The following is a 44,732-nucleotide window of genomic DNA, read 5'->3' on the forward strand; positions in this document are numbered from 1 at the left end:
TTAGCTGTTGTTGTTGTTGTTGTTGTTGTTGTTGTTGTTGTTGTTGTTGTTCGGATTTGGTATTTCATGCGCCGCTTTTGCTTTTCATGCGCGATATCCCAGACGCTGCAAATTGCGACGTCAGTAGGCCGAGCGTAGGGCTTGCGGAGGGAGGTGACGGGCATGGATGCCCGTCAAGCGCTGCGGCCCAGGAAGGGCCGTTCAGCGCGGTCCTCCCGGGAGCAAGCCCGTAGCGAGGGAACCCCGAAGCGAAGCGTAGGGGCCGGATGATAGGAGCCAGCGGTTTTTGCCTACTTTTGCCCAAGAGCAAAAGTAGGTCGCCGTAAAGGCGAAAAGGTGAATGAGCGCCTCCATGGCGAATGGATATTCACGCGATTTGAATGCCACCCCTAAGTTCGCCTCATCACCTCTGCCCCCACTCCTTAAAAACGCCCGAAAAAAGTAACTACGAAATCTAGCGGCTATCGTCCAGCCACAGTGCTAAGCCCCCTGAATTCGCAATAGAGGGCGACTGAACCACCGCCCACTAGAAGCGAAATCAAGTTCCAGGCGGAGAAGGGAAATTTCTGTACTTAGATGTTGAATGTGCGGGTAGGCACCGAGGTTAAGCTGTTGCTTGCTGAACTCACCAAGCCAACCGGAGTTCAGCCAGATGGATGAGTTGAGTAAAAAATTCCCCGTGTTCACCAGCACCAAACCTTATGTCCTGCGCATAGGGATCTTCTTCGACGGCACCGGCAACAACGCCCGCAACGCCGTTACCCCCGACTCCCCCACACAAAAATACACCACCGGCAGTTACGCCAACGCCCCAACCAACATCGCCCTGTTACACACGCTATACCCCACCGGCCAACCGCAGGCCACGCCAAATAAGCACTTCATGAAACTCTACATCGAAGGCATAGGCACCACCGAAGCCAGCCAGGACTCGCCCTTCGCCCAAGCCACCGGACGCGGTCAGACAGGTGTCGAAGCCAGAGTCCAGCAAGCCTTGGCCATGGTCGACCATCACCTGATCGACTGCTTGCACACCCACCCCCACCCCCACCACATCGAGTTCGACCTGTTTGGCTTCAGTCGGGGCGCCGCCGCCGCTCGCCACTTGCTCAACCGGCTACACGACGACACACCCATCTGCTCGCAATATCCACACATCAAGACCAGCGTCAACTTCATCGGCCTGTTCGACACCGTCGCCGCCATCACCGCCCCACTGCACAATCGCCTCACCCAGGGCACCGCCCGATTCGGCAAGCTACGCCTGGGCTTGGCCCAGGGTTGTGCGCGGCATGTGGTGCAACTGGTCGCCAGCGACGAGCGCCGACACAACTTCCCGTTGGTGCGCACCGACCACGACATCCACATGCCCGGCGTCCATTCAAACATCGGTGGCGGCTATCCCCAGGCACAGCAGGAAAGCGTCCTCCTGTGCAAACCCAACGCCAGCCGCGTCGCACTGACCACGCCTCCCGAACGGACTCGCGCGTATGCAATCACCCGCGCCTTGCTGGAGCAGGCGTACAAGGATTTGCCCGCGCCAAAGCCACAGCTGTTGACCTGGGAAGCACCCATCGCCGGAAGCCGGAGCCGCCGCGATGATCCGGAAAAACAGGTATATGCCGCCGTGCAGTGGCAGCGGGAGGTGAAGGGACAGTTGTCCCGCATCTACCTGAGCGTCATGCGGGAACTGGCCGTGCGCGGCGGGGTGCCTTTCGCCAATCTGGGCAATGACCCAGCCCATCAACTGCCGGACGATCTGCATACCATCAGCCGCAAATTGCATGACTTCGCTCTCGGGCACAGCGCAGACCCGGGGTTGACGCAGGAGGAAACTGCCCAGTTGCGAGAGAAATACATTCACACCTCGGCAAACTGGAATGCACTCAAGGGGCTATGCAACAGCACACTGGATCAGCTCTACATCGACAGACCCGCTGAAGCAGGTCGAGTCATGCACTCCAACCCCGTGCAATGAGGGCAGACAGTCCACGCAAATGGAGTTGCGTGGACAGCAAGGTTCCGCGGGTCTTGAGGGGCTTCTCGGCAATCGTCTGGCCTGGGGATGGCCGAGGTCGCAGCCTGCGAAGGGGCGTTGCAGAACAGGGCAGCAGGTCCTCGGCTTCCAGGGACGAGCAGTACGTGCGGCATTGTTCCAGGTCACCGCGTTCGAACAGCGCGTTCTTCAGTTCGGTGGTACCTGAACTGAGTTTGTTCCAGATCGTTAGCCAGAAACAGGGGAGGTGCGCGTACCAGCGCCGGATGTTCGCCGACGATCGAGGCCGGTCCTGTGCGCCCTCAAAGCTCGCTAACGAAGGTACCGGTACCCTTGAGGATATTGCGCAACGTCAGCGCCACCTCTTCCAGGTCAGTTCCTTGCGACGTCAACACAATCTCCAGCGACTCATCGCCTTTCAGCGCATCCCGGTCACTGGCAGCCACTTCGATCAACAAGCGCTGGGCACTCAAGGTCACTTTCAAGCCATCCAGGGTCGAGGGTTCGTCGTCCAGGGTCAGGTCGACCGTGTCCTCGTCCGGGTAGCGGGTCAGCAGGAACATCTGTCCCTTGTCGCTGTGGCAGCACAGGGTCGCCATGTCGTCTTCTTCTTCATCGCAGGGCGTGGCGAAGAGCAGGGCAGTTTTGATTTGCATGGGCGGCTCGGATCAAAGGAAATGAGGGGGAATTCTGACAGCCTTGCACGCATCCATAAACGTAAAGTTACCCCCCCTTGACCGAAATTGTCGCAGCGCTGCAAGCCGTAGTGACCACTCAGTCGTTAAGCTGCGCCGAGCCTATGAACGTGGCCTACACGTTCAACGCCTGGTTTTACCGTCCGCCTTGCCACGGTTTGGCTATCGTTGATCCGTACCAAGGCGCACGCATGCGACGCTTCAACTATTACAAAGCCCAAGCGGAGTACCACAGATGGCGTTCTTCACCGCAGCCAGCAAAGCCGACTTCCAGCACCAACTGCAGGCGGCCCTGGCGCAGCACATCAGCGAACAGTCCCTGCCACAAGTGGCGCTGTTCGCCGAGCAGTTCTTCGGCATCATCTCTCTGGACGAACTCACCCAGCGCAGGCTGTCCGACCTGGCCGGCTGCACGCTGTCTGCCTGGCGCATCATCGAGCGCTTCGACCCTGCACAACCGCAAGTGCGGGTCTACAACCCGGATTATGAGCGCAATGGCTGGCAATCGACCCACACGGTGGTCGAGGTGCTGCACCACGACTTGCCATTTTTGGTCGATTCGGTACGCACCGAGCTGAACCGCCGCGGCTACAGCATCCACACCCTGCAGACCACGGTGCTGAGCGTGCGTCGTGGCGCCAAGGGCGAACTGCTCGAACTGCTGCCCAAGGGCACCCAGGGTGAGGGCGTGCGTCATGAATCGCTGATGTACCTGGAGATCGACCGCTGCGCCAATGCCGCCGAACTGACGGTGCTGACCCGTGAAATCGAGCAGGTCTTGGCCGAAGTGCGGGTGGCAGTTGCCGATTTCGAGCCGATGAAGGCCAAGCTGCGCGAAGTGGTCGCTTTGGTGGAGCAGACGCCGTTCGCACCGGTGCAGCATGAGAAGGCCGAGGTCAAGGCGTTCCTCGAATGGTTGTTGGACAACCATTTCACTTTCTTGGGCTACGAAGAATTCACGGTCCGGGACGACAACGCCGGCGGCCAGATGGTGTACGACGAGCAGTCATTCCTCGGCCTGCCACGGCGCCTGCGCGTGGGGCTGAGCGCCGAAGAACTGCGCATCGAAGATTACGCCGTGGCCTACCTCAACGAGCCGCTGCTGCTGTCCTTCGCCAAGGCTGCGCTGCCCAGCCGCGTGCATCGCCCGGCTTATCCGGACTACGTGTCGATTCGCCAGCTCGATTCCGCTGGCAAGGTCATCAAGGAACACCGCTTCATGGGCCTGTACACCTCGTCGGTCTATGGCGAGAGTGTGCATGCCATCCCGTACATCCGCGTCAAGGTCAATGAAGTCGAGCGCCGTTCTGGCTTCGATCCCAAGGCTCACCTGGGCAAGGAACTGGCCCAGGTGCTAGAGGTGTTGCCACGCGACGACCTGTTCCAGACCCCGGTCGACGAGCTGTTCAGCACCGTGATGTCGATCGTGCAGATCCAGGAGCGCAACAAGATTCGCGTATTCCTGCGCAAGGACCCCTACGGCCGCTTCTGCTACTGCCTGGCCTACGTACCGCGTGAGATCTACTCCACCGAGGTGCGCCAGAAGATCCAGCAGGTGCTGATGGAGCGCCTGAAGGCCAGCGACTGCGAGTTCTGGACCTTCTTCTCCGAGTCGGTGCTGGCGCGTGTGCAGCTGATCTTGCGGGTCGACCCGAAGAACCGCATCGACATCGACCCGCAGCAGCTGGAAAACGAAGTGATCCAGGCCTGCCGCTCGTGGCAGGACGACTACTCGGCACTGGTGATCGAGAACTTCGGCGAGGCCCAGGGCACCAACATTCTTGCCGACTTCCCCAAAGGCTTCCCGGCCGGCTACCGTGAGCGCTTCCCTGCGCACTCGGCGGTGGTCGACCTTCAGCACGTGCTGGCACTGTCTGAAAACAAGCCGCTGGCCATGAGTTTCTACCAGCCGCTGACCCGTCTTGGCGAGCGCCTGCTGCACTGCAAGCTGTACCACGCCGATACGCCACTGGCACTGTCCGATGTGCTGCCGATCCTGGAGAACCTTGGCCTGCGCGTGCTGGGTGAGTTCCCGTACCGCTTGCGTCATGCCAGCGGCCGCGAATACTGGATTCACGATTTCGCCTTCACCTACAGCGAAGGCCTGAGCCTGGATATCCAGCAGCTCAACGACATCTTGCAGGATGCCTTCGTCCACATCGTCAAAGGCGATGCCGAGAACGACGCCTTCAACCGCCTGGTCCTGACCGCCGGCCTGCCGTGGCGCGATGTGGCACTGCTGCGCGCGTATGCGCGTTACCTCAAGCAGATTCGCCTGGGCTTCGACCTGGGCTACATCGCCAGCACCCTGAACAACCACACCGACATCGCCCGTGAGCTGACCCGGTTGTTCAAGACCCGTTTCTACCTGGCGCGCAAACTCACCCAGGACGACCTGGACGACAAGCAGCAGCGCCTGGAGCAGGCGATTCTCAGCGCCTTGGACGACGTTCAGGTGCTCAACGAGGACCGTATCCTGCGTCGCTACCTGGACCTGATCAAGGCCACGTTGCGCACCAACTTCTACCAACCGGACGCCCATGGGCACAACAAGTCGTACTTCAGCTTCAAGTTCAACCCCAAGCTGATTCCCGAACTGCCCAAGCCGGTGCCGAAGTTCGAGATCTTCGTCTATTCGCCGCGGGTCGAAGGTGTGCACCTGCGCTTTGGCAACGTCGCCCGTGGCGGCTTGCGTTGGTCGGACCGCGAGGAAGACTTCCGCACCGAGGTGCTGGGCCTGGTGAAAGCCCAGCAAGTGAAGAACTCGGTGATCGTGCCGGTCGGGGCCAAGGGTGGCTTCCTGCCGCGTCGTCTGCCATTGGGTGGCACCCGTGACGAGATCGCCGCCGAGGGCGTAGCGTGCTACCGCATCTTCATCAGTGGACTGCTCGACATCACCGACAACCTCAAGGAGGGCGGCGTGGTGCCGCCAGCCAACGTGGTGCGTCACGACGATGACGACCCGTACCTGGTGGTAGCGGCGGACAAAGGCACAGCGACCTTCTCCGATATCGCCAACGGCATCGCCATCGACTACGGCTTCTGGTTGGGCGATGCCTTCGCCTCGGGTGGTTCGGCTGGCTACGACCACAAGAAGATGGGCATCACCGCCCGCGGTGCCTGGGTGGGTGTTCAGCGCCACTTCCGCGAGCGTGGGATCAACGTGCAGGAAGACCCGATCACTGTGATCGGCATCGGCGACATGGCCGGTGACGTATTCGGTAACGGCCTGCTGATGTCCGACAAGCTGAAACTGGTGGCGGCGTTCAACCACCTGCACATCTTCATCGACCCGAATCCGGATCCGGCCACCAGCTTCGCCGAACGTCAGCGCCTGTTCGATCTGCCACGTTCGGCCTGGAGCGACTACGACACCAGCATCATGTCCGAAGGCGGCGGGATTTTCCCGCGCAGTGCCAAGAGCATTGCCATCAGCCCGCAGATGAAAGAGCGCTTCGCCATCGAGGCTGATCGCCTGACCCCGACCGAGCTGCTCAACGCGCTGCTCAAGGCGCCGGTCGACCTGCTGTGGAACGGCGGTATCGGCACCTACGTCAAAGCCAGCAGCGAAAGCCACGCCGATGTCGGTGATAAGGCCAACGACGCCCTGCGCGTCAATGGCAACGAGCTTCGCTGCAAGGTGGTGGGTGAGGGCGGCAACCTGGGCATGACCCAGCTGGGTCGGGTCGAGTTCGGCCTGCACGGTGGCGCTACCAACACCGACTTCATCGACAACGCCGGTGGTGTGGACTGCTCCGACCATGAGGTCAACATCAAGATCCTGCTCAACGAAGTGGTGCAGGGTGGCGACATGACCGAGAAGCAGCGCAACCAGCTGCTCGGCAGCATGACCGACGAGGTGGCCAGCCTGGTGCTGGGCAACAACTACAAGCAGACCCAGGCGCTGTCGCTGGCGGCCCGTCGTGCCCGCGAGCGGATCGCCGAGTACAAGCGCCTGATGGCTGACCTGGAGGGCCGGGGCAAGCTGGATCGGGCCATCGAGTTCCTGCCGTCCGAGGAGCAGTTGGCCGAGCGCCTGGCCGCAGGCCAGGGCCTGACCCGTGCCGAGCTGTCGGTGCTGATTTCGTACAGCAAGATCGACCTCAAGGAGCAACTGCTCAAGTCGCTGGTGCCGGACGACGACTACCTGACCCGTGACATGGAAACCGCGTTCCCGCCGTCGCTGGTCAGCAAGTTCGCCGACGCCATGCGTCGTCATCGTCTGAAACGTGAGATCGTCAGCACCCAGATCGCCAACGATCTGGTCAACAACATGGGGATCACCTTCGTCCAGCGCCTGAAGGAGTCGACCGGCATGAGCCCGGCCAACGTGGCCGGGGCTTATGTGATCGTGCGCGACATCTTCCACCTGCCGCATTGGTTCCGCCAGATCGAGGCGCTGGATTACCAGGTGCCGGCAGAGGTCCAACTGACCCTGATGGACGAGCTGATGCGCCTGGGCCGCCGGGCCACCCGCTGGTTCCTGCGTAGCCGTCGCAACGAGCAGGATGCCGGGCGTGACACCGCGCACTTCGGGCCGAAAATCGCCCAACTGGGCCTGAAGCTCGACGAGTTGCTCGAAGGCCCGACCCGTGAGCGTTGGATGGTTCGTTACCAGGGCTTCGTCGATGCTGGTGTGCCGGAGCTGTTGGCGCGCATGGTGGCGGGTACCAGCCACCTGTACACGCTGTTGCCGATCATCGAGGCGGCTGACGTGACCGGGCATGATCCGGCCCAGGTGGCCAAGGCGTTCTTCGCTGTGGGCAGTGCCTTCGACCTGACCTGGTACCTGCAGGAGGTCAGCAACCTGACGGTGGAGAACAACTGGCAGGCACTGGCCCGCGAGTCGTTCCGCGACGACATCGACCTGCAGCAGCGCGCGATCACCATTTCCGTGCTGCAGATGGCGGATGCGCCGCAGGACATGGATGCCCGCGTGGCGCTGTGGGCCGAGCAGCACCGGGTGATGGTCGAGCGCTGGCGCGCCATGCTAGACGACTTGCGCAACGCACCGGGTACTGACTATGCGATGTACGCGGTGGCCAACCGCGAGCTGGTCGACTTGGCGATGAGTGGGCAGGCGACGGTGGTGCCGTCCTGATCATCAAGCTGAAATGAGAAAGCCCCGGCAGTGATGCCGGGGCTTTTTTATGAGGCTTGGCGGGAGTTTTGTGGTGGTACGCAAATCGAGCGCCGCCCACGCGACGCATCGCGAGCAGGGCTCGCCCCTCGTTTTTTCCGGCCAGTAACGCCTGCCCCAGACGCACGCAAATCCCGTAGGAGCGAGCCTCGCTCGCGATGCGCCGCGCGGGCGGCGCCCGATCTTACAGGGAAAAAATCGCCTAAGACTAACCCCTTGCAGCCCACCCTCTGGCTACTTGAACCGCCGCTCCACCCCTTTCTCCACCAGGATCTTCGCCGAAATCTCCTCCACCGAAAAATGCGTGGAGTTGATGTTGGGAATGTTCTCGCGCCGGAACAGGTTTTCCACCTCTCTCACTTCGAACTCGCACTGGGCAAAGCTCGAATAGCGGCTGTTGGGCTTGCGCTCGTGGCGGATGGCAGTCAGGCGGTCGGGGTCGATGGTCAGCCCGAACAGCTTGTGCTGGTGCTTTTTCAGCACCGCGGGCAGCTGCAGGCGCTCCATGTCGTCCTCGGTCAGCGGATAGTTGGCGGCGCGGATACCGAATTGCATGGCCATGTACAGGCAGGTGGGCGTCTTGCCGCACCGCGATACGCCCACCAGGATCAAGTCGGCCTTGTCGTAGTAGTGGGTACGGGCGCCGTCGTCGTTGTCCAAAGCGAAATTGACCGCTTCGATGCGCTCCATGTAGTTGGAGTTGCCACCGATTGAGTGGGATTTACCGACGGAATACGACGAATGGGCAGTCAATTCCTGCTCGAGCGGGGATAAAAACGTCGAAAAGATGTCGATCATGAAGCCATTCGACGTGGCCAGGATCTCGCGGATGTCCTGGTTGACGATGGTGTCGAAGATGATCGGGCGCATGCCGTCCCGCTCCGCCGCGGCATTGATTTGCTGGACCATGGTCCGCGCTTTGTCAGGCGTATCGATGTACGGGCGAGTGAATTTGTTGAACGGAATGCTATCGAATTGAGCGAGCAGGCTTTGGCCCAGGGTCTCGGCGGTGATGCCGGTGCCATCGGAGATGAAGAACGCGGTTCTTTTCATTTGCATCCTGGGCCTTAAGCTGATGACGTTTCTTGGATATGATAAGTTCGGTTTGCCGAATGCGGCTGTCGGCATTCTCACTTATTTTCCAGGTACAGGCCACAAGCGTCCGGCCAAGTCAGAACAGGCAGGCGGGCGCCCTTGAGCTTTTCCAATACAGTTAGTGGAGAGATCACCTTGGTAGAGTACGTAGTTTCCCTCGATAAGCTCGGCGTCCATGATGTGGAGCATGTGGGGGGCAAGAACGCATCCCTGGGCGAGATGATCAGTAACCTCGCAGGTGCCGGCGTTTCGGTGCCGGGCGGCTTTGCCACTACGGCTCAGGCGTACCGCGATTTTCTCGAGCAGAGTGGCCTGAACGACCGCATCCATGCCGCGCTTGATGCGTTGGACGTGGACGACGTCAACGCCTTGGCCAAGACCGGCGCACAGATCCGCCAGTGGGTGATGGAGGCCGAGTTCCCGGCTCGCCTGGATTCGGAAATCCGAACTGCCTTCGCCGAAATGTCCAAGGGCAACGACAACATGGCCGTGGCCGTGCGTTCCTCGGCCACCGCCGAAGACTTGCCGGATGCCTCCTTCGCCGGCCAGCAGGAGACCTTCCTGAACATCCGTGGCGTCGACAACGTGATCCGCGCGGCAAAGGAAGTGTTCGCCTCGCTGTTCAATGACCGCGCCATCGCCTACCGCGTGCACCAAGGCTTCGACCATAAGCTGGTGGCCCTGTCCGCTGGCGTGCAGCGTATGGTCCGTTCGGAAACCGGCACCGCCGGTGTGATGTTCACCCTCGACACCGAGTCGGGCTTCCGCGACGTGGTGTTCATCACCGGCGCCTATGGCCTGGGTGAAACCGTGGTGCAAGGTGCGGTGAACCCGGACGAATTCTACGTCCACAAACAGACGCTGCAGGCTGGCCGCCCGGCGATCCTGCGCCGCAACCTGGGCAGCAAGGCGATCAAGATGGTCTATGGCGACGAAGCCAAGGCCGGACGGTCGGTCAAGACGGTCGAAGTCGACCGCGCCGATCGTGCGCGCTTCTGCCTGAGCGACGACGAAGTCAACGAGTTGGCCAAGCAGGCCATGATCATCGAGCAGCACTACCAGCGCCCGATGGACATCGAGTGGGCCAAGGACGGCGACGACGGCAAGCTGTACATCGTCCAGGCTCGCCCTGAGACCGTGAAGAGCCGCGCCAGCGCCAACGTCATGGAGCGTTACCTGCTCAAGGAAAAAGGCACCGTTCTGGTCGAAGGCCGCGCCATCGGCCAGCGCATCGGTGCCGGCAAGGTCCGCGTTATCAACGACGTGTCCGAAATGGACAAGGTGCAACCAGGCGACGTATTGGTCTCCGACATGACCGACCCGGACTGGGAACCGGTCATGAAGCGCGCGAGCGCCATCGTCACCAACCGTGGTGGCCGTACCTGCCACGCGGCGATCATCGCCCGTGAGCTGGGTATTCCGGCTGTGGTCGGTTGCGGCAATGCCACCCAGATCCTCAAGGATGGCCAGGGCGTCACCGTCTCCTGCGCCGAGGGCGACACCGGCTTCATCTTCGAAGGTGAACTGGGCTTTGACGTCAAGCAGAACTCGGTCGACGCCATGCCGGAGCTGCCGTTCAAGATCATGATGAACGTCGGTAACCCGGACCGCGCCTTCGACTTCGCCCAACTGCCCAACGAAGGTGTTGGCCTGGCGCGCCTGGAATTCATCATCAACCGCATGATCGGCGTGCACCCCAAGGCGTTGCTGAACTATGCCGGTCTGCCGCCAGAGCTGAAAGAGAGCGTCGACAAGCGCATCGCCGGCTACAACGATCCGGTCGGCTTCTACGTCGAGAAGCTGGTCGAGGGTATCAGCACCCTGGCTGCGGCCTTCTACCCGAAAAAGGTCATCGTGCGCCTGTCGGACTTCAAGTCCAACGAGTACGCCAACCTGATCGGCGGCAAGCTGTACGAGCCGGAAGAAGAAAACCCGATGCTGGGCTTCCGCGGTGCTTCGCGCTACATCAGCGAGTCGTTCCGTGACTGCTTCGAGCTCGAATGCCGTGCCCTCAAGCGCGTGCGCAACGAGATGGGCCTGACCAACGTCGAGATCATGGTGCCGTTCGTGCGTACCCTGGGCGAGGCCAGCCAGGTGGTCGACCTGCTCGCCGAAAACGGCCTGGCCCGTGGCGATAACGGCCTACGCGTGATCATGATGTGCGAGCTGCCGTCCAACGCGCTGCTGGCCGACGAGTTCCTCGAGTACTTCGACGGCTTCTCCATCGGCTCCAACGACCTGACCCAGCTCACACTGGGTCTGGACCGCGACTCGGGCATCATTGCCCACCTGTTCGATGAGCGTAACCCCGCGGTGAAGAAGCTGCTGGCCAACGCCATTGCCGCGTGCAACAAGGCTGGCAAGTACATCGGCATCTGCGGCCAAGGCCCGTCGGACCACCCGGACCTGGCCAAATGGCTGATGGAGCAGGGCATCGAAAGCGTGTCGCTGAACCCGGACTCGGTACTCGAGACCTGGTTCTTCCTGGCCGAAGGCCAGGGTGTGGCCTGATGCAGTGAATTGCGGGGGCGCGTCTGGCGCGTCCCCGCCTGGTTTCATCCAGGGCGAGTTCCAGCAATGGATCCCGCCCTTTTTTGTGCACCAAGCAACTTTATGCAAAGCAGCAGCAATCTTTTTCCCGTGGCCCTGCTCAGTGCCGAGCGCCGCGGTGACCTCAGCGAAGATGTATACCGGATCAAGGCTGGCAACAGCCCTGACCCGAGCGTCGAGCTGGCCGTGACCCGCCTGGGCCTGGCAGATCAGAATCGGGCCCAAGGCCTGCCGGTGATCCTGCTGCATGGCAGTTTCTCCAACCGGCGCTTTTGGTATTCGCCCAAGGGCATCGGCCTTGGGGCCTATCTGGCGCGAGCCGGTTTCGATGTGTGGATCCCGGAAATGCGCGGCCATGGGCTGTCGCCGCGCAACCTCAGGTGGAAGCACAACAGCGTCGCCGACTATGCCCGCCACGATCTGCCGTTGATTGCTGCGTTCGTGCGCGAGCAGTCGGGCCAGACGCCTCACTGGATCGGCCATTCGTTGGGCGGGACCACCCTGGTGGCGGCCCTGGGCGGCGGTTTTCTCGAGGCCGAACAGGCGGCCAGCGTGGCGCTGTTCGGTACCCAGGTCAGCCGTGTCTACTGGCCATTGAAGGTGCCGCCGCTGGCTTGGGGGGCGAAGCTGGTGCTCAAGCGCTGGGAACAGATATCCGGGCCGCGTTTCAAGCGTGGGCCGGAGGACGAGCCGATCGGCCTGGCGCTGGAGAGCATGCGCTGGCATGGTCTGTTCGGTCGCTTTGGCGATAAGCAGAGCGACTGGTGGGCGGCGTTGGCCGAGGTGGATGTGCCGCTGCTGGCAGTGGCCGGCGCAGGGGACTTCCAGGACCCGGTATGGGCGTGTCGCAAGCTGTTCGACCAGTTTGGCGGCGAGCGCAAGCAGTTCCTGCGCCTGGGGCGCGAGGAAGGTTTCGATGCCTTCGGGCATGTCGACATGCTGGTGAGCAAGGCAGCGCAGGCCCAGGTGTGGCCTCTGGTGGAGCGCTGGTTGCGAGAGCCGCTGCTGCCGGTGCATGAGTCCACAGTGGTGGCGCAGGCTGTGCCCGCCGGTTGAGGCGTCAGGGCTATCCTCGCCGTCAAACCCGGGGTGGGGCAGTCCATGGGCGCGCCGGCCTGCCGGCGATAAGGTCCGCGCAGACGAAATTCACCTGACTGATCGGTCCCGGATGACTGCAACTGCCTCCCCGGTGTAGCCTTGCGTGATCTACCGCTTTCGTTGTGACTGACAGGAGCTTCCCATGCAGCATTACGTAACGCCCGACCTGTGCGACGCCTACCCGGACCTGGTCCAGGTGCTGGAACCCATGTTCAGCAACTTCGGTGGCCGCGATTCCTTCGGCGGCCAGATCGTCACCATCAAGTGCTTCGAAGACAACTCGCTGGTCAAGGAGCAGGTCGAGCTCGATGGCAAGGGCAAGGTGCTGGTGGTCGATGGCGGCGGTTCGCTGCGCCGTGCACTGCTCGGTGACATGCTGGCCGAGAAAGCCGCCAAGAACGGTTGGGAGGGCCTGGTGATCTATGGCTGCGTGCGAGACGTGGACGTGCTGATCCAGACCGATGTCGGCGTGCAAGCCTTGGCCAGCCACCCGATGAAGACCGACAAGCGTGGCATTGGCGATCTCAATGTGCCGGTGACTTTCGCCGGGGTGACCTTCCGCCCAGGTGAATACGTGTACGCCGACAACAACGGCGTGATCGTTTCGCCAAGCCCGCTGAAAATGCCGGAGTGATGCGCCGCGCGCGCTGATGGAGTGTCGATGTTAGAGGAAGACAACGCGCAGTGGGGGCTGGTGCATGCCCTGGTGCTCGATGGCAAAGGCGGCGCGCGCTCGATCGCCCGTACCGAACTGGACGGGCTGCAGTTGCAGCCGCAGGAAAGCCTCTGGCTGCACTGGGACCGAAGCCATCCGCAGACACGTACCTGGCTGTTGCACGACAGTGGCCTGAGCGAGTTCGCCTGCGACCTGTTGCTGGAAGAGAACACCCGTCCGCGGTTGTTGCCGCTGGCCAGCGAGCAGTTGCTGCTGTTCCTGCGTGGGGTCAACCTCAACCCGGGTGCAGAACCCGAAGACATGGTTTCCGTGCGCATCTTCGCCGAAGCGCAGCGGGTGATTTCCCTGCGCTTGCGGCCTTTGCGCGCCAGCGACGAGATTCTCCAGCACCTGGCCGAGGGCAGGGGGCCCAAGTCGGCGTCCGAACTGTTGCTGTTGATGGGAGAGCTGTTGACGGAAAAGGTTCAGGGGCTGGTCAGCGACCTTTCCGAGTGGGTCGACAACGAAGAAGAAAAGGTCGAGTCCGACGAACGGTACTCGCCCGAACAGGCCAGCCTGCAGCAAATCCGCCGTCGCGCCGCCGCCCTGCGCCGTTTTCTCGCCCCGCAGCGAGACATCTACGCGCAGTTGTCGCGCAGCAAGTGGAGTTGGTTCGCCGACGCCGACGCCGATTACTGGAACGAGTTGAACAACAGCTTGATCCGCTACCTGGAAGAGCTCGAACTGACCCGCGAACGTGCCGCGTTGGTACTCGAAAGCGAGGACAGACGCCGCAGTGAGCGGATGAACCGGACCATGTACCGGTTCGGCATCATCACCTGCATCTTTCTGCCGATGAGCTTCATCACTGGGTTGCTCGGTATCAACGTGGGCGGTATTCCGGGGGCGGAAAACCCCTACGGCTTCCTGTTTGCCTGCATCGTCGTGCTCGGGTTGGCGGTGGGGCAGTGGTGGCTGTTCCGGCGGTTGCGGTGGGTCTAGTCGTGCACGGGGCGTATCGCACCTACAGCGAGGCGCCGGCGATCCGGCCGCTGCGCACTCATTTTGAAACACCCACAGCGCCAGTCAGTGTGACCCATCGTCCTGCGCCCTCGTCTCTGACTGACACTGCGTGAGGTGCCTATGCACGATCCGTTCGAAGAATCCCTGCGTGACCTGCTCAAGGCGTCGCCGTCCGGTAAGGACCGTGACGATGCCGCGTGCCTGGGTCGCGTCCTGAAAACCGCCAACCGTCAGGTGGGCGCGGGTGATCTGTTCAGCCTCCTGGGCCGCTGGAGCCAGGCGTTGATGATTGCCGTGAACAATGGCTCGGCGCATGTCGCGCCTGTTCGTAGAAACTCTACCCGCAACGCTGCCGGTGGCAGCAAAGCAGATAAGGCCGATTGAATATGGAACTCGATCTCTGGACCCAGAGCCTGGTCACTGCGATGACCGCCCTTTGGACCAAGGTGGCGAACTTCATCCCGAACCTGTTCGGTGCCCTGGTCGTCGTGCTGCTTGGTTTCGTCGTGGCCAAGCTGCTCGACACATTGCTGTCCAAGCTACTGGCCAAGTTCGGCCTGGACCGTCTGATGGCCGGTACCGGCCTGACCAAGATGCTCAGTCGCACCGGTATCCAGGTGCCGATCTCGACCCTGATCGGCAAGATCGTGTACTGGTTCGTGCTGTTGATTTTCCTGGTGTCCGCCGCCGAATCCCTGGGGCTCGAGCGGGTTTCGGCTACCCTCGACATGCTCGCGCTGTACCTGCCCAAGGTGTTTGGCGCGGCGCTGGTGCTGCTGGCGGGTGTGCTGCTGGCGCAAGTAGCCAATGGCCTGGTGCGCGGTGCCGCGGAAGGCATCGGGCTGGAATATTCCGCAGGGCTTGGGCGTATCACCCAAGGCCTGGTGATCATCATCAGCATCTCGGTGGCCATCAGTCAGCTGGAGGTGAAAACCGACCTGCTCAACCACGTGATCGTCATCGGGCTGATTACCGTTGGTCTGGCAATCGCGTTGGCGATGGGCCTCGGCAGCCGCGAGATCGCCGGGCAGATTCTGGCCGGGATCTACGTGCGCGAACTCTATCAGGTCGGCCAGCATGTGCGGATTGGAGAGGTCGAAGGGCAGATCGAGGAAATCGGTACGGTCAAGACGACGGTGCTGACCGATGATGGCGAATTGGTGTCGATGTCTAACCGTGAACTACTTGAGCAGCGTGTCAATAGCCGCTAACCGCACAAAAGCTGTTAATGTATGCCGCCGCGAAAATCGGCCCATGGGGCTAAGCGGCGACATTGACCTGACTGTCGGCCAGATCCGTTTTGAATAAAGTTCATTCGCCGCCCATGCGTTATGACCCCCGCGAGCTCACGGACGAGGAGTTGGTGGCGCGTTCGCATGAGGAGCTGTATCACGTAACTCGCGCCTATGAGGAACTCATGCGGCGCTACCAACGGACCCTGTTCAACGTCTGTGCGCGTTACTTGGGGAACGATCGGGATGCCGACGATGTCTGTCAGGAGGTGATGCTGAAGGTGCTGTACGGTTTGAAGAACTTCGAGGGCAAATCCAAGTTCAAGACCTGGCTCTACAGCATTACCTACAACGAGTGCATCACCCAGTACCGCAAGGAGCGCCGCAAGCGTCGGTTGATGGATGCCTTGAGCCTGGACCCTGTTGAAGAGGCGTCCGAAGACAAGGCGCCGAAACCGGAAGAAAAGGGCGGGCTGGACAAGTGGCTCGTGCATGTGAACCCGATCGACCGGGAGATCCTGGTGCTGCGATTTGTCGCAGAACTGGAGTTTCAGGAGATCGCCGATATCATGCACATGGGCTTGAGCGCAACAAAAATGCGGTACAAGCGCGCGCTAGACAAGCTTCGGGAGAAATTTGCCGGGTTGAGTGAAACTTAGCCGTGTACAAATGTCTCTAACGAATCGGCAAATTCTGCTAGACTTGCCGTCGAGTTGTCCCCCGGATGTTGGTGGGACTGCTTAACTATCATCAGATGGGGATTTAACGGATGAAATTGAAAAACACCTTGGGCTTGGCCATTGGCTCGCTCGTAGCTGCTACTTCGTTCGGTGCTCTGGCCCAAGGCCAAGGCGCTGTCGAAATCGAAGGCAACGTCACCAAGCAGTACTACGACAGCGAGCGTAACTTCAAGAACGACGGCACCAATCCTGGTGTTCGCCTGGGTTACTTCCTGACCGACGACGTCTCCCTGGATCTGGGTTACAACGAGACTCACAACGCTCGTGGCGAAGTCTTCAACAAGGACATCAAGGGTTCCAAGACCAAGCTCGACGCTACCTACCACTTCGGTACCGTAGGCGATGCTCTGCGTCCGTACGTCTCTGCCGGTTTCGCTCACGAGAGCCTGGGTCAGGCTACCCGTAGCGGCCGTGACCACTCCACCTTCGCCAACGTTGGCGCTGGCGCCAAGTGGTACATCACCGACATGTTCTTCGCCCGTGCTGGCGTTGAAGCCATGTACAACATCGACAACGGCAACACCGAGTGGGGTCCGACCGTTGGTCTGGGTCTGAACTTCGGTGGTAGCGGTGGCAAGGTTGCCGCAGCGCCTGCTCCAGTTGCCGAAGTCTGCTCCGACAGCGACAACGACGGTGTTTGCGACAACGTCGACAAGTGCCCTGACACCCCGGCCAACGTTACCGTTGACGCCGACGGCTGCCCGGCTGTTGCCGAAGTCGTTCGCGTTGAGCTGGACGTCAAGTTCGACTTCGACAAGTCGGTCGTCAAGCCAAACAGCTACGGCGACATCAAGAACCTGGCTGACTTCATGAAGCAGTACCCACAGACCACCACCGTGGTTGAAGGTCACACTGACTCCGTGGGCCCAGACGCTTACAACCAGAAGCTGTCCGAGCGTCGCGCCAACGCTGTCAAGCAGGTCCTGACCCAGCAGTACGGCGTAGAATCCAGCCGTGTTGACTCGGTTGGCTACGGCGAAACCCGTCCGGTTGCCGACAACGCCACCGAAGAAGGCCGCGCTATCAACCGTCGCGTTGAAGCTCAGGTAGAAGCCCAGGCCAAGTAATTGGTTTGACGTTTCATGAAAAACCCGGCCTCGGCCGGGTTTTTCTTTGCCTGCAATTTCAGTTGCCTCACCGTCGGCACTCGGCACATCAGCCGGCCATGACCCGCAGCGCGCGCGCCACCTGCTCGCCAACGACCTCGCCTATCACCAGAATTGCCGGGCTGCTTAACCCGAACCCTTGTGCGTCCTCCACCATTCTCAGCAGATCGCTGCGACACTCCCGTTGCGTTGGCAGCGAGGCATTCTCGATCATCGCCACCGGCATTGTCGGTGTCATGCCGCCATCTAGCAGCCCGCGGCGGATCTCTGCAAGCCGAGCCACGCCCATGTACACCACCAGTGTCGTTCCGCCCTGTGCCAGTGCTGCCCAATTCAGCTCGCTGTCATCCTGGGTATGGGCGGTTACCAGCGTCACTCCTCGGCTCACGCCACGCGAGGTGAGGGATATGCCGCACTGCGTCGCCCCAGCAAGCCCCGCCGTGATGCCGTTGACTACCTCCACGTCGATGCCGTGCCGCTGCAACCACAAGGCTTCTTCGCCACCTCGGCCGAAAATGCAAGGATCGCCACCCTTGAGTCGTACCACGCAACGACCCTGGCGAGCGTGGCGCAGCATCAGGCGCTGGATGAATGCCTGGGGCGTGGAGCGGCAGCCTCCGCGCTTGCCAACGGCAATGACGCGGGCCTGTGGGCAATACTCCAGTACTGCCGGGTTGACCAGGTCGTCGATCATCACCACCTCGGCCTGGCGCAGTGCGCGTACGGCTTTGAGCGTAAGCAGTTCGGGGTCTCCAGGGCCAGCGCCGACCAGCCAGACTTTCGCATTCATCGGGTGTTCCTCATCGGTAATGGGTTCAGCCCTTGAGCAGGGCGAGCAGCAAGATCAGGTTCAATAGCAAGGACAGTAGCGCCAAGGTTCGCCAGAGCTTGAGGGGTTCCCGCTCCAGGAGCGGTCGATTGCGGCTCGGCAGTTCCTGACGGTCGCCGCGCTCAAGCAGCAGAAGCCACTGTTCGGCGGTCTCGAAGCGTTGTTTCGGATCGGCCGCTACTGCTTGTTGCAGGTTGTGTTGCAGCCATTCCGGCAGATCGGGCCGATATCGCGATGCGTTGATCGCAGTGCCGAAGCGCGGGCGTTGAAAGGCCTCCACTTCACCGTAGGGGTAATGCCCGGTCAGCAACCGATACAGCGTCACACCGACGGCGTAGAGGTCTTGCTGCGGGCTGGGAGGGTGGCCGTCGAACGCTTCGGGTGCGATGAACGAGGGCGTGCCCGGCAAGTCATGGTCTGGTGCTTCGCAGAGGCCCGGGCAGTAGGCCAGGCCGAAGTCCAGAAGACGCAGCTGGCCGTCTTCTCCCAACAGCAGGTTTTCCGGTTTTATATCGCGGTGCAGCAGGTTGCGCCGATGCAGCACGCCGACCGCCTGCAGCAGTTGGCGCGCAACTTCGAGCCACTGCGAGAGCGGCAGGGGGCCTTGTGTTTGCAGCATGCTAGCCAGGCTTTGGCCGCGGTGCTCGCGCATGACGTAGTAAAGGTGCTGGCGCTGGCTGGCCGCATGCACTTCGGGAAAGTGACGCCCGGCGACGCGGCGCAGGAACCATTCCTCCGTGAGCAACCCTTGCGCGGCACCTGGCTCCTGCTCGCGTGCCGCGGGCAAGGTCTTCAGTAGCCACGCCTGGCCCTGGCTATCGCGCACCCGATAGAGCAGGGACTGGCGGCTGTGCGCCAGCAAGGTCTCGACCTGCCAGCCGTCGAGCGACTGGCCTTCGCGCAAGGGGCCAGGCACTGGCCATTGCTGCAACTGGGCCAGGGTGTCACCCAGGTTACTTGCGCCCAGTTGCTCGACGCGCACCAGCAAAGCGCTGGCGTTGTCCTGGCTGCCATTGTGGTGTGCGCTGGCAACCAAGGTTTCGGCGGCCAGCTGCAGGTCGGGTTGCTCGCGCAGCACCGCCAGAATGTGCTGGTCGCCCAGGCTGGCCCAGACACCGTCGCTCAGCAGCAGGAAGCACTCGCCCGCCTGTAACTCGCCTTCCAGGTAATCGACCAGCAGGTGCTGGTCCAGGCCCAGTGCGCGCTTGAGCACATGCTGCATGCCGGGTTGGTCCCAGACGTGGTCTTCGGTCAGGCATTGCAACTGGCCGTTGTACCAACGGTAGGCGCGGCAATCGCCTACGTGGGCAAGGGTGAAACGGCGTCCGCGCAGCACCAGCGCGCTCAGGGTGGTCAACAAGGGCTGACCGCGGCCTTGGGCGCGCAGCCAGCGATTCTGTGCCAGCAGCAGACGGTCCAGGGCCTGGGCCACGCCCCAGGTAGCGGGCGTGGCGTAGTAGTCCATCGCCAGCGCCTGCAAACTGGCCCTGGCCGCAAGGCCGCCGTCGGCGCATTGGCTGACACCGTCCGCCAGGGCGAACAGAAAACCCTTGCTGGCGGCCAGTTCCGGGGCCGGGGTTACCAGGCGCAGGGCGTCCTGGTTCTCTTCTCGTGGCCCGGTGGCGCTGGCTTGGGCGAAACGCAGTTGCAGGCTCATCGGGGGCTCAGACCCGCGCCGCAGTCATTGCGGCAGAACCCCAGGTGGTGCGCCAGCGGCGTTTGACGCCGTGCAGGCCGAACCAGGCCAGCAGGCCCAGACTGGCGAACAGCCACAAGCCAAGCTGGTAGTCGCCGGTGTGCTGCTTGATGGTGCCCAACCCGGCAGCGAGCAGGAAGCCGCCGATGCCGCCCGCCATGCCAATCAGCCCGGTCATGACACCGATCTCCTGGCGGAAGCGTTGTGGCACGAGTTGGAAAACCGCACCGTTGCCGGCCCCAAGGCCAAGCATGGCGCTGACGAACAGGGCCAGGGCGGCAGCTGAGCTTGGCAGGTTGAAGCCGACCGCGGCGATGCAGATGGCTGCCACGCTGTACATCGCCAGCAGCGTACGAATACCGCCGAAACGGTCGGCGAAGGCTCCGCCCAGCGGGCGCATCAGGCTGCCGGCGAACACGCAGGCGGCGGTGTAGTAGCCTGCGGTGACCGGGCTCAGGCCATACTGGTCGCTGAAGTAGCCGGGCAGGGTGCTGGCCAGGCCGATGAAGCCGCCGAAGGTGACGCTGTAGAAGAACATGAACCACCAGCTGTCGCGATCACCCAGAGCCTTGAGGTAATCGGCCATGGCTTTGGGCTTTGGCCGTTCTGGTGCGTTGCGGGCCAGGAGGGCGAACAGCACCAGTGTCAGTGCCAGCGGAATCAGGGCGAAACCGAACACGTTGTTCCAGCCGAAACCTGCTGCCAGTGCCGGTGCCAGCAGCGCGGCGAACACGGTGCCGGAGTTGCCGGCGCCGGCAATGCCCATGGCTTTGCCTTGGTGCTGGGGTGGATACCATTGCGAGGCCAGGGGCAGCGAGACGGCGAACGAAGCACCGGCAAAGCCCAGGAAAACGCCCAGCAGCAGGGCCTGTTCGTAGCTGCGCACGCCAAGGAACCACGCTCCGGCCAGGGCGGCGATGACCACCACCTGGCCGATCAGGCCAGCGGTCTTGGGCGAAAGGCGGTCGACCAACATGCCCATGGCGAAGCGCAATACCGCCCCAGCCAGAATCGGTGTGGCCACCATCAGGCCTCGTTGCTGGGCGCTCAGTTGCAGGTCGGTGGCAATTTGCACGGCCAGTGGGCCTAGCAGGTACCAAACCATGAAGCTCAGGTCGAAGTACAGGAATGCAGCGAACAGGGTGGGCACGTGCCCGGATTTCCAGAAGCTGGTACTCATTTGAACACCTCACTCGGCAAAGCAACGGAAATGAAAAAGACGCCGCTACCCGTTCCACTGGTCTGTGGAGGGGAGGCGACGTCTTTGTCGGGATTTGTGGGCAACCGCCGTTGGCTACCGGTAGGAATTCTTCAGCAAGAGGCGGGCCAAGTCTGGACGTGGGTTGGTCGCGATGAGGCCGGGGCCAGCAGCGCAGTGCCTTGCCCCAGGCGCCTGACTAACCAAGCATCTCGTGCATGGCAATGATCTGCTCGGCCACCTGGATCAGCTTCTGTTGGCGGCTCATGGCCTGGCGGCGCATCAGCGTGTAGGCCTGTTCCTCGTTGCAGTCCTTCATCTTCATCAGCAGGCCCTTAGCCTGTTCGATGCGCTTGCGTTCGGCCAGCTGCTGGTCACGCGCCAGCAACTGGGCCTTGAGCGCCTGGTCGCTTTCGAAACGGGCCATGGCGACATCTAGAATGGGCTGGAGCCGCGCGGCATGGATGCCTTCGACGATGTAGGCGCTGACCCCGGCCTTGATCGCCTGGCGCATGACGCCGGGGTCATGTTCGTCGGTGAACAGCACGATTGGCCGTGGTTGATCGCGGCTGACCAGCACCACCTGCTCCATGACATCGCGGTCCGGGGAGTCGGTGTCGATCAACACCACGTCCGGGTGCACCGTTTCGACGCAGGCGGGCAGGTCGATGGTCAGCCCTGGGGCTTCGATCACCTCGAAGCCGGCCTCGCTCAGCGCGGCCTTGAGGCGGCCGACTTTTTTTTGCGTGTCGTCGATCAGCAGGATGCGTAGCATGTTCGTCACCCTCACAGACCGATACGGGCGCCGCGGGCATCGCCCAGGGCGTGCAGGCGGAAGCTGCGGGCGTAGGCGTGGGGGTTGCTACCGTCCCAGCGGATTCCGTCGATCAGCAGGCTGCTGCGCATGGCGGGTGCATCGCAGGGCACGCCTATGGCATTCGCGGCGTCCCGATACACGTCTAGTTGCTGCACCTGGCGGGCCACGGCAAGGTAGTCGGGGTCTTCGCGCAGCAGGCCCCAGCGGCGGAACTGGGTCATGAACCACATGCCGTCGGACAGGTAGGGCAAGTTGGCCCGTCCCTCGTCGAACAGGCGCAGGGCGTGTCGGTCCTGCCAGTGGTTGCCAAGGCCATCCTGGTAGTCGCCAAGCAAGCGCGGCTCGATGCGTTCCAGGGGCGTGTCCAGGTACGCGCTGCCGCTGAGCAGTTGCGCGGTGCCATGGCGGTTCTCCTGGCTCTGCTCGATGAAGCGGCTGGCGGCCAACACCGCCTTGACCAGCGCGCGGGCACTGTTGGGGTACTGTTCGACGAAGGCGCGTGCGCAGCCCAGGACTTTCTCGGGGTGGTCCGGCCAGATCGACTGGCTGGTTGCCAGGGTGAAGCCCTGGCCTTTGGCCACGGCGTCGGCCGACCAGGGCTCGCCGACGCAGAACCCGTCGATGCGACCGGCCTGAACGTGCGCGACCATTTGCGCAGGGGGCACCACCACGCTGTTCACGTCGTCCAGCGGATGAATACCCTGGCTTGCCAGCCAGTAGTACAGCCACATGGCATGGGTGCCGGTGGGGAAGGTCTGGGCGAAGGTCAGGCGCGCGCCTTGTTGGTGCACCAGGCGCGCCAATGCTTCAGGGTTGGTCACGCCCTTGCGTTGCAGGGCCGGGGAGAGATTGATGGCCTGGGCGTTCTGGTTCAAGCCCATGAGCACCGCCATGGCGCTGGCCGGTACGCCGCCGATCCCCAGGTGGACTGCATATATCAGGCCGTACAGGCAATGCGCGGCATCCAGCTCGCCGCTGACCAGTTTGTCGCGCAGTCCTGCCCAGGAGCCCTGGCGCTTGAGGTTCAGGGTCAGGCCATGTTGTTGGGCGAAGCCCTGGGTGGCTGCGACCACTACCGATGCGCAGTCGGTCAGGGCCATGAAGCCGATGTTCAGGCTGGGCTTTTCCGGCGCGTCACTGCCGTTCACCCATGCCAAGGGCATTGCCGGGGGTACTGTGTTCACAAGATTCCTCGCCCGTACTGAATAGGCTGTGTCAGGCAATCGAAGCAACCGATGTGCCAAGGCCCTGTCATGCCGGGCGCGCGCTGGCTATAATCGCCACCTCACTCACCGCGAGTCTTGCCCGCCCATGTATACCCTGGCCCGCCAGCTGCTGTTCAAGCTTTCCCCGGAAACCTCCCACGACTTGTCCCTGGACCTGATTGGCGCCGGTGGCCGCCTCGGTCTCAACGGCCTGCTGTGCAAGCAGCCAGCGGCGTTGCCGGTGACCGTCATGGGCTTGAACTTCGCCAACCCGGTGGGCCTGGCCGCCGGCCTGGACAAGAACGGCGCAGCCATCGACGGCTTTGCCCAGTTGGGTTTCGGCTTCGTCGAGATCGGCACCGTGACTCCGCGTCCGCAGCCAGGCAATCCCAAGCCGCGGCTGTTCCGTCTGCCGGAGGCGACGGCGATCATCAACCGCATGGGCTTCAACAACCTGGGGGTCGACCACTTGCTCGAGCGCGTGCGTGCTTCGCGTTACGACGGTGTGCTGGGCATCAACATCGGCAAGAACTTCGATACCCCGGTCGAGCGTGCGGTCGACGACTACCTGATCTGCCTGGAAAAGGTCTACCGCGAGGCCAGCTACATCACGGTCAACGTCAGCTCGCCGAACACCCCCGGCCTGCGCAGCCTGCAGTTCGGCGACTCGCTCAAGCAGTTGCTCGGTACCTTGGCCGAGCGTCGCGAGAAACTCGCGGTCGAGCATGGCAAGCGTGTACCGCTGGCCATCAAGATCGCGCCGGACATGAGCGACGAGGAAACCGCCCAGGTGGCTGGCGCGTTGGTCGAATCGGGTATGGACGCGGTCATCGCCACCAACACCACCCTGGGTCGTGAAGGCGTCGAGGGGTTGCCATACGGTGGTGAAGCCGGTGGTCTGTCGGGGGCGCCAGTGCTGCAAAAGAGCACTCATACGGTGAAGGTGTTGGCAGGGGAGCTGGCCGGCAAGTTGCCGATCATCGCGGCGGGCGGTATTACCGAAGGCCGTCACGCTGCCGAAAAAATCGCCGCGGGCGCAAGCCTGGTGCAAATTTACTCGGGGTTCATCTACAAAGGCCCTGCGCTGATCCGTGAGGCTGTCGACGCCATCGCTGCCATGCCCCGTACATAAAACGAGCGGGCATAAAAAAGGGCCCCTTGAAAGGGGCCCCTGGGCCTTAGCCCGCCGCCCGGATAGGGCGCGCATGGTAAATCGAATTCAGTGTCCTCGTTCAGCCAACGGCGTGATTTTCGTTGAGTCTATGGATGCCAGCGGTGCCAGTCATTCCGTCCCAGTTATCACCGCGACCTTCACGCCAGCCGTTGATCCAGGCTTGGCGAACAGAAGGAAGATTGAAGGGGCAAAGTTCGCGGGATTTGCCGGTGACCCCGTATTGGTAGCCACGTGAATATGCTCTTTCCAACGGATCACGCTTAAGTCTTCTCATAGGGTGTTGCCCTCACTTGTTGACTGTAATGTCCCGTCGGCCTCTCCGAGGCCGGGCAGAGTCTTTCTGCCGGTTTGCGCTCGCTGCCGGCGTGGCGAGCTGAAGATGCCGCCTCGTTGCGAAGCGGCCTGAGACCAGTTCTAACGAAAGCAGGTCACGGTGTGAATGACCGATTTGTCATAAGGACGTAACCTTTCCGAGGGTGAGGGGATAAGTAAATAAATGCGACTCAACCTTATTTGGCTTTGAGGCCGCTATGATCGGTGTTTGCCGATCGTTGACGTCATTTCGCCAGCGCTGCCGCGGGGTGACAGAAATATTCAGTAATGCGACGAAGGGTCACATTTGACTCCCAGGCGCTGGCATTTTTTGTACTGCTTGATGATCTAAGCTGTCCTCGTCACTGGCGAGCGGCCGATCAATCAGGCGGCCCGGCCTTTACCCGCGCATGTAGCGCAAGGGGCGGCCACCCGGACACCTGTTGGAAAGGGGTTCGGGCAAACATCGGCGGGGCGATGCGTCGCACCGTCACCTATTTAGCCCAAGGCTTTGGAATCCACATGTCGGACCGTTTCGAACTTTATCTCACCTGCCCCAAAGGCCTGGAAGGCCTGCTCGCCGATGAGGCCCGCGGCCTCGGCCTCGAAGAGGTGCGCGAGCATACCTCGGCCATTCGCGGCGTCGCCGACATGGAAACCGCCTACCGCCTGTGCATCTGGTCGCGCCTGGCCAACCGCGTGCTGCTGGTGCTCAAGCGCTTCGCCATGAAGAATGCCGACGACCTCTACGATGGCGTGCACGCCGTGGATTGGGCTGACCATCTGGCCGCAGACGGCACTTTGGCGGTCGAGTTCAGCGGCCATGGCTCGGGTATCGACAATACCCACTTCGGTGCGCTCAAGGTCAAGGATGCCATCGTTGACAAACTGCGCAACCGTGAAGGCCTGCGCCCTTCGGTCGAAAAGGTCGACCCTGATGTGCGTGTGCACCTGCGCCTGGACCGCGGCGAAGCGATCCTTTCGCTCGATCTGTCCGGCCACAGCCTTCATCAGCGTGGCTACCGCCTGCAGCAGGGCGCTGCGCCGCTGAAGGAGAACCTGGCGGCGGCCGTGCTGATCCGTGCCGGTTGGCCACGCATTGCCGCCGAAGGCGGCGCCCTGGCCGACCCGATGTGTGGTGTGGGCACCTTCCTGGTGGAAGCGGCCATGATCGCTGCCGATATCGCTCCCAACCTCAAGCGTGAACGCTGGGGTTTCAGCAACTGGCTTGGCCATGTGCCGGCGTTGTGGCGCAAGGTGCAGGAACAGGCGCAGGCCCGCGCCGAGGCGGGTTTGGCCAAGCCCCCACTGTGGATTCGCGGCTACGAAGCCGATCCTCGGTTGATCCAGCCGGGTCGCAACAACGTCGAACGTGCCGGCCTGGGCGACTGGGTAAAGATCTACCAGGGCGAAGTCGCCAGCTTCGAGCCGCGCCCCGACCAGAACCAGAAGGGCCTGGTCATCAGCAACCCGCCCTACGGTGAGCGCCTGGGTGACGAAGCCAGTTTGTTGTACCTCTACCAGAACCTCGGCGAGCGCCTGCGCCAGGCCTGCATGGGCTGGGAAGCGGCGGTATTCACCGGCGCACCTGAGTTGGGCAAGCGCATGGGCATTCGCAGCCACAAGCAGTACGCGTTCTGGAACGGAGCGTTGCCGTGCAAGCTGCTGCTGTTCAAGGTGCAGCCTGACCAGTTCGTCACCGGTGAGCGCCGCGAAGGCCCGGTCGATGGCGCTGAAGGTGGTCACCAGGCTCCGGTGGCCAGTGAGCCTGCGCGGCTGTCGGAAGGCGCGCAGATGTTCGCTAATCGTCTGCAGAAAAACCTGAAGCAGCTGGGCAAGTGGGCGCGTCGCGAGCAGGTGGAATGCTACCGTCTGTACGATGCCGACATGCCTGAGTACGCCCTGGCCGTGGACCTCTACCAGAACTGGGTGCACGTTCAGGAATATGCGGCGCCGCGGTCGGTCGACCCGGAGAAGGCCCAGGCGCGCCTGCTCGATGCCTTGGCAGCCATCCCACAGGCGTTGGGTATCGATCCCCAGCGTGTGGTGCTCAAGCGTCGTGAGCGGCAAAGTGGCACTCGCCAATACGAGCGTCAGGCCACCGAGGGTCGCTTCCAGGAGGTCAACGAAGGTGGCGTCAAGCTGTTGGTCAACCTCACGGACTACCTGGACACTGGCCTGTTCCTCGACCATCGCCCGATGCGCATGCGCATCCAGCGCGAGGCGGCCGGCAAGCGCTTCCTCAACCTGTTCTGCTACACCGCCACGGCGACCGTGCATGCGGCCAAGGGCGGTGCGCGCAGCACCACCAGCGTCGACCTGTCGAAAACCTACCTCGACTGGGCGCGCCGCAACCTGTCGCTCAATGGCTTCTCCGAACGTAACCGCCTGGAACAAGGCGATGTGATGGCGTGGTTAGAGGGCAATCGTGACAGCTACGACCTCATCTTCATCGACCCGCCGACCTTCTCCAACTCCAAGCGGATGGAAGGGGTGTTCGACGTTCAACGTGACCACGTGCAGTTGCTTGACCTTGCCATGGCCCGTCTGGCACCGGGTGGCGTGTTGTACTTCTCCAACAACTTCCGCAAGTTCCAGCTCGATGAACACCTGGCCACGCGCTATGGGGTGGAGGAGATCACCGCGCAGACACTGGACCCGGATTTTGCCCGTAACAATCGCATTCACCGCGCCTGGCGCCTGCAATTGCGCTGATACGACGAGGAACGTTGCGCGGCTGATGGCCAATAGCTATAAATGAGCGCAGGGCTGGAAAATTCGCAGGACGCTGACGTGACGAGATTGCTTTATGTCCAAGGGTGGCGTGCATGCGAGGATCCTCGCCCTGTGCAGGGAGGTTGTGCCTGCCTGGGCCGTGGCGTTGGTGGCATTGGTGGCAGGCGGCCTGTTGTCGGCCGCCTTGGCGTTGGCCGCGCAGACATTCTATAAACAACAACTGCGCCAGCGTTTCGACCTGCTGGCCAGTGAGCGTTACAGTCGAATTGCCGAGCGTTTCGAAGACCAGCAGCAGCGCCTGGACGGCCTGCGGCGTTTTTTCAGCTTCTCCAGCGAAATAACCCCCCGCGAATTCGATGGCTATGCCCGGCCATTGCTGCTGCGCACGCAAGTCTACTCCTGGGCTCCGCGCGTGGAGGCGGCGCAGCGTGCCGAGTTCGAGCGCCGTGCCAGCGCCTGGCTCGGGCAGCCCTACCAGATCCGTGAACGGGATGCCCAAGGCAATTGGCATCCCGCGCCGCCACGCGATTACTACTTTCCGGTGCTCTATACCCAGGCAGCCAACATGGACGGTCAACCCTATGGGCTGGACCTGCGCAGCCAGCCTGAGCGCGAGGCGACGCTGGCGCGTGCCGTGGTGCCGGGCAGCATGGCGGTATCGTCACCGCTGAACATGATCAATGTCGCGCCGGACTATACCCGGGGGTTGCTGATGGTGGCACCGGTGTTCTCCGATAACGCAGCCGACGGACCTCCGTCCGGTTACGTGATGGCGTTGTTGAGCATGCGCCAGTTGATCACCGAAGGTCTTCCGGCGGTAGCCAACGACAATCTGGTGGTCCGGATCGTCGACCCCACTGGCACCGGTGGCCAGGAAGTGCTGTTCGACTCGCAGAACCCGGTTGCGCCCCTGCCGCTGGGTAGCAGCCAGTTGCTGCACCTGGCCGATCACGACTACCAGATCGATATCCGCCCCAGCATGGCCTTCCTCAAGGCCAACCGCTCCTCGGCGGCGCTCGGGATCGGCCTGCTGGGTGGATTGCTGAGTGTGTTGCTCAGTGCCTTGCTGTACAGCTTGTTCAGTCAGCGGCAACGAGCATTGGCGCTGGTCGAGCAGCGCACCGCCGAACTGCGGGTGAGCGAGCAGACGCTGCGCGGTACCCACAACCAGTTACGCAGCATATTGGATGCGGCGACCCAGGTGGCGATCATCGCCACCAGTCTCAAGGGCGTGATCAGCACGTTCAATGCTGGCGCCGAAAGCATGCTGGGGTACTCGGCCAGCGAGGCGGTCGGCCATCTGCGGCTCGAGGATCTGGTTCTGCCCCAGGAGCTGCACCTGCGTGCCCACGCGCTGAGCGTGCGTTACGGGCGGGATATCGCGGGGGGGCAGGCCATGTTCGCCGAAACGGTGCAGGAGGCGGGTGGAGAACCTGGAGAGTGGACTTTGCGGCGCAAGGATGGCAGCCAGTTGGTGGCCAACATGCTGGTCACTGCGGTGCTTGACGAGCAGGGGCTGTGGGTCGGTTACCTGGCCATCTGCATCGATGTTACCGAAAGGCGGCGCGTGCACGAGGCGCTGGCACTGCGTGACAGGTTGCTGGAGAAGCTCAGTGCCGAAGTGCCAGGTGGGATTTATCAGTACCGCCTCGATGCCGATGGCCGTTCGTGCTTCCCGTATTCCAGTCAGGGGCTGTACGACATTTACGAAGTGGACCTTCAATTGCTGCGCGAAGATGCCTCCAAGGTGTTCGAGCGTATCCATCCCGATGACCTGGAGCGAGTGCGCCGCTCAGTGCTTTATTCGGCCGAGCATCTCACCCCGTGGCGTGAAGAGTATCGTGTCTGTTTGCCACGCGCGGGGCTGCGCTGGGTGCGGGGCGAGGCGACGCCTGAAATAGGCGAGCAGGGGTGTACGCTGTGGCACGGCTATCTCACGGACATTTCCGACCTCAAGCGTGTGGAGGAGGAGCTCAGAACCTTGTCGGTGACCGATGCCCTCACCGGAATCCATAACCGGCGCTACTTCCAGGAACGGCTCAAGGTGGAGCTGGAGCGTGCCCAGCGCGATAACTTGGACCTGGCCGTGATCATGCTCGACATTGACCATTTCAAACGAATCAATGACCAGTTCGGCCATGCGGTGGGCGACCATGTGCTGCGCAGCCTGTGCCAGCGCATCGGCAACCGCTTGCGGCGTACCGATGTGTTTTGTCGTCTGGGTGGCGAGGAGTTCATGGTGCTGTGCCCGGGAAGCAACGCCGACCAGGCCTACCGTTTGGCGCTTGAACTGTGGCAGGGGGTACGCAATGTGCCGGTGGACGGTGTCGGCAGGGTGACTGCGAGTTTCGGGATTGCCGGATGGCGTTCAGGCGAGGCGGCCGATGCGTTGTTGTTGCGGGCGGATGCCGGGGTGTATGCGGCCAAACAGGCCGGGAGGGACCGGGTCGAGACGGAGCTGCCATGAGCGCCGCTGCTTGCTGCGGCGCCTTCTTGTAGGAGCGGGTTTACCCGCGAACACGGGCTAAGCCCGTGTCATCCACCGGGTTGCCTGATTCGTGGGTAAACCCGCTCTCACAGGCAAAGCGCGAGCGTCTAGGTGCTCCTGCACGGTCCATGCAGGAGCGCCGATGGTCACTGAGCGGTGGATGCCGTGCTGTTGGCGAGCTTGGGCTGGCGATACAGGTCCAGCAGAACCTGGTCCAGCACCTGCGAAGCACCCCATGGCTTTGGATCGTTGAGGATCGCCGCCACCGCCCAGGTATGGCCGTTGCTGTCGCGGCTGAAGCCGGCAATGGCACGTACGGTGTTCAGCGTACCGGTCTTGATGTGGGCCTCGCCGGTCATCGCCGTGCGTTTCAGGCGCTTGCGCATCGTGCCGTCCATACCCACCAGCGGCATCGAACTGATGAATTCGGCGGAGTAGGGGCTTTTCCAGGCGGCCTGAAGCAAGGCCGCCATCTCGCGGGTGCTCACGCGTTCGGCACGGGACAGACCAGAGCCGTTCTCCATGACCAGATGCGGCGCGGTGATGCCTTTTTTCGCCAGCCACTGGCGGACCACGCGTTGGGCTGCGCGGGCATCGTCACCGTCGGCATCGGTACGGAACTGTGCGCCGATGCTCAGGAACAACTGCTGGGCCATGGTGTTATTGCTGTACTTGTTGATGTCGCGGATCACTTCCACCAGGTCGGGGGAGAACGCCCGGGCCAGCAGACGCGCGCTCTTGGGTACGTTTTCGACGCGGTCGCGGCCCTGGATGCTGCCGCCCAGCTCGTTCCAGATCGCCCGCACGGCGCCGGCCGCGTAGGTCGGGTGATCGAGCAGGGACAGGTAGGTTTGCGAGTTGCAGCCGTCGCCGAGTTGGCCGCTGACCACCACGCTCAGGCCGTCGGGCTGGGCTACCGGGTTGTAGCGCACATCGCCGCTGCACTGTTTGGAGGCCACCGCCTTGACCTGGTTGTCGATACGGATGTTGGCAATCGGCGGCTCGACCGCGACGGTCACCTTGCCGCCATCGTTGCGGGCGACGAACCGCAGGGCCTTGAGGTTGACCAGCAGCGAATCGGGTTTGACCAGGAAGGGTTTGTTGACGTCACCGCCGTCATCATCGAACTGTGGCAGGTTCGGCTGGACGAAGTGGCTGCGGTCCAGCACCAGGTCGCCGGTAACCGTGCGCACGCCGTTGGCGCGCAAGTCACGCATCAGCAACCACAGTTTTTCCATGTTCAGCTTGGGGTCGCCGCCGCCCTTGAGGTACAGATTGCCGTTGAGCACGCCATTGCTCAGCGTGCCATCGGTGAAGAATTCGGTCTTCCACTGATAGGTCGGCCCAAGCAGCTCCAGGGCGGCATAGGTGGTGACCAGTTTCATGGTCGAAGCCGGGTTCACCGAAACATCGGCATTGAACACGGTTGGGGTACCGGGCCCATCCAGTGGCAGCATGACCAGCGACAGTGCCGAGTCCTGCAGTTTGTTGGCTTTGAGGGCCTGCTGGACCTTGGGAGGTAGGGTGGTGTTGACGGCTGCGGCCTGGCTGGGCAGTGCCAGAGGCAGAAGCAGGCCGGCGAGAACAAGGGGACGGAGCGTTTTGATCATGTTCGATAAGTACCCTGCGCACGAGGGGAATGATAGCGGGGCTGTAAAAGATGATGGCCCCAGGACGACATACGAGTGCGCATTATGCCCCAAGCGCGATCTACATGGGCTACGGTTCAACGGAAAAGCGCCGCTGGCGCGTGGAAACTGGTAAAGTGCCGCGCGTTATTACTCAAGAGGATTGTTTCATGGCCACCAACCGTTCCCGTCGTCTGCGCAAGAAGCTGTGCGTGGATGAATTCCAGGAGCTGGGTTTCGAACTGAACCTGGATTTCAAGGAAGACCTGTCCGACGAAGCCATCGATGCCTTCCTCGATGCCTTCCTGGCAGAAGCCATGGACGCCAACGGCCTGGACTATGTTGGCGGCGATGACTTCGGCCTGGTCTGCCTGGCCAAGCGTGGCTCGGTCAGCGAAGAACAGCGCGCCACCGTCGAGAGCTGGCTCAAGGGCCGCAGCGAACTGACCAAGATCGAAGTCAGCCCGCTGCTGGACGCCTGGTATCCGGACAAGCCGATCAACCCGGCTTCCTGATCCACAGCTGAGCGGCCGTCCCGCTGACGGACCGCTTCACTGAGCCCTGGCAGGCCCACTCAGGTGCCTGGCCAGGGCTTTTTCAACTCGGCGCATGTGCCGAGCCAACGCCTGTCGCCGGGTCTTCACCATCGAAGTCGGCAGGGCGGTCTCTTCAAGGGCCTCGCAGGCCGCCATCAAGCGCTGTGCTTCGAGCATGCGCGCTGCGCTGAGGATCTTGTGCGCCTGGTCGGAAATCTCCAAGGCGTCTTCAACGGGGTCCATTTGCATCAACACCGTCAGGTCTTGCCGCAAGCTCTCGAGCAACGTGGTCATGAACCGAGTGCGGGCGCTTGGGTCATTGCCTACGATCGTGCCCAGGCCTTCGAGACAGAAGGGGTGACGCTTGGCGGCGCTGGCTGGTTGACGCGGTTTGATATCGGCCAGGTATTTGCTTAGGGTGCCCAGGCTGATGGGCTTGAGCAGGCAGTCGTCCATGCCGGCGTTCAGGCATTTCTGTGTCACCTCAGGCTGCGCGTTGGCGGTGTAGCCCAGAATTACGCAACGCGCTCGTCCACTGCGTTGTTCTTCGGCACGTACCGCTGTCGCCAGTTGGTAGCCATTCATGTGAGGCATGTTGCAGTCGAGGACCAGCGCATCGAAATTGCCCTCACGCCATTTTTCCAGGCCCTCGGGACCATTGTTGGCGCTCGACTGGCTAAGGCCCAGGTAACTCAGCTGCTGTTCCATCAACAGCAGGTTGGCCGGGTGGTCGTCGATGACCAGGATATTCAGCCTTGGGTCGGGGGTTTGCACGGCGTCGTTCGCCGGCACGGCGCGCGACGGTGGGCCCACCCGCTGCAGCGGCATGACCAGGCGCACCTGGGTGCCAACGCCCTCAAGGCTCTTGATGGTCAGCTTGCCGCCCATCATCTCGCACAGGTTCCGGCAGATGGCCAGTCCGAGTCCGGTACCGGCCCGGGCGCCTTGACTGTGAGGGTTGGCCTGGACGAACGGGCTGAACAATCGGTGCAGATCATCGGCCTGTATACCGATGCCGCTGTCACGCACCTCGAGATCCAGTAGGCCCAGGCCGGTGCCGTCATCATCCTGCACGTCCACACTGATGCGCACCTGGCCATGCTCGGTGAACTTGATGGCATTGCTGGTCAGGTTCGACAGCACCTGTTTGAAACGCAGCGGGTCGAGTAACGCATGGCAGCGTGCGCCAGGGGCGATCAGAACCTCCAGTGACAGGTTTTTCTGGCGGGCCTGGCCGTCGAACACGCGTCCTACCGATTCGATCAGTGCAGCGAGGTTTACAGGCTCCGGCGCCAGTGAAAGGTGGCCCGACTCGATCCGAACGATGTCCAGGATATCGCCGATCAAGCCCAGCAGGTCCTTGGCCGAAAGGTAGGCGACTTCCAGTGCCGAGCGGTCCACCTGCCCTCGGTTCGCCCGTTTGACCGCCAGCTCCAGCATGCCGATGACCGCGTTCATTGGCGTACGGATCTCATGGCTGATGGTTGCCAGGAAGGTGCTTTTGGCACGGTTGGCATCATCGGCCTGCTGCTTGGCCTGGCGTAACTGCTGGACCAGCTTGCGCCGCTCGCTGATGTCGATCCAGCCGCCGATGATCCCCTTGACTTCGCCCATGGAATCCCGGTACGGCAGAATCCAGTGGTAGATGGTCATCTCCTGGCCCTTGACCCGCAGCGGCCGGTCGAGGATCAATGGGGTACCGATGCTCATCACACGGTGGTAGTCGGCCTGGATCTGCCGTGTATGTTCAGGATCGCCGTTCAGGCTGTCTTCCAGGCGCTTGCCAATGACGTCTTCGGCGCTGGCCTGGACGGCCTCCAGGTAGCTGTCGTTGCAGCTTTGCAGGCACCCCTCGCGATCTCGCACGTACATCGGATGTGGAGTGCCGTTGATCAGGGCACGCATGAACGCCAGTTGATCGTTCAGGGCGCGCTCGGCGAGTTGGCGCTGTTTGATCTGGCGCCGCAGGCGCGCATTCCAAAGCAGCGCCAGCAGCAGTAGCAGGCCGGTTCCCAGCAGGACCTGCACCGCCAGGCGCAGAAAACCCTGCCAGGTGTTGTCCTCATGGACGCTGTAGCCGCGCCAGCGGTTGTTGATGACCCCCAGTTCCTCCGGCGAGATGCTCATCAGGGCTTTGTCGAGAATCGAAGCGAGCTCGCTCGACGCACTCGGCATGGCCATGGCGAAGCTGGCAGGCTCGCTGTCGATCGAGCTGCGGATGATCAGGTCGGGGTTGCCGGACACTGCGTGGTTGGCGTCGAGCAAGGTGGTGATGACGGCGTCGACGGCCCCGCTGCGCAACAAGGCCATGGAATAGAAGGCGCTTTCGGTTTCGATCCAGCCAATCAGGGGGTAGCGCCTGGAAAGCATCTCGTCCATGGCGCTGTAGCGGGTAATTGCGATGCGATGGCCTTGGAGTTGCTCCAGGGTATCCAGTGGTTGCTCGTTGGCACGGGTAACCAGTACGTAGGCACTTTCAAGGTACGGGCGACTGAGGCGCAAGGCGGTGCCATCGGCGCCGTCGGTGGCGAACGCGGCGATCATGTCGACCCGGCCATCCTTGAGCCGGGTGATCATGTCGGCGATACCGCTGGCGCGCTGCACCTCGAAGCGCAGGCCGGTACGCAGGCGAACCAGTTCCAGCAGGTCGGCGCTGATCCCGCGAAAATGGCCGACACCATCGAAGAACGAGACCGGCGCTGCCGTCTCGTCGATGGCTACCCGCACTGTCGGATGGGTCTGCCGCCATTTTTCCTCGGCGGCCGTCAGTTGCAGTTGGCGATCGGTCAGCAGCGTATCGCTGCCCGCGCTCCAGCGTTTGAAGATACTGGTGCGCACGACGCTGGGCTGGATATCGAGGGTGGCGTTCACCAGTTCCCTGAGGGTGGTATCGTCCTGGCGCATGGCGAAGCCGAAGCCAACCGCCTCGTGCTGGCTGAAGCTGGCCATGCGTAGGCGTGGCAGGTGGCCGCGATTGAGCTGGTAGTGGGTGGAGATCGTGTCTCCGATGAACACGTCGGCTTGGCCAAAGGCTACGGCGGCAAGGGCCTGGGATGATGAGCCGAAGGCCAGCAGCTCGGCCTTGGGGTAGGTGTCATGGACTTTTCGCTCGGGCTGGTAATGATACAGCATGCCCAGGCGCAGCCCATCGAGGTCACGGTCCACCGCACGTTTTTCATATTCGCGTGTGACCAGCACCGGTTGGTCGATGGCATAGGGGCGGGACAGCACCAAGCCGTCGGTTTGTGCTTCGTAGCTGTTGGCGCTGCCGAGCAGGTCGATTTCACCCCGTTTCAGGGCCTCGACCGCTGCTTGTCGGTGAGGGTAGCGCAAAACCCGTATTGGCAGCTTCAGGGCTTTGCCAATCAGGTTGGCGTATTCAGCGGTGAGGCCCTGGTAGTCGCGGCCACCGCTGGTGATGTCGAACGGAGGGTAGTCCGGTGCCGAGGTGCCCAGCACCAGTTCGCGACGATTCTCCAGCCATTGCTGCTGCTCGGGTGTCAGTTGCGGATAGGTCGCGGTCGTACCGGAGCGGGGCAGCAACGCATAGGCGGTGGCTTCATGGTGTGTCGCCTGGGCCGCACTCATCATGATCAAGCCAAGGAACATGCAGACAACGTAGCGTGCCATGCCAGGCCTCAGACCAATGCGTTGCGTTTGGCCATGTCTATCAGGTCGACCAGTGTATTGACCTTGAGCTTTTGCATCAGTCGTTTCTTGTAGGTGCTGACGGTTTTGTTGCTCAGGAACATGCCCTGGGCAATCTCCTTGTTGCTTCTGCCTTGGGCAAATAGTTGCAGCACCATAAGTTCGCGGTCATTAACCTGTCGGAAAAGTTTTAAATCGGCGTCCGACGCTTCCTGGGAATAATTCATTGCCTGGCTGGGGAAATAATTGTATCCAGCAAGTACAGCCTTGATGGCGCTCAGCAGTTCGCTGAGGTCTTCCTGCTTGCACACATAACCGGCCGCCCCCGAATGCATGCAGCGCACCGCGAACAAGGCCGGGGACTGGGCGGTGAGTACCAGCACTTTCAATGGCAAGGCCATGTTCTGGAGGCGTGACAGCATTTCCAGGCCATCGAGCATGGGGATGCTGATGTCGAGAATCACCAGGTCGGGGAGGGCGTCGCGGATCCTCTGCATGGCATCGACACCGTTGTCCGATTCGCCGACGATCTTGTAGTTCTGGTTCTCCAGCAGCATGCGTACAGCCAGGCGGATAACGGGGTGGTCATCGACAATGAATACGGATTGCATGTTCAACTTCCTGCGGATTAGTGGCGAAGGCAGGTGCACCTTAACTCAGTTGGAAGTCAGCGGGCATGCGAGGAACGACTGTTAGCGATATATGGGAAATCGCTTACAAGAAAAAACAAATAAGACTACGAAAATGCCACGTGTTGTTATTCATTTGACTGATTTAGTAACTTTATATTTGCTAAAAACAAGCCGTGTTTAGCCTTGCTCGGCGGTATGTAGGAGTTTTCTTTCAAAAAGGGTGGCGCGGGCAGCCGCCGCGCCACGTGACAGGTACTCATACCGGGCTGGAACGACCTGTCATTTCCCGTGCCATTTCGCTGGCATAGCTGTCGGTCATGCCGGCGATGAAATCGATCATGCGCAGGAAGGCATTGTGCAGTGAACCGTGTGGGTCGGGCGCATTGTTGCCGATCAGGTCGAGCACCCGGCGGCTCTTGAACGACGGTGAGCGGCCGCCATGTTGTTCCAGAGCAGCTCCGCAGAAGGTGTTGAGCAGGATTTCCAGCGTGGTGTAGGCGCCGATCTCGTGCAGGGTCTTGCGTTTGTCCTGGAAGATCTTGTTACGCGCCATGTCCTTGGCCTGCAGAACGCAGCGCTTGGCCGGGCCATGCATGTGCTCCACCAGATCCCCTGGCAGACGGCCGGCCAACAGCGCCTGTTGCTGCTCGACGAAGGCGCGGGCGGCTGCGTTGGTCAGGTGCTCGATGGCCTTGCCGCGCAGGATGGCCAGCTTTCGTCGCCGGGAGTCCGAGGGGCCGAGTTGGCGGTAGGTTTCGGGCAGGTCGTCGCCAACCAGGTCGAGCAGCAGCGCTTCGACCTCCGCGTACTGGAGCAACTCCATTTCCAGACCGTCTTCCAGGTCGATCAGCGCGTAGCAGATGTCGTCGGCCGCCTCCATCAGGTACACCAGCGGGTGACGCGCCCAGCGTTGGTGCTCGAGCAGTGGCAGGCCCAGTTTGCGGGCGATCTGCTCCAACAGCGGCAATTCGCTCTGGTAGCACCCGAATTTATGCTTCTTGTAGCCCAAGGCATCCGCGTGGCGGGCGCTCCAAGGGTATTTGAGGTAGGTGCCCAGCGTGGCGTAGGTCAGTCGGGTACCGCCATCGAACTGGTGGTACTCCAACTGCGTGAGCACACGGAAACCCTGGGCGTTGCCCTCGAAATTGAGGAAGTCGGCCCTTTCGTCATCGTTCATGTCGTCCAGCCAGCCACGATCCGCGGCCTGCTGGAACCAGTGACGAATAGCGTCCTCGCCTGAATGGCCGAACGGCGGGTTGCCGATATCGTGGGCCAGGCAGGCGGACTGTACGATCATGCCCAGGTCGCTGGGGGCGCACCAGTCCGGCAAGCTGTCGCGCAGGGTTTCGCCAACCCGCATGCCCAGCGAACGGCCGACGCAGCTGACCTCCAGGGAATGGGTCAGGCGGGTATGGATATGATCGTTGCTGGAGACTGGGTGTACCTGGGTCTTGCGTCCCAGGCGGCGAAAGGCGCCCGAGAAGATGATCCGGTCGTGGTCTTTGTGGAAGGGGCTGCGGCCGAGTTCTTCGGGGCTGTACAGGGCTTTGCCCAGGCGTTCACGGGTCAGCAGGGTTTGCCAGTCCAAGGCTCGATCTCCTGTCGGTCGATGGCCATAGCTTCCCGTGTCGCGGCTGGCGGTGCAAGCGCCAGCCGCTGATCATTCCCCTCAGGGGCGCCGATTCTGCATGAACAGGCGAATCAGTGGCAGCAAGCTACCCCCCAGCCGCACCAGACGGGCCAGGTTGCCGCTGCGCATGCCTTTGCCTGTGAGGAAACCCATCGCTACCACAGCGCCGAGCCCCCACAATGGCGCATGCTTGATGCCCAGGCCGTCCTGCAGCGAATTACCCATGCCGCGCACGCGTCTGAGTGGTTCGAGCAGTTGCGCCGACTCGTGGCGAATTTCCTGACGGTGCATTTCCAGGCGCAGGCGCAACAGTGCCTTGCGCAGTTCCCTTGGGTTTCGAGTATTTGGCAATTCCGGCAGGCTCATGGCAGTAGGCGCTCCCGGTCCTTGGCCAACTCTTCAAGCGTGGCGTTGAAGGGCGACGATTCGTCGAATACCGCGGCCTTGAGGCGCAAGCCGCAATACAGCGCGGCCAGGCTGTAGAACACGCACAGGCCAATGATGCCGGCCAGTCGATAGCTGTCCCACAGCAGTACCAGCAACAGTCCGGACAAGGCTGTCAGCAACAGCAAAGCGAAGACCAGTGCCAGACCCGCGAACAACAGCAGGCTCAGGGTGCGGGCTTTCTGCTCCTGCAGTTCGATGCCGAACAGTTCGATATGGCTGTGCAACAGCCCGAGCAGGGCCGCACTCAGGCGTTTGCCCGAAACGCCGGCGCCGTTGGCGTCGTTCTCCATGGGTACTCCTCAGCGCCGATTGGCCAACAGGCCGATCAGCAGGCCAACGCCCGCAGCGATACCGATCGCGTGCCAGGGCTTTTCCTGCACATACTGCTCGGCGGCACCCAGGGCGGCCTGGCCGCGTTCGCGCACTGAGTCCTGGGTCAGTTGCAGCGTTTCGCGGGCCTGGGTCAGGCGCTCGTGGATCTGCTCGCGCAGTTCGTCGGCCTGGTCGCCTGCCAGGTTGGCGGTGTCGGCAAGCAGTTTCTCGGTGTCTCGCACCAGTGCCTGGAAGTCAGCCATCAATATCTCTTGTGCATTCTTTGCCGATTTGCTGGCCATGGGGCTCTCCCTTGAGTGTTGGTGAAAATTTCGAGTAACGCGGCGTGGCAAAGGTTCACTGCCAACGCTGGTATGGGCCTTGCTAAGTGTTTTGCCACGTCATGGGGCGATGGCATGGACCGTTGCGCCGATTCAGGGCGACACCCCGGCGGATACCAACAAACCTTAACCCAATCCTCGACAAACCCAAGAAAAAACCACGCAGGCTCCAGCCAGGTCACTGAAACAGGGCAGGGGGCTGGCACCGATTAGGTGCACGGATGCAGGTTCTTGAACTGTCCTGGTGCTTTTTTTCAGCAGGTCTGCCTACGTCATGGAAAACATGCACAGCGCGATGGACTCCCTGGTCCATGGCTCCAATACGCTTTTCATCCTCATGGGGGCCATTCTAGTACTGGCCATGCACGCTGGCTTCGCTTTTCTGGAAGTGGGGACCGTGCGACACAAGAATCAGGTCAACGCATTGTCGAAGATCCTCAGCGACTTCGCCATATCGGCCTTGGTGTACTTCTTCATCGGTTACTGGATCGCCTATGGGGTAAGCTTCCTGCACCCGGCGGCGCAGCTGGCGGCCGACCACGGCTATGCACTGGTCAAGTGCTTCTTTCTGCTGACCTTCGCCGCGGCCATCCCGGCCATCATCTCCGGCGGTATCGCCGAGCGGGCGCGATTCGCCCCGCAGCTGTGCGCAACCGCATTGATCGTTGCGTTCATCTACCCGTTCTTCGAAGGCCTGGCATGGAACGGCAACCTGGGTGTGCAGGCATGGCTGCAGGCTACCTTCGGTGCGCCTTTCCATGACTTCGCGGGCTCGGTGGTGGTGCACGCCATGGGCGGCTGGCTGGCCCTGGCGGCAGTGGTACTGCTGGGCGCGCGGTGTGGGCGCTATCGGGAGGGCCGTCTGGTGGCGTTCGCGCCTTCGAGCATTCCATTCCTGGCGCTGGGTTCGTGGATTCTGATCATCGGCTGGTTCGGCTTCAACGTCATGAGTGCCCAGACCCTGCAGGGGGTGAGCGGCCTGGTGGCGATCAACTCGTTGATGGCCATGGTCGGGGGAACGCTGGCGGCCCTGCTGGCCGGGCGCAATGACCCTGGCTTCCTGCATAACGGCCCATTGGCAGGCCTGGTGGCCGTGTGCGCAGGTTCGGACCTGATGCACCCGATTGGCGCTCTGGCCACCGGGCTGGTGGCGGGCGTGCTGTTCGTCTGGAGCTTCACCGCTGCACAGAACCGCTGGAAGATCGACGATGTGCTGGGTGTCTGGCCTCTGCACGGCTTGTGCGGGGTTTGGGGCGGAATCGCCTGTGGCATCTTCGGCCAGGTCGCGTTGGGCGGCATGGGCGGGGTCAGCCTGATCAGCCAGCTTTTGGGCAGCCTGGCTGGTGTGGTGGTGGCGTTGGTGGGCGGTTTCGCGGTGTATGGAACCCTCCGTGCGCTGCATGGCCTGCGTTTGAGCCACGAGCAGGAGTTCCAGGGCGCCGACCTGTCGCTGCACCGCATCGGTGCCACCAGCCAGGATTGAGCCGAGTCAGATGCGCATAGGGCGGGACCGACCTAGAATAGAGGCTCTCCCATTCTCTGACCGGACCTGCCCATGCTGCCTGAATGCCAACTGTTCGGCACCCTCGGTTGCCATCTATGCGAAGTGGCCGAGGCCGTGCTGATGCCTTTCGTCGAGCACGGCCTGCTGGTGGAGCTGGTCGATATCGCCGAAGACGAAGCGTTCTTCGAGCGATACAGCCTGATCATTCCGGTGTTGCGGCGATGCGACAACGGCGCCGAGTTGCGCTGGCCATTCGATGCCGAGCAGGTGGTGACCTTTCTTGGCTGACCTGTGCGAGGGCAGCCTGAATTGACGGAATAGTGAAGCTCTCCGTATGCTGTATATAAATACAGTATCAGGGTGAACTCATGCTCAACGTCGAGCAACTCAAGTACAGCGTCAACCGCATGTCGCCAGACCGGGTATGCGACGCCGTGGTCGAACTGCGTCTTGAAGGCCTGGTGACGGACGACCGCACCCCATTTGGCAAGGTGCATTTCAACACCTGCTTTGCCGAGATCGAGGCCTTGTTCCAACGGGCCGGCTACCACCGGGCGCTCGATGTCGTGGGTTATCAGGGTCTGGTCTATGCGCTCTACGACCCTGGACGTTGGGAGGCGGTGGAGGTGTTGCGTTGGTTGAAAGAGCGTAGCGATGGAGTAGGGCGGGCTGGTTGAGCCGTCGGGCTTGGGGGATAATGCGCGGTCCTGATCGCCCAGAGCTTTGCCATGACCACACCGTTCGACCCCGCTCGCCAGCAGGCCAGCACCGTCTGCCTGCCACCTGGTAACTGGGCGACGGTTCTGGATTGTCTTTGCGACCACTTCAGCGCCATCAGTCGCGACCAGTGGCTTGACCGTTTTGCCCGTGGTCGTGTGCTCGATGCCGAAGGCCAGCCTATTGCAGCTCACCTGCCATATAGGCGGGGCATGCGCCTGCACTATTTTCGCGAAGTGCCCAATGAACGGCCGATCCCGGTGCAGGAAACCATTGTTCACATGGATGAGCACCTGGTGGTGGCTGACAAGCCGCATTTCCTGCCGGTGACGCCGACCGGGGAATACGTCGAACAGACCTTGCTGCGCCGCCTGATCCGCCGCCTGGACAATCCCCACCTGGTGCCGCTGCACCGGATCGACCGGCACACCGCGGGCCTGGTGTTGTTCTCCGCCAACCCTCAGACCCGCAGCGCCTACCAGCGGCTGTTTCCCGAGCGGCGCATCGACAAGCGCTACCAGGCCATTGCTGCGGCGATGCCACAGCATGCATTCCCTTTGGTGCACCGAAGCCGCCTGGTACATGGTGAGCCATTCTTCCGCATGCACGAGGTCGAGGGCCAGAGCAATAGCGAGACCTTGGCCGAGGTGCTGGAAAAGCGAGGCGAGCTTTGGCGCTACGGGCTGTCGCCGGTAACCGGCAAGACTCATCAATTACGTGTTCATATGGCGGCGCTCGGGGCAGGGATCTGCAACGACCCGTTCTACCCGGTTTTGCTCAAGGAAGAAGACGATTACCAGCGACCGTTGAAGTTGCTGGCGCAGAGTTTGCGTTTCGAGGATCCGTTGACGGGGGAGCAGCGGTACTTCGAGAGTGGTTTGACGCTGGATTGGTGAAGCCGGGCCGCTATGCGGCCCGTTTTTCATGCGGGCTCCTCGCAGGAGCACCCGATTGCTGTTGTCTTGCCGGTTCCATTGCTGGCAAGCCGGTTCCTACAGGCGGTGCGCGACGCCTGCAGGAGCGAGCAAGCTTATCGGTTGAAGCGCTCCACCAGCGAATACTGCGTGCCGGCAGTGGAGGTCAGCTCTTCGCTGAGCAGTGCCGAGTGTTGCGCCTGTTCGGCGGTCTGGTCGGCCAGCTCGGCGATGGTGCTGATGTTGCGGCTGATCTCGTCGGCCACGGCGGTCTGTTCTTCGGTGGCCGCCGCGATCTGGGTGGCCATGTCGGTGATATTGGCTACCGCTTCGCTGATTCCAATCAGCGCCTGGTCGGCCTGCATGACCCGCTCGACACCTTCCTGGGCCTGGCGGTGACCGGTTTCCATGGTGAGTACAGCGTTGCTGGCGGTTTGTTGCAGCTTGGCGATCAGGGTGTGGATTTGTCCGGTCGACTCGGCGGTACGCTGGGCCAGTTGGCGGACCTCGTCGGCGACCACCGCGAAACCACGGCCCATTTCACCGGCGCGGGCGGCTTCGATGGCGGCGTTCAGTGCCAGCAGGTTGGTCTGGTCGGCGATGCCTTTGATCACGTCTACCACACCACCGATTTCATCGCTGTCCTTGGCCAGTTGCGTCACGGTCTGACCGGTTTCGCCCACGGCTGTGGAGAGTCGTTCGATGGCTTCGCGGGTTTCACCGGCGATCTGGCGACCCTGGCTGGTCAGGCGGTTGGCTTCCTGGGTGGCGTCGGCAGTGCGTTGGACGTGGTTGGCCACTTCCTGAGTGGTGCTGGCCATCTGGTTGACGGCGGCGGCGACCTGTTCGGTTTCCACCCGCTGACGCTCCAGCCCCGAGGAGCTCTTGTGGGCCAGGGCATCGGACTGGCGCGCTTGCTCGCTGAGGTGTTCGGCACTGTCCTGCAGACGTGTCAGGCAGGTCTTCATCCGCGCATCCTGGCTGAGCATCGCCATTTCCAGGCGTGCCTGTACGCCGCGGCTGTCGGTGAACATCTGCGCGATCAGCGGGTCGGAGGTGGTCTGCTCGGCCAGGCGCAGCAGGCGTTTGAGGCCGCGTTGCTGCCAGGTCAGGCCAAGCAGGCCCAGCGGTACCGACAGGCCGGCGGCCAGGGCAAAGCCCCAGGAATGGCCGAGCCAGTTGCCGATGAGGAAGCCGATCTGGCTGACGAGAATGAACGGCAGCCAGTCCTGCACCACCGGCAGCCATGTGTCGCGGCGCGGGATGGCGCTCTTGCCTTGGTTGATGCGTTGGTAGAGGGCTTCGGCGCGGCGGATCTGCTCGGCAGTAGGTTTGACGCGGACCGACTCGAAGCCGATGACTTGGTTGTTTTCGAAAATGGGGGTGACGTAGGCATTGACCCAGTAGTGGTCGCCCGATTTGCAGCGGTTCTTGACGATGCCCATCCAGGGCAGGCCCTGCTTCAGGGTCTGCCACATATGCGAGAACACCGCCGACGGAACGTCGGGGTGGCGCACCAGGTTGTGCGGGGCACCGGTCAGTTCTTCGCGGGAGAACCCGCTGATCTCGATGAATGCATCGTTGCAGTAGGTGATCACACCTTTGGCATTGGTGGTGGAGATCAACCGCTGTTGGGCAGGGAAAGTCCGTTCTCTCTGGGTAATCGGCTGGTTGTTACGCATGGGCTGAGTAATCCGCAAGGCTTTCCACAGATATCGGCAAGCCACTGGTTTTATTGAATGAATATTTAATTATGGTTGATCTGGCGCAAGGATTGTGAGGTGGGGCTGCATTAGGGAATCCTAGGTTTTCAGGGAAGATGCTGCCTTTACTCGGAACTTTATGACCATTTTGTGACGCTTGGCGTCTATCATGACCGATTGGCCATCAAAGAGCCATCGCGCGATGCATGCTGCGCTTTTGCTTTCTTTTGCTTTTGCTGTGTTCTGGTTTCCAGTACGCGGTTGTCCAGGCGCCGCTACTTGCGACGTCGGTAGGTCGAGCGTAGGGCTTGCTCCGGGAGGGCCGCGCTGAACGGCCCCTCCTGGGCCGCAGCGTTTGACGGGCATTCATGCCCGTCACCTCCCTGCGCAAGCCCTGCGCTCGGCCTCCTGAAGTCGCATGAGGTGGCGCCTGAACTACCGCGCGCTAGAAGCAAGAGCAAAGCGAAGCAAAAGAAAATTTGCCTCGCATTTATGGTTTTAATATTGAATGTGCGGCTGGTTCAGTTGTTGTTGTTGTTGTTGTTGTTGTTGTTGTTCGGATTAGGTATTTCAAGCGCCGCTTTTGCTTTTAATGCGCGATATTCCAGGCGCTGCAAAGTGCGACGTCAGTAGGCCGAGCGTAGGGCTTGCGGAGGGAGGTGACGGGCATGGATGCCCGTCAAGCGCTGCGGCCCAGGAGGGGCCGTTCAGCGCGGCCCTCCCGGGAGCAAGCCCGTAGCGAGGGAACCCCGAAGCGAAGCGAAGGGGCCGGATGATAGGAGCCAGCGGTTTTTGCCTACTTTTGCCCAAGAGCAAAAGCAGGTCGCCGTAAAGGCGAAAAGGTGAATGAGCGCCTCCATGGCGAATGGATATGCACGCTATCTGAATGCCGCCCTTAAATCTGTGCTTTGAAGTTTGAGGTTTTGGTTTCTGGA

Annotated in this window: 34 protein-coding genes; 18 read left to right on the plus strand and 16 right to left on the minus strand. The window is 62.0% G+C overall.

Annotated features, from left to right (window positions below):
• Nucleotides 1–652 precede the first annotated feature (652 nt).
• The gene (locus H620_RS0117910) at nucleotides 653–1,978 is read left to right on the plus strand and encodes a T6SS phospholipase effector Tle1-like catalytic domain-containing protein (protein ID WP_049818816.1); all 1,326 of its coding nucleotides are present in this window, start codon (nucleotides 653–655) and stop codon (nucleotides 1,976–1,978) included.
• Between the two features lie 320 nt (nucleotides 1,979–2,298).
• Here H620_RS0117910 and H620_RS0117915 read toward each other — a convergent pair whose 3' ends face one another.
• Entirely contained in the window at nucleotides 2,299–2,652 is a 354-nt protein-coding gene (locus H620_RS0117915) for a hypothetical protein (protein ID WP_027907802.1), read from the minus strand.
• 274 nt (nucleotides 2,653–2,926) lie between these two features.
• Between H620_RS0117915 and H620_RS0117920 the strand changes: the two genes are divergently transcribed.
• Nucleotides 2,927–7,792, plus strand: a complete 4,866-nt coding sequence (locus tag H620_RS0117920) for an NAD-glutamate dehydrogenase (RefSeq protein ID WP_027907803.1) — start codon at nucleotides 2,927–2,929, stop codon at nucleotides 7,790–7,792.
• Nucleotides 7,793–8,065: 273 nt separating this feature from the next.
• On the opposite strand, the gene ppsR is transcribed toward H620_RS0117920, so the two are convergent.
• Nucleotides 8,066–8,890 (minus strand): posphoenolpyruvate synthetase regulatory kinase/phosphorylase PpsR, encoded by an 825-nt coding sequence (ppsR, locus tag H620_RS0117925; protein WP_177325243.1) that lies wholly within the window; start codon nucleotides 8,888–8,890, stop codon nucleotides 8,066–8,068.
• Nucleotides 8,891–9,061: 171 nt separating this feature from the next.
• Between ppsR and ppsA the strand changes: the two genes are divergently transcribed.
• The 8 genes from ppsA (at nucleotide 9,062) to H620_RS0117965 (ending at nucleotide 17,291) form a co-directional block, all read left to right on the plus strand.
• Nucleotides 9,062–11,437, plus strand: a complete 2,376-nt coding sequence (gene ppsA, locus H620_RS0117930) for a phosphoenolpyruvate synthase (RefSeq protein ID WP_023379517.1) — start codon at nucleotides 9,062–9,064, stop codon at nucleotides 11,435–11,437.
• A 102-nt stretch (nucleotides 11,438–11,539) separates the two neighbouring features.
• Nucleotides 11,540–12,532: an alpha/beta fold hydrolase gene (locus H620_RS0117935; protein ID WP_023379518.1), complete on the plus strand. Its 993-nt coding sequence runs from the start codon at nucleotides 11,540–11,542 to the stop codon at nucleotides 12,530–12,532.
• A gap of 184 nt (nucleotides 12,533–12,716) precedes the next feature.
• Nucleotides 12,717–13,208 (plus strand): ribonuclease E activity regulator RraA, encoded by a 492-nt coding sequence (gene rraA / locus H620_RS0117940; protein ID WP_023379519.1) that lies wholly within the window; start codon nucleotides 12,717–12,719, stop codon nucleotides 13,206–13,208.
• A 27-nt stretch (nucleotides 13,209–13,235) separates the two neighbouring features.
• Nucleotides 13,236–14,231, plus strand: coding sequence for a CorA family divalent cation transporter (locus H620_RS0117945; protein ID WP_023379520.1), 996 nt, complete (start codon nucleotides 13,236–13,238; stop codon nucleotides 14,229–14,231).
• Between the two features lie 141 nt (nucleotides 14,232–14,372).
• Complete coding sequence (locus H620_RS0117950; RefSeq protein ID WP_023379521.1) at nucleotides 14,373–14,636, plus strand: hypothetical protein; 264 nt, start codon at nucleotides 14,373–14,375, stop codon at nucleotides 14,634–14,636.
• A 2-nt stretch (nucleotides 14,637–14,638) separates the two neighbouring features.
• A complete protein-coding gene (locus tag H620_RS0117955) occupies nucleotides 14,639–15,463 on the plus strand; it encodes a mechanosensitive ion channel family protein (protein ID WP_023379522.1) in 825 nt (274 codons plus the stop codon).
• A gap of 113 nt (nucleotides 15,464–15,576) precedes the next feature.
• Nucleotides 15,577–16,143, plus strand: coding sequence for an RNA polymerase sigma factor SigX (sigX, locus tag H620_RS0117960; RefSeq protein ID WP_023379523.1), 567 nt, complete (start codon nucleotides 15,577–15,579; stop codon nucleotides 16,141–16,143).
• A gap of 110 nt (nucleotides 16,144–16,253) precedes the next feature.
• Nucleotides 16,254–17,291, plus strand: a complete 1,038-nt coding sequence (locus H620_RS0117965; RefSeq protein ID WP_023379524.1) for an OmpA family protein — start codon at nucleotides 16,254–16,256, stop codon at nucleotides 17,289–17,291.
• An 88-nt stretch (nucleotides 17,292–17,379) separates the two neighbouring features.
• Here H620_RS0117965 and cobA read toward each other — a convergent pair whose 3' ends face one another.
• The 5 genes from cobA to H620_RS0117990 all read right to left on the minus strand — a co-directional run bounded on the left by cobA (nucleotide 17,380) and on the right by H620_RS0117990 (nucleotide 23,054).
• Complete coding sequence (gene cobA, locus H620_RS0117970) at nucleotides 17,380–18,120, minus strand: uroporphyrinogen-III C-methyltransferase (RefSeq protein ID WP_023379525.1); 741 nt, start codon at nucleotides 18,118–18,120, stop codon at nucleotides 17,380–17,382.
• 25 nt (nucleotides 18,121–18,145) lie between these two features.
• Entirely contained in the window at nucleotides 18,146–19,816 is a 1,671-nt protein-coding gene (locus H620_RS0117975; protein WP_027907806.1) for a bifunctional protein-serine/threonine kinase/phosphatase, read from the minus strand.
• A gap of 7 nt (nucleotides 19,817–19,823) precedes the next feature.
• Complete coding sequence (locus tag H620_RS0117980) at nucleotides 19,824–21,035, minus strand: nitrate/nitrite transporter (protein ID WP_023379527.1); 1,212 nt, start codon at nucleotides 21,033–21,035, stop codon at nucleotides 19,824–19,826.
• A gap of 217 nt (nucleotides 21,036–21,252) precedes the next feature.
• Nucleotides 21,253–21,828, minus strand: coding sequence for an ANTAR domain-containing response regulator (locus tag H620_RS0117985; RefSeq protein WP_023379528.1), 576 nt, complete (start codon nucleotides 21,826–21,828; stop codon nucleotides 21,253–21,255).
• A gap of 11 nt (nucleotides 21,829–21,839) precedes the next feature.
• Nucleotides 21,840–23,054 (minus strand): CmpA/NrtA family ABC transporter substrate-binding protein, encoded by a 1,215-nt coding sequence (locus H620_RS0117990; protein WP_027907807.1) that lies wholly within the window; start codon nucleotides 23,052–23,054, stop codon nucleotides 21,840–21,842.
• A gap of 127 nt (nucleotides 23,055–23,181) precedes the next feature.
• Between H620_RS0117990 and H620_RS0117995 the strand changes: the two genes are divergently transcribed.
• Nucleotides 23,182–24,207: a quinone-dependent dihydroorotate dehydrogenase gene (locus H620_RS0117995; RefSeq protein ID WP_023379530.1), complete on the plus strand. Its 1,026-nt coding sequence runs from the start codon at nucleotides 23,182–23,184 to the stop codon at nucleotides 24,205–24,207.
• A 100-nt stretch (nucleotides 24,208–24,307) separates the two neighbouring features.
• Here the strand turns inward: H620_RS0117995 and rmf are convergent, their stop codons facing one another.
• Entirely contained in the window at nucleotides 24,308–24,523 is a 216-nt protein-coding gene (rmf, locus tag H620_RS26625) for a ribosome modulation factor (RefSeq protein WP_003248687.1), read from the minus strand.
• Nucleotides 24,524–25,083: 560 nt separating this feature from the next.
• Here rmf and rlmKL point away from each other — a divergent pair.
• Both rlmKL and H620_RS0118005 read left to right on the plus strand, forming a co-directional pair.
• Entirely contained in the window at nucleotides 25,084–27,276 is a 2,193-nt protein-coding gene (rlmKL, locus tag H620_RS0118000) for a bifunctional 23S rRNA (guanine(2069)-N(7))-methyltransferase RlmK/23S rRNA (guanine(2445)-N(2))-methyltransferase RlmL (protein WP_023379531.1), read from the plus strand.
• Nucleotides 27,277–27,370: 94 nt separating this feature from the next.
• The gene (locus tag H620_RS0118005) at nucleotides 27,371–29,764 is read left to right on the plus strand and encodes a sensor domain-containing diguanylate cyclase (protein ID WP_027907808.1); all 2,394 of its coding nucleotides are present in this window, start codon (nucleotides 27,371–27,373) and stop codon (nucleotides 29,762–29,764) included.
• Nucleotides 29,765–29,931: 167 nt separating this feature from the next.
• Here the strand turns inward: H620_RS0118005 and dacB are convergent, their stop codons facing one another.
• Nucleotides 29,932–31,395 carry a D-alanyl-D-alanine carboxypeptidase/D-alanyl-D-alanine endopeptidase gene (gene dacB / locus H620_RS0118010; protein ID WP_023379533.1) on the minus strand — a complete coding sequence of 488 codons (1,464 nt, stop codon included), beginning with the start codon at nucleotides 31,393–31,395 and terminating at the stop codon, nucleotides 29,932–29,934.
• A 188-nt stretch (nucleotides 31,396–31,583) separates the two neighbouring features.
• Between dacB and H620_RS0118015 the strand changes: the two genes are divergently transcribed.
• A complete protein-coding gene (locus H620_RS0118015; RefSeq protein WP_023379534.1) occupies nucleotides 31,584–31,928 on the plus strand; it encodes a YggL family protein in 345 nt (114 codons plus the stop codon).
• A gap of 36 nt (nucleotides 31,929–31,964) precedes the next feature.
• Here H620_RS0118015 and H620_RS0118020 read toward each other — a convergent pair whose 3' ends face one another.
• From H620_RS0118020 to H620_RS0118045, 6 genes are all read right to left on the minus strand, one after another.
• A complete protein-coding gene (locus H620_RS0118020; protein WP_027907809.1) occupies nucleotides 31,965–35,579 on the minus strand; it encodes an ATP-binding protein in 3,615 nt (1,204 codons plus the stop codon).
• Nucleotides 35,580–35,587: 8 nt separating this feature from the next.
• Nucleotides 35,588–36,208, minus strand: a complete 621-nt coding sequence (locus tag H620_RS0118025; protein WP_023379536.1) for a response regulator transcription factor — start codon at nucleotides 36,206–36,208, stop codon at nucleotides 35,588–35,590.
• A 277-nt stretch (nucleotides 36,209–36,485) separates the two neighbouring features.
• A complete protein-coding gene (locus H620_RS0118030) occupies nucleotides 36,486–37,817 on the minus strand; it encodes a deoxyguanosinetriphosphate triphosphohydrolase (protein WP_023379537.1) in 1,332 nt (443 codons plus the stop codon).
• Between the two features lie 81 nt (nucleotides 37,818–37,898).
• Nucleotides 37,899–38,225, minus strand: coding sequence for a hypothetical protein (locus tag H620_RS0118035; RefSeq protein WP_023379538.1), 327 nt, complete (start codon nucleotides 38,223–38,225; stop codon nucleotides 37,899–37,901).
• A complete protein-coding gene (locus tag H620_RS0118040) occupies nucleotides 38,222–38,596 on the minus strand; it encodes a phage holin family protein (protein ID WP_023379540.1) in 375 nt (124 codons plus the stop codon). Before H620_RS0118040 ends, H620_RS0118035 begins: the two co-directional genes overlap by 4 nt.
• Nucleotides 38,597–38,605: 9 nt before the next feature.
• Nucleotides 38,606–38,920 (minus strand): ElaB/YgaM/YqjD family protein, encoded by a 315-nt coding sequence (locus H620_RS0118045; RefSeq protein ID WP_023379542.1) that lies wholly within the window; start codon nucleotides 38,918–38,920, stop codon nucleotides 38,606–38,608.
• A 313-nt stretch (nucleotides 38,921–39,233) separates the two neighbouring features.
• Here H620_RS0118045 and H620_RS0118050 point away from each other — a divergent pair, with 313 nt between their 5' ends.
• The 4 genes from H620_RS0118050 to H620_RS0118065 all read left to right on the plus strand — a co-directional run bounded on the left by H620_RS0118050 (nucleotide 39,234) and on the right by H620_RS0118065 (nucleotide 42,076).
• Nucleotides 39,234–40,442 carry an ammonium transporter gene (locus H620_RS0118050; RefSeq protein ID WP_027907810.1) on the plus strand — a complete coding sequence of 403 codons (1,209 nt, stop codon included), beginning with the start codon at nucleotides 39,234–39,236 and terminating at the stop codon, nucleotides 40,440–40,442.
• 72 nt (nucleotides 40,443–40,514) lie between these two features.
• On the plus strand, nucleotides 40,515–40,751 hold the full coding sequence (locus tag H620_RS0118055; protein ID WP_023379545.1) for a glutaredoxin family protein: 237 nt from the start codon (nucleotides 40,515–40,517) through the stop codon (nucleotides 40,749–40,751).
• 80 nt (nucleotides 40,752–40,831) lie between these two features.
• The gene (locus H620_RS0118060) at nucleotides 40,832–41,140 is read left to right on the plus strand and encodes a hypothetical protein (protein ID WP_023379546.1); all 309 of its coding nucleotides are present in this window, start codon (nucleotides 40,832–40,834) and stop codon (nucleotides 41,138–41,140) included.
• A 51-nt stretch (nucleotides 41,141–41,191) separates the two neighbouring features.
• Nucleotides 41,192–42,076 (plus strand): pseudouridine synthase, encoded by an 885-nt coding sequence (locus H620_RS0118065; RefSeq protein WP_023379547.1) that lies wholly within the window; start codon nucleotides 41,192–41,194, stop codon nucleotides 42,074–42,076.
• Nucleotides 42,077–42,210: 134 nt separating this feature from the next.
• On the opposite strand, the gene H620_RS0118070 is transcribed toward H620_RS0118065, so the two are convergent.
• On the minus strand, nucleotides 42,211–43,776 hold the full coding sequence (locus H620_RS0118070; protein ID WP_023379548.1) for a methyl-accepting chemotaxis protein: 1,566 nt from the start codon (nucleotides 43,774–43,776) through the stop codon (nucleotides 42,211–42,213).
• Nucleotides 43,777–44,732 lie beyond the last annotated feature (956 nt).

The sequence above is a fragment of the Pseudomonas taiwanensis DSM 21245 genome (assembly GCF_000425785.1).
Lineage (GTDB): Bacteria > Pseudomonadota > Gammaproteobacteria > Pseudomonadales > Pseudomonadaceae > Aquipseudomonas > Aquipseudomonas taiwanensis.

Excerpts from the sequence above, each read along its gene's own strand:
- H620_RS0118025 (WP_023379536.1), bottom strand. The coding sequence starts at position 36,208 with ATGCAATCCGTATTCATTGTCGATGACCACCCCGTTATCCGCCTGGCT.
- H620_RS0117965 (WP_023379524.1), top strand. The coding sequence starts at position 16,254 with ATGAAATTGAAAAACACCTTGGGCTTGGCCATTGGCTCGCTCGTAGCT.
- H620_RS0117980 (WP_023379527.1), bottom strand. The coding sequence starts at position 21,035 with ATGAGTACCAGCTTCTGGAAATCCGGGCACGTGCCCACCCTGTTCGCT.
- H620_RS0117975 (WP_027907806.1), bottom strand. The coding sequence starts at position 19,816 with ATGAGCCTGCAACTGCGTTTCGCCCAAGCCAGCGCCACCGGGCCACGA.
- H620_RS0118020 (WP_027907809.1), bottom strand. The coding sequence starts at position 35,579 with ATGGCACGCTACGTTGTCTGCATGTTCCTTGGCTTGATCATGATGAGT.
- cobA (WP_023379525.1), bottom strand. The coding sequence starts at position 18,120 with ATGAATGCGAAAGTCTGGCTGGTCGGCGCTGGCCCTGGAGACCCCGAA.
- H620_RS0118070 (WP_023379548.1), bottom strand. The coding sequence starts at position 43,776 with ATGCGTAACAACCAGCCGATTACCCAGAGAGAACGGACTTTCCCTGCC.
- H620_RS0118035 (WP_023379538.1), bottom strand. The coding sequence starts at position 38,225 with ATGAGCCTGCCGGAATTGCCAAATACTCGAAACCCAAGGGAACTGCGC.
- ppsR (WP_177325243.1), bottom strand. The coding sequence starts at position 8,890 with ATGCAAATGAAAAGAACCGCGTTCTTCATCTCCGATGGCACCGGCATC.
- rraA (WP_023379519.1), top strand. The coding sequence starts at position 12,717 with ATGCAGCATTACGTAACGCCCGACCTGTGCGACGCCTACCCGGACCTG.
- H620_RS0118005 (WP_027907808.1), top strand. The coding sequence starts at position 27,371 with ATGTCCAAGGGTGGCGTGCATGCGAGGATCCTCGCCCTGTGCAGGGAG.
- H620_RS0118040 (WP_023379540.1), bottom strand. The coding sequence starts at position 38,596 with ATGGAGAACGACGCCAACGGCGCCGGCGTTTCGGGCAAACGCCTGAGT.
- dacB (WP_023379533.1), bottom strand. The coding sequence starts at position 31,395 with ATGATCAAAACGCTCCGTCCCCTTGTTCTCGCCGGCCTGCTTCTGCCT.
- H620_RS0117915 (WP_027907802.1), bottom strand. The coding sequence starts at position 2,652 with ATGCAAATCAAAACTGCCCTGCTCTTCGCCACGCCCTGCGATGAAGAA.
- H620_RS0118050 (WP_027907810.1), top strand. The coding sequence starts at position 39,234 with ATGGAAAACATGCACAGCGCGATGGACTCCCTGGTCCATGGCTCCAAT.
- H620_RS0118015 (WP_023379534.1), top strand. The coding sequence starts at position 31,584 with ATGGCCACCAACCGTTCCCGTCGTCTGCGCAAGAAGCTGTGCGTGGAT.
- H620_RS0118065 (WP_023379547.1), top strand. The coding sequence starts at position 41,192 with ATGACCACACCGTTCGACCCCGCTCGCCAGCAGGCCAGCACCGTCTGC.
- H620_RS0117955 (WP_023379522.1), top strand. The coding sequence starts at position 14,639 with ATGGAACTCGATCTCTGGACCCAGAGCCTGGTCACTGCGATGACCGCC.
- H620_RS0117950 (WP_023379521.1), top strand. The coding sequence starts at position 14,373 with ATGCACGATCCGTTCGAAGAATCCCTGCGTGACCTGCTCAAGGCGTCG.
- H620_RS0118060 (WP_023379546.1), top strand. The coding sequence starts at position 40,832 with ATGCTCAACGTCGAGCAACTCAAGTACAGCGTCAACCGCATGTCGCCA.
- H620_RS0117920 (WP_027907803.1), top strand. The coding sequence starts at position 2,927 with ATGGCGTTCTTCACCGCAGCCAGCAAAGCCGACTTCCAGCACCAACTG.
- H620_RS0117945 (WP_023379520.1), top strand. The coding sequence starts at position 13,236 with ATGTTAGAGGAAGACAACGCGCAGTGGGGGCTGGTGCATGCCCTGGTG.
- H620_RS0118055 (WP_023379545.1), top strand. The coding sequence starts at position 40,515 with ATGCTGCCTGAATGCCAACTGTTCGGCACCCTCGGTTGCCATCTATGC.
- H620_RS0118045 (WP_023379542.1), bottom strand. The coding sequence starts at position 38,920 with ATGGCCAGCAAATCGGCAAAGAATGCACAAGAGATATTGATGGCTGAC.
- H620_RS0117995 (WP_023379530.1), top strand. The coding sequence starts at position 23,182 with ATGTATACCCTGGCCCGCCAGCTGCTGTTCAAGCTTTCCCCGGAAACC.
- rlmKL (WP_023379531.1), top strand. The coding sequence starts at position 25,084 with ATGTCGGACCGTTTCGAACTTTATCTCACCTGCCCCAAAGGCCTGGAA.
- H620_RS0117985 (WP_023379528.1), bottom strand. The coding sequence starts at position 21,828 with ATGCTACGCATCCTGCTGATCGACGACACGCAAAAAAAAGTCGGCCGC.
- rmf (WP_003248687.1), bottom strand. The coding sequence starts at position 24,523 with ATGAGAAGACTTAAGCGTGATCCGTTGGAAAGAGCATATTCACGTGGC.
- H620_RS0117910 (WP_049818816.1), top strand. The coding sequence starts at position 653 with ATGGATGAGTTGAGTAAAAAATTCCCCGTGTTCACCAGCACCAAACCT.
- H620_RS0117935 (WP_023379518.1), top strand. The coding sequence starts at position 11,540 with ATGCAAAGCAGCAGCAATCTTTTTCCCGTGGCCCTGCTCAGTGCCGAG.
- sigX (WP_023379523.1), top strand. The coding sequence starts at position 15,577 with ATGCGTTATGACCCCCGCGAGCTCACGGACGAGGAGTTGGTGGCGCGT.